General features: G+C 41.3%; 47 protein-coding genes (2 of these 47 cut by a window edge). 28 read left to right on the top strand and 19 right to left on the bottom strand.

From position 1 onward, the window contains the following. The 9 genes from nlpI to deoD all read left to right on the top strand — a co-directional run. Positions 1 to 624: the 3' portion of a lipoprotein NlpI gene (gene nlpI, locus H5114_RS01940; protein ID WP_182697864.1), read on the top strand. 288 nt of this gene lie to the left of the window's left edge; 624 of the gene's 912 nt are visible here — the last part of the coding sequence; its start codon lies beyond the left edge, outside the window; the stop codon is at positions 622 to 624. Positions 625 to 700: 76 nt separating this feature from the next. Continuing rightward, complete coding sequence (prfC, locus tag H5114_RS01935) at positions 701 to 2,281, top strand: peptide chain release factor 3 (RefSeq protein WP_124017628.1); 1,581 nt, start codon at positions 701 to 703, stop codon at positions 2,279 to 2,281. A gap of 288 nt (positions 2,282 to 2,569) precedes the next feature. Continuing rightward, positions 2,570 to 3,331: a TatD family hydrolase gene (locus tag H5114_RS01930; RefSeq protein ID WP_182722044.1), complete on the top strand. Its 762-nt coding sequence runs from the start codon at positions 2,570 to 2,572 to the stop codon at positions 3,329 to 3,331. Positions 3,332 to 3,508: 177 nt separating this feature from the next. Beyond that, the gene (locus tag H5114_RS01925; RefSeq protein ID WP_182697867.1) at positions 3,509 to 4,771 is read left to right on the top strand and encodes a NupC/NupG family nucleoside CNT transporter; all 1,263 of its coding nucleotides are present in this window, start codon (positions 3,509 to 3,511) and stop codon (positions 4,769 to 4,771) included. Positions 4,772 to 5,126: 355 nt separating this feature from the next. Continuing rightward, positions 5,127 to 5,966, top strand: a complete 840-nt coding sequence (locus tag H5114_RS01920) for an outer membrane protein OmpK (RefSeq protein WP_124017625.1) — start codon at positions 5,127 to 5,129, stop codon at positions 5,964 to 5,966. A gap of 375 nt (positions 5,967 to 6,341) precedes the next feature. Continuing rightward, positions 6,342 to 7,115 carry a deoxyribose-phosphate aldolase gene (gene deoC / locus H5114_RS01915; RefSeq protein ID WP_124017624.1) on the top strand — a complete coding sequence of 258 codons (774 nt, stop codon included), beginning with the start codon at positions 6,342 to 6,344 and terminating at the stop codon, positions 7,113 to 7,115. Positions 7,116 to 7,241: 126 nt separating this feature from the next. Further along, on the top strand, positions 7,242 to 8,573 hold the full coding sequence (gene deoA, locus H5114_RS01910; RefSeq protein ID WP_124017623.1) for a thymidine phosphorylase: 1,332 nt from the start codon (positions 7,242 to 7,244) through the stop codon (positions 8,571 to 8,573). An 11-nt stretch (positions 8,574 to 8,584) separates the two neighbouring features. Further along, the gene (locus H5114_RS01905) at positions 8,585 to 9,802 is read left to right on the top strand and encodes a phosphopentomutase (protein ID WP_124017622.1); all 1,218 of its coding nucleotides are present in this window, start codon (positions 8,585 to 8,587) and stop codon (positions 9,800 to 9,802) included. Between the two features lie 103 nt (positions 9,803 to 9,905). Continuing rightward, a complete protein-coding gene (gene deoD, locus H5114_RS01900) occupies positions 9,906 to 10,616 on the top strand; it encodes a purine-nucleoside phosphorylase (RefSeq protein ID WP_059746461.1) in 711 nt (236 codons plus the stop codon). A 67-nt stretch (positions 10,617 to 10,683) separates the two neighbouring features. Here deoD and H5114_RS01895 read toward each other — a convergent pair whose 3' ends face one another. Next, positions 10,684 to 11,361 (bottom strand): AhpA/YtjB family protein, encoded by a 678-nt coding sequence (locus H5114_RS01895; protein ID WP_124017621.1) that lies wholly within the window; start codon positions 11,359 to 11,361, stop codon positions 10,684 to 10,686. Positions 11,362 to 11,523: 162 nt separating this feature from the next. Between H5114_RS01895 and serB the strand changes: the two genes are divergently transcribed. Together serB and H5114_RS01885 are read left to right on the top strand one after the other, a co-directional pair. Beyond that, on the top strand, positions 11,524 to 12,510 hold the full coding sequence (serB, locus tag H5114_RS01890; protein ID WP_182722043.1) for a phosphoserine phosphatase SerB: 987 nt from the start codon (positions 11,524 to 11,526) through the stop codon (positions 12,508 to 12,510). Between the two features lie 106 nt (positions 12,511 to 12,616). Continuing rightward, entirely contained in the window at positions 12,617 to 13,525 is a 909-nt protein-coding gene (locus H5114_RS01885) for an alpha/beta hydrolase (RefSeq protein WP_182697869.1), read from the top strand. 35 nt (positions 13,526 to 13,560) lie between these two features. On the opposite strand, the gene H5114_RS01880 is transcribed toward H5114_RS01885, so the two are convergent. Then, complete coding sequence (locus tag H5114_RS01880; protein WP_182697870.1) at positions 13,561 to 15,945, bottom strand: PilZ domain-containing protein; 2,385 nt, start codon at positions 15,943 to 15,945, stop codon at positions 13,561 to 13,563. A 424-nt stretch (positions 15,946 to 16,369) separates the two neighbouring features. On the opposite strand from H5114_RS01880, the gene radA reads away from it, so the two are divergent. Further along, positions 16,370 to 17,749 (top strand): DNA repair protein RadA, encoded by a 1,380-nt coding sequence (radA, locus tag H5114_RS01875; protein WP_182697871.1) that lies wholly within the window; start codon positions 16,370 to 16,372, stop codon positions 17,747 to 17,749. 85 nt (positions 17,750 to 17,834) lie between these two features. Here the strand turns inward: radA and H5114_RS01870 are convergent, their stop codons facing one another. From H5114_RS01870 to H5114_RS01855, 4 genes are all read right to left on the bottom strand, one after another. Further along, on the bottom strand, positions 17,835 to 18,200 hold the full coding sequence (locus tag H5114_RS01870; protein ID WP_124017616.1) for a PilZ domain-containing protein: 366 nt from the start codon (positions 18,198 to 18,200) through the stop codon (positions 17,835 to 17,837). 158 nt (positions 18,201 to 18,358) lie between these two features. Continuing rightward, on the bottom strand, positions 18,359 to 19,636 hold the full coding sequence (locus H5114_RS01865; protein WP_259395217.1) for a YjiH family protein: 1,278 nt from the start codon (positions 19,634 to 19,636) through the stop codon (positions 18,359 to 18,361). 436 nt (positions 19,637 to 20,072) lie between these two features. Then, positions 20,073 to 21,020 (bottom strand): U32 family peptidase, encoded by a 948-nt coding sequence (locus H5114_RS01860; RefSeq protein ID WP_182722042.1) that lies wholly within the window; start codon positions 21,018 to 21,020, stop codon positions 20,073 to 20,075. A 9-nt stretch (positions 21,021 to 21,029) separates the two neighbouring features. Next, a complete protein-coding gene (locus H5114_RS01855) occupies positions 21,030 to 22,031 on the bottom strand; it encodes a peptidase U32 family protein (RefSeq protein ID WP_124017613.1) in 1,002 nt (333 codons plus the stop codon). A 140-nt stretch (positions 22,032 to 22,171) separates the two neighbouring features. Here H5114_RS01855 and H5114_RS01850 point away from each other — a divergent pair, with 140 nt between their 5' ends. Further along, on the top strand, positions 22,172 to 22,681 hold the full coding sequence (locus H5114_RS01850; protein ID WP_182697874.1) for an SCP2 domain-containing protein: 510 nt from the start codon (positions 22,172 to 22,174) through the stop codon (positions 22,679 to 22,681). Positions 22,682 to 23,029: 348 nt separating this feature from the next. On the opposite strand, the gene H5114_RS01845 is transcribed toward H5114_RS01850, so the two are convergent. After that, positions 23,030 to 24,478, bottom strand: coding sequence for an ice-binding family protein (locus tag H5114_RS01845; protein WP_182697875.1), 1,449 nt, complete (start codon positions 24,476 to 24,478; stop codon positions 23,030 to 23,032). Positions 24,479 to 24,775: 297 nt separating this feature from the next. Next, positions 24,776 to 27,445, bottom strand: coding sequence for an Ig-like domain-containing protein (locus H5114_RS01840; RefSeq protein ID WP_182697876.1), 2,670 nt, complete (start codon positions 27,443 to 27,445; stop codon positions 24,776 to 24,778). A gap of 516 nt (positions 27,446 to 27,961) precedes the next feature. Here H5114_RS01840 and H5114_RS01835 point away from each other — a divergent pair. The 4 genes from H5114_RS01835 to H5114_RS01820 all read left to right on the top strand — a co-directional run bounded on the left by H5114_RS01835 (position 27,962) and on the right by H5114_RS01820 (position 33,809). Next, complete coding sequence (locus tag H5114_RS01835) at positions 27,962 to 30,559, top strand: PAS domain S-box protein (RefSeq protein WP_182697877.1); 2,598 nt, start codon at positions 27,962 to 27,964, stop codon at positions 30,557 to 30,559. Next, complete coding sequence (locus H5114_RS01830) at positions 30,559 to 32,115, top strand: sigma-54 dependent transcriptional regulator (protein ID WP_182697878.1); 1,557 nt, start codon at positions 30,559 to 30,561, stop codon at positions 32,113 to 32,115. Before H5114_RS01835 ends, H5114_RS01830 begins: the two co-directional genes overlap by 1 nt. A 317-nt stretch (positions 32,116 to 32,432) precedes the next feature. Beyond that, complete coding sequence (locus H5114_RS01825; RefSeq protein ID WP_124017611.1) at positions 32,433 to 32,813, top strand: PA2779 family protein; 381 nt, start codon at positions 32,433 to 32,435, stop codon at positions 32,811 to 32,813. A gap of 15 nt (positions 32,814 to 32,828) precedes the next feature. Then, a complete protein-coding gene (locus H5114_RS01820) occupies positions 32,829 to 33,809 on the top strand; it encodes a PA2778 family cysteine peptidase (protein WP_182722041.1) in 981 nt (326 codons plus the stop codon). Positions 33,810 to 34,057: 248 nt separating this feature from the next. On the opposite strand, the gene H5114_RS01815 is transcribed toward H5114_RS01820, so the two are convergent. Next, a complete protein-coding gene (locus H5114_RS01815) occupies positions 34,058 to 34,315 on the bottom strand; it encodes a YfhL family 4Fe-4S dicluster ferredoxin (protein WP_182722040.1) in 258 nt (85 codons plus the stop codon). An 11-nt stretch (positions 34,316 to 34,326) separates the two neighbouring features. Continuing rightward, positions 34,327 to 35,691, bottom strand: coding sequence for a tRNA 5-hydroxyuridine modification protein YegQ (yegQ, locus tag H5114_RS01810; RefSeq protein WP_182722039.1), 1,365 nt, complete (start codon positions 35,689 to 35,691; stop codon positions 34,327 to 34,329). A gap of 250 nt (positions 35,692 to 35,941) precedes the next feature. Between yegQ and H5114_RS01805 the strand changes: the two genes are divergently transcribed. Both H5114_RS01805 and H5114_RS01800 read left to right on the top strand, forming a co-directional pair. Beyond that, positions 35,942 to 36,784 carry an HDOD domain-containing protein gene (locus H5114_RS01805; protein ID WP_182697881.1) on the top strand — a complete coding sequence of 281 codons (843 nt, stop codon included), beginning with the start codon at positions 35,942 to 35,944 and terminating at the stop codon, positions 36,782 to 36,784. A 121-nt stretch (positions 36,785 to 36,905) separates the two neighbouring features. Continuing rightward, the gene (locus tag H5114_RS01800) at positions 36,906 to 38,417 is read left to right on the top strand and encodes a bifunctional diguanylate cyclase/phosphodiesterase (RefSeq protein ID WP_182697882.1); all 1,512 of its coding nucleotides are present in this window, start codon (positions 36,906 to 36,908) and stop codon (positions 38,415 to 38,417) included. A gap of 24 nt (positions 38,418 to 38,441) precedes the next feature. On the opposite strand, the gene H5114_RS01795 is transcribed toward H5114_RS01800, so the two are convergent. From H5114_RS01795 to ettA, 7 genes are all read right to left on the bottom strand, one after another. Continuing rightward, entirely contained in the window at positions 38,442 to 38,873 is a 432-nt protein-coding gene (locus H5114_RS01795; protein ID WP_182722038.1) for a thioesterase family protein, read from the bottom strand. A gap of 35 nt (positions 38,874 to 38,908) precedes the next feature. Beyond that, positions 38,909 to 39,805, bottom strand: coding sequence for an ABC transporter substrate-binding protein (locus H5114_RS01790; protein WP_259395205.1), 897 nt, complete (start codon positions 39,803 to 39,805; stop codon positions 38,909 to 38,911). A gap of 325 nt (positions 39,806 to 40,130) precedes the next feature. Then, entirely contained in the window at positions 40,131 to 40,604 is a 474-nt protein-coding gene (locus H5114_RS01785; protein WP_124017604.1) for an NYN domain-containing protein, read from the bottom strand. Positions 40,605 to 40,620: 16 nt separating this feature from the next. Continuing rightward, positions 40,621 to 43,725: a multidrug efflux RND transporter permease subunit gene (locus H5114_RS01780; protein ID WP_182697884.1), complete on the bottom strand. Its 3,105-nt coding sequence runs from the start codon at positions 43,723 to 43,725 to the stop codon at positions 40,621 to 40,623. Beyond that, entirely contained in the window at positions 43,725 to 44,810 is a 1,086-nt protein-coding gene (locus H5114_RS01775) for an efflux RND transporter periplasmic adaptor subunit (protein WP_404948333.1), read from the bottom strand. The genes H5114_RS01780 and H5114_RS01775 overlap by 1 nt, the downstream gene beginning before the upstream one ends. A gap of 279 nt (positions 44,811 to 45,089) precedes the next feature. Further along, positions 45,090 to 46,325 carry a hypothetical protein gene (locus tag H5114_RS01770; RefSeq protein ID WP_182697886.1) on the bottom strand — a complete coding sequence of 412 codons (1,236 nt, stop codon included), beginning with the start codon at positions 46,323 to 46,325 and terminating at the stop codon, positions 45,090 to 45,092. Between the two features lie 330 nt (positions 46,326 to 46,655). Next, the gene (gene ettA / locus H5114_RS01765) at positions 46,656 to 48,323 is read right to left on the bottom strand and encodes an energy-dependent translational throttle protein EttA (protein ID WP_124017600.1); all 1,668 of its coding nucleotides are present in this window, start codon (positions 48,321 to 48,323) and stop codon (positions 46,656 to 46,658) included. Positions 48,324 to 48,584: 261 nt separating this feature from the next. Between ettA and glyA the strand changes: the two genes are divergently transcribed. The 9 genes from glyA (at position 48,585) to H5114_RS01720 (ending at position 56,097) form a co-directional block, all read left to right on the top strand. Further along, on the top strand, positions 48,585 to 49,838 hold the full coding sequence (gene glyA / locus H5114_RS01760) for a serine hydroxymethyltransferase (protein WP_182697887.1): 1,254 nt from the start codon (positions 48,585 to 48,587) through the stop codon (positions 49,836 to 49,838). Positions 49,839 to 49,952: 114 nt separating this feature from the next. Then, positions 49,953 to 50,402 carry a transcriptional regulator NrdR gene (gene nrdR / locus H5114_RS01755; RefSeq protein ID WP_124017598.1) on the top strand — a complete coding sequence of 150 codons (450 nt, stop codon included), beginning with the start codon at positions 49,953 to 49,955 and terminating at the stop codon, positions 50,400 to 50,402. A gap of 56 nt (positions 50,403 to 50,458) precedes the next feature. Next, positions 50,459 to 51,604, top strand: coding sequence for a bifunctional diaminohydroxyphosphoribosylaminopyrimidine deaminase/5-amino-6-(5-phosphoribosylamino)uracil reductase RibD (ribD, locus tag H5114_RS01750; protein ID WP_182722036.1), 1,146 nt, complete (start codon positions 50,459 to 50,461; stop codon positions 51,602 to 51,604). A gap of 63 nt (positions 51,605 to 51,667) precedes the next feature. Further along, the gene (locus tag H5114_RS01745; protein WP_182697889.1) at positions 51,668 to 52,327 is read left to right on the top strand and encodes a riboflavin synthase; all 660 of its coding nucleotides are present in this window, start codon (positions 51,668 to 51,670) and stop codon (positions 52,325 to 52,327) included. 113 nt (positions 52,328 to 52,440) lie between these two features. Then, positions 52,441 to 53,544 carry a bifunctional 3,4-dihydroxy-2-butanone-4-phosphate synthase/GTP cyclohydrolase II gene (gene ribBA / locus H5114_RS01740; protein WP_182697890.1) on the top strand — a complete coding sequence of 368 codons (1,104 nt, stop codon included), beginning with the start codon at positions 52,441 to 52,443 and terminating at the stop codon, positions 53,542 to 53,544. A 123-nt stretch (positions 53,545 to 53,667) separates the two neighbouring features. Next, a complete protein-coding gene (ribE, locus tag H5114_RS01735) occupies positions 53,668 to 54,144 on the top strand; it encodes a 6,7-dimethyl-8-ribityllumazine synthase (RefSeq protein WP_011636512.1) in 477 nt (158 codons plus the stop codon). 13 nt (positions 54,145 to 54,157) lie between these two features. Further along, the gene (gene nusB / locus H5114_RS01730) at positions 54,158 to 54,562 is read left to right on the top strand and encodes a transcription antitermination factor NusB (protein ID WP_101085664.1); all 405 of its coding nucleotides are present in this window, start codon (positions 54,158 to 54,160) and stop codon (positions 54,560 to 54,562) included. Positions 54,563 to 54,649: 87 nt separating this feature from the next. Next, positions 54,650 to 55,606, top strand: coding sequence for a thiamine-phosphate kinase (gene thiL / locus H5114_RS01725; RefSeq protein ID WP_165870152.1), 957 nt, complete (start codon positions 54,650 to 54,652; stop codon positions 55,604 to 55,606). Then, positions 55,606 to 56,097 (top strand): phosphatidylglycerophosphatase A, encoded by a 492-nt coding sequence (locus H5114_RS01720; RefSeq protein ID WP_182722034.1) that lies wholly within the window; start codon positions 55,606 to 55,608, stop codon positions 56,095 to 56,097. The genes thiL and H5114_RS01720 overlap by 1 nt, the downstream gene beginning before the upstream one ends. Before the next feature lie 282 nt (positions 56,098 to 56,379). Here the strand turns inward: H5114_RS01720 and H5114_RS01715 are convergent, their stop codons facing one another. Together H5114_RS01715 and recN are read right to left on the bottom strand one after the other, a co-directional pair. Next, complete coding sequence (locus tag H5114_RS01715) at positions 56,380 to 57,522, bottom strand: hypothetical protein (protein WP_182722033.1); 1,143 nt, start codon at positions 57,520 to 57,522, stop codon at positions 56,380 to 56,382. A 71-nt stretch (positions 57,523 to 57,593) separates the two neighbouring features. Continuing rightward, on the bottom strand, positions 57,594 to 57,671 hold the final stretch of the coding sequence (gene recN / locus H5114_RS01710; protein WP_182722032.1) for a DNA repair protein RecN. Its footprint extends 1,581 nt past the window's final position; only the last 78 of its 1,659 coding nucleotides appear in the window; the start codon falls outside the window, past its right edge — the gene reads right to left on this strand; the stop codon is at positions 57,594 to 57,596.

Here is a 57,671-nt window from a genome sequence, read left to right as displayed (position 1 = left end):
TTAAAGTTGCAACCCGATTTAGCGGATGCATATAATTTCTTGGGTATTTATTATACTCAAGAAGGTGAGTTTGACAGTGCCTATGAAGCATTTGATGGGGTACTGGAACTGTCACCAAACTATGATTATGCCTTCTTAAATCGTGGCATCGCGTTATATTATGGCGAGCGTTACCAATTAGCTGTGAGTGACATGCAAGCGTTTTATGATCGAGACCCTACTGATGGTTATCGTGTACTTTGGCTCTATTTGATGGCTTCAGAGGTCGATAAAAATAACGCGTTAATCGATTTAGCGACGCAACGAAAACAATTAAATAATCAACAATGGTCAAGTGTGTTGGTTGATTTTTACTTAGGTAAAATGAGTCAAGAGCAAGTATTTTCAGCGGCGAAAGTGGGCTTGTCTCAACCAAAAGAATATGCAGAGCGTTTATGTGAAGCGTATTTTTACTTAGCTAAGCATGCTGCTGCAAATGGCCAATATCAGCAAGCTGCTAATTTTTATCGGTTAACCTTAGCGACCAACATTTATGATTTTGTTGAACATCGTTATGCCAGAATTGAATTAGCTAAAATGAAAAATATAATACTACAGTCTTCCGAATTATCCTCGAAAAGCTAAAAAACACTTTGCCTAGCCAATTCTGCCGATAGGCGCTATAATTTGCGCCTTTTTTAGCGGCTAGTGCAAGGTTAACATGTCAGGCAATAAAGTTGAGGTCGACAAGCGTCGTACCTTCGCCATCATTTCGCACCCCGATGCGGGTAAAACCACCATCACCGAAAAAGTACTTTTATTCGGAAATGCCTTACAAAAGGCTGGAACGGTAAAAGGCAAAAAGTCTGGTCAACATGCTAAATCTGACTGGATGGAAATGGAAAAAGATCGTGGTATTTCTATTACCACCTCTGTTATGCAGTTTCCTTACGGTGGCGCACTAATCAATTTACTTGATACACCTGGTCACGAAGACTTTTCTGAAGATACTTATCGTACCCTGACTGCGGTCGACTCGTGTTTAATGGTGATTGACTCCGCTAAAGGTGTTGAAGATCGAACCATTAAATTAATGGAAGTGACCCGTTTACGCGATACGCCTATTGTGACGTTTATGAATAAATGTGACCGTGATATTCGCGATCCTATAGAGTTAATGGATGAAGTTGAAGCGATTTTAAAGATAGCTTGTGCTCCTATTACTTGGCCGATTGGCTCAGGTAAAGAGTTCAAAGGTGTATATCACATTTTACGTGATGAAGTTATTTTATACCAAAGTGGTATGGGTCATACCATTCAAGAAGAACGTATTATTAAAGGATTACACAATCCTGAGCTTGATAAAGTACTGGGTTCTTATGCGTCTGAAATTCGTGATGAAATGGAGCTGGTTGCTGGTGCTTCACATGAATTTGATCAACAAGCCTTTCTTAAAGGTGAGCTGACCCCTGTTTACTTCGGTACAGCCTTAGGTAACTTTGGTGTCGATCATATTCTAGACGGTATCGTCGAGTGGGCACCTAAGCCGTTACCGCGTGAAAGTGATGCACGCAACGTGACGCCTGATGAAGAAAAGTTCTCAGGATTTATCTTCAAAATTCAAGCCAACATGGACCCTAAACACCGTGACCGTGTTGCTTTTATGCGTGTTTGCTCGGGTCGGTATGAGCAAGGTATGAAAATGCACCATGTTCGCATTGGTAAAGATGTTAATGTCAGTGATGCATTAACCTTTATGGCAGGGGATCGTGCCCGTGCTGAAGCGGCATATCCTGGTGATATTATTGGATTACATAATCACGGCACCATGCGTATTGGTGATACCTTTACCCAAGGCGAAAAGTTTCGCTTTACGGGTGTACCTAACTTTGCTCCAGAAATGTTCCGCCGTATTCGCTTAAAAGATCCACTGAAACAAAAGCAGCTCCTCAAAGGACTAGTGCAATTATCTGAAGAAGGCGCTGTGCAGGTCTTTAGACCTCTAGACTCTAACGATTTAATTGTTGGAGCGGTTGGTGTGCTGCAGTTTGAAGTGGTTGTTGGACGCTTAAAAAGTGAATACAACGTCGAAGCCATTTACGAAGGTATCAGTGTGAGTACTGCTCGCTGGGTGTATTGCAAAGATGAACGTAAACTAGAAGAGTTTCGTCGTAAGTGTAGTCAGAATTTAGCCCTTGATGGTGGTGATAATCTTACCTATATTGCGCCTACTATGGTGAATTTAAACCTATCAATGGAACGTTATCCTGATATTGAGTTTGCCAAAACTCGAGAGCATTAATTGTTATAGTAAATGTTTCAGGTATGTTAACAAAAGGTGGCTTTGCCGCCTTTTTTATTACTATTTTTAAGTAGATATTTGACTTAACAAAGCTGTTTTTAAGCTTTTATTGGTAACATCTTGGCAAAATTTCATCTTATGGAACGCTGAGATGACGTTGACACAGAAAAATAAATTCAGTTGTGCACCAAGGATGAGCGATCATGGGCGTGGTATGTCAATATATGAGTCTATTGTCACTTAACATGATATCCGTAATTAATATCAGTAATAGCAGAGCGTGATCTTATGATTGATACCCATGCACATCTCGACATGGCAGAGTTTGATAATGATAGAACACAATTATTTGATGCTATGCATGAAAGTGGTATTACTTCGGTTATTTTACCGGGAGTATCAGCAGAAAAGTGGCAGCAGCAAATTCATATTGCAGATAAATTTGATTGTTATTTTTCGCTTGGAATTCATCCTTGGTTTGTCCCAGACGACATTGATGCAGCGATAATGAAGCTTGATACAATGTTACAGCAATATAGCAATAATAAGCGTTTGGTGGCGATTGGAGAGTGTGGCCTAGATAAATTGCATCACTGGTCAGATAACCAATTGTTGTTACTTGAAAAACAATTATTACTGGCACAAAATTATCAATTGCCTGTCATTTTACATGCCGTGAAAGCGCATCAACAATTATTGACAATGTTAGCGCGTTTTAAATTGATAAAGGGTGGTGTGGTGCATGGTTTTTATGGCAACAGTGATATAGCCAAACGCTATGTTTCGCTCGGTTTTAAATTAGGTGTTGGTGCTTTAATACTCAATCCTAGTGCGAAAAAGCTCCGTGAAACAGTGGTTAATTTACCCCTAGAACACTTTTTATTAGAAACAGATTCACCTAGCATGCCTCCGTTTGATCAACCTAAATCACGAAATACTCCCCTTATATTGCCTCGAATTGTGTCCGAAATCGCATTTTTAAAGAAAAAAACCACTGTCTGTATATTAGAACAGTTGAATAAAAATGCTTTGCAACTGTTTGAGCTTTAATTGTTTTTTTATGAACACAACATTATTAATTGTTTTTAATGTCGTAAGGGTTTGAAATTAAAGTTTAAAAACTTGATCAAAACGACGCTTTTCGTTTCACGCTCAGTTATAATCGTCAGCGGAAATTAGGTGAGTTAACAACATTCAAAAAAACTGTTAACAAAAGGGTGATGATTAATGGATATAATAATGAGTTTAGTAGGGGTGGTCACCTTACTATTGATAGGTTTTGCACTATCAAATAATAGAAAAGCAATTAATGTTCGTACTGTTGGTGGTGCTTTAGCTATTCAAGCATTCTTCGCAGGTTTTGTTTTATATGTTCCAGTCGGTAAAGATATTCTGAAAGGTGTTTCAGATGCGGTATCAAGTGTGATTAGTTATGCACAAGCCGGTACTAGCTTCTTATTTGGTGATTTAGCTAACTTTAAAGTTGGTTTTATTTTTGCCATCAACGTATTACCTGTCATTATTTTCTTCTCTTCTCTAATTGCAGTGCTTTACTATTTAGGCATTATGCAGTGGGTTATCCGTATTATCGGTGGCGCTTTACAAAAAGCACTCGGTACTAGCCGCACTGAATCAATGTCAGCAACAGCGAACATTTTCGTTGGTCAAACTGAAGCACCATTAGTTGTGCGTCCGTTTATTGCGACAATGACACAATCTGAATTATTCGCCATCATGGTGGGCGGTCTAGCTTCTATTGCAGGTTCTGTATTAGCTGGTTACGCGCAAATGGGTGTTCCAATTGCATATTTAGTTGCTGCATCATTCATGGCTGCTCCTGGTGGTCTGTTAATGGCTAAATTGATGCACCCAGAAACAGAAGCAGCTATCAACGAAATGGACGATTTACCAGATGATCCTGATAAGCCAGCAAACGTGTTAGATGCTGCTGCTTCAGGTGCTGCATCAGGTATGCATTTAGCATTAAACGTTGGTGCTATGTTGATCGCATTCGTTGGTTTAATCGCCATGATCAACGGTATCATCGGTGGTGTAACGGGTTGGTTCGGTTTAGAGGGTATTACTCTTGAACTCATCCTTGGTTATATCTTTATGCCTTTAGCATTCTTAATCGGTGTACCTTGGAATGAAGCGCTTGTTGCTGGTTCTTTCATCGGTCAAAAGATTGTAGTTAACGAATTTGTTGCTTACTTAAATTTTGCTCCGTATCTACTTGATGCTTCAGCAGAAGGTTTCAAAGTTGTAGCAGAAACTGGTGTCATGATGTCTGACCGCACTAAAGCGATTATCTCTTTCGCCCTATGTGGTTTTGCTAACTTATCTTCAATTGCAATTTTACTTGGTGGTTTAGGTGCTATGGCTCCTTCACGTCGCCATGACCTTGCTAAATTAGGTATCCGTGCTGTTATCGCTGGTTCATTAGCTAACTTAATGAGCGCGACATTAGCCGGTTTATTCTTAGCTATCTAAGAGTAAGTCCAGGGGGAATACCCCAATAACTGGGTCTTTAGCTTAATCCATATTAAAGACCCAGTTTATAATAAAGTTGTTATTGATTTTGTGTTAATCCACCGTTTCCCAATACGAAGTTATGCCGTTTTATTGATTGCGAAAGAGGATGTATTAAATCCTCTAGTCAAAATTAAAATGTCAAATTGTGAATAGAGTGTAGACAAATAGTCGCGACATTGTTCACAAAAAAGAATTTTGTATTCGTTTTTTATCGATTAAATATTGAGATTAATATCAGTAACGGTAAAATGCGAATGATTAAAAAAGAAGTGCTATCCACGAAGATAGTTTAATAATATACATGGGGTTGATGATGAAAAATGTAAAAATGTTAGCTTTAGCCGGTGCAACAGTTGCTGCTATTTCTGGTAATGCTTTTGCTGCAGACCGCAGCGATCTTCACGGTACTGATTACAAGTGGATGCAGTTTAACGCTATGTACTCTATCGGTGAAAAGCCAGATAACCCAGCTTCAGGTGATCAACATAACTACCTAGAAATGGAGTTTGGTGGTCGTTCTGGTGTTGTAGATTTATACGGTTATGTTGATGTATTCAACTTAGCTAATGAAACGTCTGACAATGGTGACAAGAACCCAGGTTCTGGCACTAGCAAATTGTTTATGAAGTTTGCTCCACGTTTCTCTATCGATGCTATCACAGGTAAAGATTTATCTTTTGGCCCAATCCAAGAAGTATATTTCTCTACTTTGTTTAACTGGGATGGTCTTAACGGCGAAGGCGTTAACTCTACATTCTGGGGTGTTGGTGCTGACGTAAATGTACCTTGGTTAGGCAAAACTGGTATGAACCTTTACGGTTTCTACGACATGAATGCTAAAGAGTGGAACGGATATCAGTTCTCAGCTAACTGGTTCAAACCTTTCTACTTCTTTGATAACAAGAGCTTCTTGTCATTCCAAGGTTATGTTGATTATCAATTTGGTGCAGACGCAGTTGACGACATGTTCGTTCCTAAGACTTCAAGCGGTGGTAACATCTTCTTTGGTCTATACTGGCACTCAGATCGTTACGCTCTTGGTTATGGCTTAAAAGGCTTCAAAGACGTATACCTACTTGAAGATGAAGGCGGAATCGTTGGCCTAGAATCTACAGGTTGGTCACATTACCTAACAGCAACTTACAAGTTCTAAGATAGGTATAGTGCATGTTAGAGTCGCATTTGCGGCTCTAACTTTTCCACTATAAGACAGCCGCGAATTTTTATTTAAAACTATTAAGTTAACAATATTTTTATATAAAGGTTTGTACTCTACAAAGTTGTATCTTTACGCGCTAAAATGGATTTTTCGCGGAATTGTTGAAACAAATGTCTTTGTTTTTTCTTTTCCGGTCTTCAAGGATTCAAGTCGTGGTACTCGTTATCAGATTGAATACTTAGGTTAGTAAATATTATCTAGATTTACTGGCAACACTGAAGGCCCGGCCATAATAATAATCATATGCCCATTCTATAGTGTTGCCTGAAAAAAATTATCGACTTTGATTTTTCGTTTCGGAGAGCAATTATGACTGATTTAAAAAAAGCAGCGTTACGCGGTATTTCATTAATGGATTTAACCACATTAAATGACGATGATACCGATCAAAAAGTGATCGACTTATGCCATAAAGCGAAGTCTGCTGCTGGTAATACAGCTGCGATTTGTATTTATCCTCGCTTTATTCCTATTGCACGTAAAACCCTTAATGAGCTTGATTGTGAAGACATTAAGATTGCGACTGTGACTAACTTCCCACACGGTAATGATGATATCGCTATCGCTGTATTAGAAACTCGTGCTGCCGTTGCTTATGGTGCCGATGAGGTTGATGTTGTATTTCCATACCGTGCATTAATGGAAGGTAATGAGACTGTTGGCTTTGAACTGGTTAAAGCGTGTAAAGAAGAGTGTGGTGATGATGTATTGTTGAAAGTCATTATCGAATCTGGTGAGTTAAAAGATCCTGCTCTTATTCGTAAAGCTTCTGAATTATCAATTGATGCTGGCGCTAACTTTATTAAAACATCAACCGGTAAAGTGGCGGTTAATGCCACTCTTGAAGCGGCTGAAATTATGTTGACCGTGATCAGCGAAAAAGATCGTCAAGTTGGTTTTAAGCCTGCTGGCGGCGTGCGTGATGCGGCTCAAACAGCAGAGTTTTTAGATCTGGCTGAGCGTATTTTGGGTGCTGATTGGGTTAGTCCACAGACTTTCCGCTTTGGTGCTTCTAGCTTATTAAATAGCTTGCTGCATACATTAGAGCTAACTGAAGCACCGAAACCGACTTCAGGTTACTAATTGGCATAATGTATTAACAGCCACTTTGCATAACGAATCATCGTTATGCAAAGCGTCATCATTGAATGACATTCTTGATATTAATGGCGATCCTAAAGGTGTTGGATTGCCTCATGGGGACTCTATATGTTTCTTGCTCAAGAGATTATCCGTAAAAAACGTAACGGTGATGCATTAAGCACTGCCGAAATTCAATTTTTTGTAGATGGCATCACTCATAACACTGTTTCTGAAGGGCAAATTGCCGCATTTGGTATGGCTGTGTATTTCAAAGATATGAATATGGATGAGCGAATTGCCTTAACGATTGCAATGCGTGATTCCGGCACTGTATTAAATTGGGATTCACTCGGCCTTAATGGCCCTATTATTGATAAGCACAGCACTGGTGGTGTAGGCGATGTCATCAGCCTAATGCTTGGTCCTATGGCTGCGGCATGTGGTGGTTATGTACCAATGATTTCTGGCCGAGGCTTAGGCCATACTGGTGGAACGTTAGATAAATTTGATGCTATTCCTGGTTATCAAACTGAACCTTCAAGTGAATTATTCCGCAAAGTCGTTAAAGACGCTGGTGTGGCCATTATTGGTCAAACTGGTGATCTAGTCCCTGCCGATAAACGTTTTTATTCAATTCGCGATAATACCGCAACGGTTGAGTCAATCTCACTTATTACCGCATCTATTTTGTCTAAAAAATTAGCCGCAGGACTAGACGCTCTCGCAATGGATGTCAAAGTGGGCAGCGGGGCATTTATGCCTACCTATGAAGCATCTGAAGAATTAGCCCGCAGCATTACTGCCGTTGCTAATGGCGCAGGTACCAAAACAACGGCATTGTTAACTGACATGAACCAAGTTTTGGCATCATGTGCTGGTAATGCTGTTGAGGTGCGTGAAGCGATAAACTTTTTAACGGGTCAATATCGTAATCCTCGTTTATATGCTGTCACCATGGGATTATGTGCCGAAATGCTCATTTTGGGTGGTATTGCACAGAATGAAGCGGAAGCGCGTAATAAGCTAAATGCTGTATTAGATAATGGTAAAGCAGCTGAAGCTTTTGCTAAAATGGTATCTGGTTTAGGTGGCCCAACCGATTTTGTTGAGGCATATGATAAGTATCTACCTCATGCGAAAATCATTCGCCCTGTGTATGCCAATACATCAGGTTTTGCATACCAAATGGATACCCGAGAACTTGGTTTAGCCGTCGTCACCTTAGGTGGTGGACGTCGCAAACCTGGTGATGCACTCGATTACAGTGTTGGATTAACCCAAGTATGTGCATTGGGCCAGGAAGTTAACAAAGATGTACCGTTAGCGATGATCCATGCTCAATCTGAAGATGCTTTCGCCGAAGCTGCCGCAGCTGTCCAACAAGCCATTATTATTGGCGACAGTGCGCCACAGAAGACGCCTGAAATATATCGTTATATTCGCGCTTCAGATTTATAAGGAAACACATAATGAAACGTACTTTTATTTTAATGCTCGACTCTTTTGGTGTCGGTGCTGCAACTGATGCCGATAAGTTTGGTGATCTTGGCTCTGATACCTTTGGTCACATCGCGCAAGCTTGTGCTGATGGCAAAGCGGATATCGGCCGTCAAGGTCCATTGAAGTTACCTAATCTTGCTCGCTTTGGCCTAGGTCATGCTGGTTTTGAAAGTACTGGTAAATTTGCTGCTGGATTTGCTGATAACGTCGAAATCATCGGTGCTTATGGCCATGCTGACGAATTAAGCTCGGGCAAAGACACGCCAAGCGGTCACTGGGAAATGGCAGGGGTTCCTGTTCTTTATGAGTGGGGGTATTTTAGTGATTTAACCAACTCATTTCCTAAAGAACTCACTGATAAAATTCTTCAACGTGCTGGTTTAGATGGGTTCTTAGGCAATTGCCACGCCTCGGGGACTCAAATTCTTGAAGAGTTAGGCCTAGAGCACATGAAAACAGGCAAGCCTATTTTCTACACCTCTGCAGACTCTGTATTCCAAATAGCGTGTCATGAAGAAAGTTTTGGCTTAGAAAATTTATACAACTTGTGCAAAATAGCCCGTGAAGAGTTAGAACCTTATAATATTGGCCGTGTGATCGCCCGTCCATTTATTGGTACTAGTGCTGCTGATTTTGCCCGTACCGGTAATCGTCATGATTATGCCGTATTACCTCCAGCACCGACCGTATTAGATAAGCTGAAAGATGCCGGTGGTGAAGTGGTTAGTATTGGTAAGATTTCTGATATTTATGCTCATAGTGGTATTACGCAGCAATTTAAAGCGACCGGACTTGAAGAGTTATTCGATGAAACCTTAGCACAAATTAAACGTGCTGGTGATAACACTATAGTGTTTACTAACTTTGTTGATTTTGACTCTCATTATGGTCACCGTCGCGATACCGCTGGTTATGCTAAAGCTCTTGAATACTTTGATTCACGTTTACCTGAACTCTTGGCTATTCTACAACCTGAAGATTTAGTCGTGTTCACCGCTGATCATGGTTGCGATCCTACTTGGGTTGGCACTGAGCATACTCGTGAGCGTGTTCCTGTTCTTGCCTATGGCGCCGGTTTATCTGCCGGTTCACTAGGTCGTCGTCAATCTTTTGCCGATATCGGTCAATCTATTGCGAGTTATTTCAAGCTAGAACCGATGGATTATGGTAAATCTTTTATTAATTAGTCACATTTTCAAACGACGGTTCTATATAAAGGTTAATGGTTTTGCTAAACTACAAACAAGATTAAGCAACACAAAATAAAATAGAAACATAGGGGTTATAAACATGGCTACACCACATATTAATGCTGTAGAAGGTGCTTTTGCTGAAACGGTACTTTTTCCTGGCGATCCATTGCGTGCAAAATACATAGCTGAAACATTTTTAGAAAATGTTGAGCAAGTGACTGATGTGCGTAATATGCTCGGTTTTACCGGTACATATAAAGGTAAGCGTATTTCTGTTATGGGTTCAGGTATGGGTATCCCATCTTGTTCAATCTATGCACACGAACTTATCAAAGACTACGGGGTTAAGAACTTAATCCGTGTAGGTACTTGTGGCGCAATCAGCACTGACGTAAAAGTACGCGATGTGATTATCGGTATGGGTGCATGTACTGATTCTAAAGTGAACCGTTTACGTTTCAAAGATAACGATTTTGCTGCCATTGCAGATTACAGCTTGCTCAGTGCAGTTGTTGATTCAGCTAAAGCGCACGGCACTAAAATCCGTGTTGGTAACGTTTTCTCTGCCGACCTATTTTATACTCCAGATCCTCAAATGTTTGATGTTATGGAAAAAATGGGCATTCTAGGTGTCGAAATGGAAGCCGCTGGTTTATATGGTGTTGCACATGAATTAGGTGCTAAAGCCTTGTGTGTTGTTACTGTATCTGACCACATCCGTACTGGTGAAAAAACCACATCTGATGAACGTCAAACCACATTCAGCGACATGATTATTATGACCTTAGATGCAGCATTAACGCTATAATCAAACGTTATAAATGAAAATGGGCACTCATTAGAGTGCCCATTTTTTATGTCTGTAATTTTATTCTCTACGTTTTAGGTTCTTGTGGGCCACTTTTAGGCTCGTCAGCGTTTACCAAGGCGATCTTCTTAGGCTTTTTACGCAACTTAGCTTGGGTCTTACGTCGATCAAAATCGGCACGCTTAAATGATAATGCTCGCGATAATAGCAAACCAATAAAACCAGCAACAATCAACATCATCTGTTGTAATTGCATGTTTTGTTCATGCAATATTTTGATTTCGTCAAAAAAGATATCAAGATTCAAACGTACTTCAACATAGCCTAAATTGTTTTCATCCTGGATGACATTTTCAATTAACGGAGGATATGGTTTTAATAAGCCTTTTAATATTTCTGAATCAGCTTCTAGTTTTTCATAAGAGACGCTCTGGGCGAAGGCCAATCTGACGCCTTGAGAATTATAGATATTGACCGACATAACTTTAGGGTCAGCAGCCAGCGCAGAGGCAAGCCATTGAAGCTGCTCATCATTTTGTAAATACATTGCAGGAGCTGCACCATTAGCAGCTTGTTGTGCTAATAGTCTTGCCATTACTTTTGTCTGCGAATTTAGTAATTTTTGACCATTACGTAAACTCGATTGCCACAAATAGATTAGGCCGAAGATCAGCACTATTGCCACGATAATTTGCACAATCCTGCTGATTTTTTGTCTTTTCTTAAGACCTTTAACAAAAATCACTTTAATCCTCAGGGTTTTTTCTATTTAATTGGGGGCTGTTTTGGATGCATTATTTGTCTAACAAGCACTCAGTACCAATCCAATTACAGAGAATTATCAAAAAGCTATACTAATCGAAAAATTTGTCAGTAGATAGTCGTAACATTCTAAGAGGCCGTATTGATGCTGGAAAAATGTGATAACGCTTTATTAAACTTCTTATTTTCAGATACTTGTGATACATACCAACATCTAGGCAGTGTGTTATATCGCTATCAAGAGTCAGAATATTTATTGAGCTTGCAAGCTCATTTACCTTACCGTTGCCGAGTTATTTTTAATGGCGAATGCTCAAGTGAGATTGAGTCATGGCTCTCTTCAATATCAACCGATGCTCATGTCGCTAAGCTTGTGAGACAGAATGATTTATTTGGCTTTGAACTAGCAACTCAGACCGTGGATGAGCAATGGATAGCATCATTTCCACATAACATTCCAGCTGAAATTGTGCTTATTCAACAACCGCTAGCACGTCTAAATCAACCTGGATTGCTCGTCATGGATATGGACTCCACAGCCATTGAAATTGAGTGTATTGACGAACTGGCTGCCATGGCTGGTGTTGGCGACGAAGTGGCAAAAGTAACCGCAAGTGCAATGCGTGGAGAGTTAGATTTTGAGCAGTCTTTAAGGCTGCGAGTGAGCAAACTTGCCGGGGCTGATGCGGCGATTATTCAGCAGTTATGTGATACCTTGCCTTTAATGCCCGGTCTTGAAACCATGCTAGCCGAGTTAAAAGCGCATCAATGGAAACTGGTGGTTGCTTCCGGTGGTTTTACACCTTTTGTTGGCCACTTAAAGCAGTTACTTAATCTTGATGCTGCCTTTGCCAATGAGCTGGTTATTGTTAATGGCAAGCTAACCGGTGAAGTCACTGGTGATGTTGTTGATGCGCAATATAAAGCTAATGTGGTGAGTCAATGTGCACAACAATGGACTATCGCATCAGGCCAGCGAGTGGCTATTGGTGATGGTGCTAATGATATCCCAATGATTCAGGCCGCAGACTTGGGGATAGCATTTCATGCAAAGCCTAAGTTAATTGAAGCCGCAGATGCATCAATACAAAATATCGACTTACGAGCATTGGTTTTTTGTTTACAGCTTTAACGATTGGCGCTTACCGACTAAATATAGAATTATTACTCTATTCTAGTTGTGTTTCACTGCAGTAATGTTAGTTTTATAATCAATATTACTAACATAACTGCTTATTTTGACAATAGATATCCTCCAAGACTCATTATTCATTCCATATCGTGATGGCCAATTGCATTTGCGTCATATTCGCCCTCCGTCGCCGACGGCATTAGGTATCCCTATCTTGATGTTGCATGGGGCTATGTCTAACGGGAAAGTATTTTACAGTGAAAAAGGTCGTGGGTTAGGCTGTTTTTTGGCAGCTGCTGGCTTTGATGTTTATGTAATGGATACCGCTGGTCGAGGCTTGAGTGAGCCTAGAATTAATCGTGATTTCACCTTGGGCCAAGGTGAGGTTATCCGTGAGCAATTACCTTTAGTGCAACAATTTATTCTGCAACGTCATCCTTTAGTCAATAAAGTTCATTGGTGTGCTCATTCATGGGGGGGAGTATTAATGGCCAGCAGTTTAGCTCGGTATACTCATTTGCAATCAAGTGTAGCTTCGTTACTAACCTTTGGGTCTAAACGGACCATAAAGGTGAAATCACTTAAGAAATGGTTGATGGTCGATTTTTTTTGGAATCGCTTTGCGCCATTATGCATAGCTAAGCAGGGATATTTTAATGCCAGTCGACTCCGCGTTGGTATGGATAACGAGAGCAGTGCGTCCTTATTACAAACCATCGATTGGGTTAGGGGAGAGTGGATTGATCATGATGATAGTTTTCATTATGCTCAAGCTGCTGAAAAAGCCGTTTGGCCACCAGCGTGGTTTATTGCGGGGAAAAATGATCGTGTATTAGGCAATCCGTCAGATGTACGAGATATGATTGATGAATGTGGTTTTAGCCAGATAAAGTACACCTTGCTCGCCAAAGAAAAGGGTAATTTATTGGATTATGATCATGCAGGAATGTTGACGGATCGACATGCAGAGCAAGATCACTTTGTGCAAATTAAGCAGTGGTATTTGACACTGTAACGCTAGCGATTATTTTATCCTTGCTTGAGTATTACCTAGGCTGCAGGCATTAAGCTAGGAAAACGGAGTTCAACTTCAGCAGTAATATCTAATAGTTCACCTGAACCAATCACTCTCCATAATTGCTCTTCTAGGTGCTTTGCTCTGTGGTTAGCATGAATGTGGATAAACTCTAGCTCGCGTCGAATATAGCTCATATCAGGCTTGTCAGTTGCCCCTAAGTACACTCTTAATGCCATAAAGCGCCCAGCTTTTTTACTTTGGGTGATAAATTGAATTTGCTGCTGACGATCACCGATTTCAGATTTAAGTTTACATTGGATCTGTACTGTTCCTCTAGCGTGGCGAGTCAGTTGCATAAACACTTCAAAGAAGACCATATCCTGATTCGGTTTCATTAATTTGATAGGGTCAATAATCTTTTGTTTCAGTAGGTTATTTTCCAGCAGCGGCATTAAATTGTACTGCAGTACTTTGTCACTATCTTGGGCAAATAAGTGGCTAATTTCATCCGTCGTTGTACCAATACCTATGTAAGCCATTTGTGCTGATTTTACTGTTTTTTCGATAAAATACGGTACACCGGGTAACTGGCGCATGAACAGGTTTTTCATGCCATCAGCCAGCTCTTTTTGCTGACCTTCATGATCGGATAGTTGCTCAAACTTCTGTTTGTTGTGGGCAATTAATTTACTTAAAAACTCCACCCCATCATGGGGTGTATGGCCTATTAAAGCGCTTAAATGCAAAGTCTTTCCACCCATTCTGCTGCGGATTAACTGATAAGGTAAATGGGTTAAATTGGCTTTGCCTGCTGCGGCTTGTAGACGTGGAAACGATAATGTTACCGCACCAGGTTCATTAAAATCCGTCGAAGTTTCAAATGTGAGTTGTAAACCTCGACTCGAAATATCGTGAGTAATACCGGTGGCTTTTTTATCGCCTTGCTGAATTGTGATTGAGGTTTTAAAGGCGAACCGAGCTTCATGGCGTCGTTCACTAAATGGCATTGATACTTTTTTAATGCTGTGTTGTTTTGTTTTTGCTTGCGAAAATATCTTTAAACCATTTACATCGGATTTATCAAACCAACTTTGATAGTCTTCATTTGCTTCTTTATTTGTTAAGTCAATTAATTGTAACGTATGGCTAAATTGAGCTAATTGTTGTTCGGTAAGTGCGCCATATCGAGCATCATCACCCGGTAATGTAGAGTTTTTATAATTCTTACTATGATCGATAGGCTGCATGACAATTCTAAACACTCGCCAGCTCGCTTTGGTAGAGGCAAAGCCTAAAAATAGATGAAGATTTTTAGTTGCTCTGAGCTCTGCTAATGTCGCAGAGTAAAAATGCACTTTCCCATGGGCGCTATGAGTAAAACTGAATAAGTAACAATGTTCATTATTGTCTGGATGTTTAATTAATTGGGTCAAGCGGCGAGTATTAATGAAACTCGGTAGCTGGCTAATTTGATTTTCATCTAGAAAATAATGTTGGATCGGTTGATTACCTCTGCCGAGCAATTCATAGGCTATCAGTGGTTTTCCGTCAACAATGGAGATATATAATGGTAAATGGGTTAGTAATGGTAAGTAATGACGCTCATAACCTAAACCCGTAGCCGTAACAATGACATCGTTGACATCCACTTTATAGCGGAATTTATAGCTGCGGATCAGCTGTGATAGCAAATTATCTAATGCTTCTCCACCACCAAGTCTTTTCAGTCTAAAAATCGCTGTATTGTCTTTATTTTGAACATCAACTATTTGATATTCAATGCCATGCTGCAGCTCTTCTACATAAAACTCATCACTGATTTCAAGCAGTTTAATTTTAACTGGTTTGTCTTGATCCAGTTGGTGTTTTAATGGCAACTTAATCCGCGCACCGCCCACAGATAAATCTAGTGTCATACCATTAACTTCGGGTATTCCTTGCTGAGAAACCAGAATTCGAATGCTATAATTCATTCGTTCTTCGCAGCGATTAAAGTAACTTCCGAGTACGACCCCAGGGATTAAAAATGGATTGTCTTCGCCAATAGCCTCGGCAGGAATATTTTCTCTTAATTTTATGCGTCGCAGCTTATGGGCTTTAATAACCTGTTCGTATACCCCTAGAGTATATTGATTGCGGTATAAAGGCAGTGCTTGCTCTAAAGCCTCTTTAGCGGGTTGGTCAAGGAAGTGCTTTTGATTAGCGATAACGACTTCTTTGCAAGGGAGTTCTGTTTTATCTCGTAAATCTATAATTCTGTTACACAATGATGAGATACGGTTGAGCTCCATTTTCAGAAGAAAACGGGTGGAATTTGATTCGTCAGCAGTTAACTGCTCAAAAACGTCCTGAAAATCAGGTTCCATGAACAGAGGTTTTAGTTGTTCGATTAATGCACTGTGGTTATCTAAACTCATTATTTTGTCGTTTTAATTGTTTATTGTGAGTCTGGCTAATAATTTTATCGGCAAGAAAGTGCTGATCTTTATAGTAATATAGATTTGAACCTTGTTCGAGAGTTATGCTGAAATGATTTTAGAGCTAATTATTTTACCGTTCAGATGAACATAGTGTCTTAACGGTATCTTGGTGTTCTTGAAGCTTATTCATAATGGCTTAGCGTTTGTGTTCATTGCGTGTGGGCAAGGTGTTAATCGTAAAGAACTCTGTAAAGCTGATTGTTATTATTATCTTATGAGTGGTTTAAGCCGTTATAGTTGTATTGATGAGCAGCCGGTATGACTAATAAAGAATGATATGTTCACAGTGATTGTCGATTGGTCCTCAGGCCTAATAGTATCAATCTTATTGTATTAATTGATTTGCAACATGGGAATTAACATGGCAAAAGCTCCAAAAATGGCATTTGTTTGTGACGATTGCGGCCTAGATTATCCTCGTTGGCAGGGACAGTGTCGTTGTGGTGCGTGGAACTCTTTAGTGGAAATGAAATTATCTGCCACAAAAAGCACTACTTCTCGTACTTCGGTATTGGGATACGCCGGTGCTGCTGGTGGTGGTTCAAAAAAACTCAGTGAAGTTGAGTCACAGGATGCTGAAAAAAGACTTACTGAGATCGGTGAATTAGACCGAGTGCTTAGCGGTGGTTTGACCACGGGCTCGGTGAATATTATTTCCGGTGATCCTGGCGCAGGTAAAACGACCTTGTTATCTGATCTAGTGGCCCGAATGTCACAGTCGATGGCATCATTATACTGTACTGCAGAAGAGTCATTATCGCAGTTTAAAAACCGAGTTAATCGTTTAAAGCTTCATTACAACGAAGATAACTTGTTTTTGCTGTCTGAAACCAGTGTAGAAGCTATTATTGAGGAATTAGAAGCCAAGCAAATCAAGTTTGCGGTGATTGACTCTATTCAAGCGGTCGTCACAGATGCCGCCAATGGCAGCCCAGGATCGCCTTCACAAGTTAAAACGGCGGCGCAGGCATTTACGCAATATTGTAAAAAAAATAATGTCACCATGTTCATTATTGCTCATGTGAATAAAAATAACGAAATTGCTGGGCCGCAAACCTTAGTGCATATCGTGGATTCACTGTTACATATCGACACTAATGATGGTCAAATTCGCACTTTGCGCGCCAATAAAAACCGTTTTGGTGATGTTGATACCGTGGGCATATTCCGCATGAGCGAACGCGGTATGGTGAGCGTAGATAATCCCAGTGAGATATTCTTATCGGGTTCTACTACAGAGTCACCTGGCTCGACTATTACCTGTATTCGTAAAGGTAACCGTAATTTACTATTAGAAATCCAATGTTTAACAACTGAAACTGAATCAGAATTTCCCCAGCGTGTATGTGTGGGGTTAAACATGAATCGGATTAAAATGTTAACCGGTATTTTGCGTAAACATACTAAAACCAAAATATTCCACGACACATTTTTTAATATCGTTGGTGGGTTAAAAATTGATGAGTCAGAAACCTGTATCGATTTAGCGCTAGTGACAGCATTATTGAGCAGTTTAAATGACTTTGTGGTGCCAAGAACCACTTGTATTATGGGTGAGTTGAGCTTGAATGGTGATGTGCGCCCAATTGATAGCGGAGTGCCCAGAGTGAGAGAAGCTGCGCAGCATGGTTTTACGGAGATTTTTATTCCATTTCGTAATTATCATAAAACCATGGAAGGGCTCGGCGCAAAAATCATCCCAGTTAAAACTATCCATGAGTTACTTGAGCTGATTAATTAGTTTTCGAGTGATACAGCGGACTATTGGTATAAAAAAGGTAAGTCATTGGCTTACCTTTTTTACATCTCATGGTTTATCTGCAAGCTTAAGGAACTGGTGTGATTAACGAGGTAAGCTCACGATCTAATAATTCTGCATCGCCCATATTGAGTTCGATAATACGGCGCAGATGAGTAATGCTGTCAACATCAATATGAGTGCATTTTAAGCCAAGATGTTCTGGGGTCTTATGAACAATTTCCGCCTCCATGTGCAGTTCAATATCAGAATCGGCTAACACAAACGCTAAGGTTAAAATGGTATGTAGCTGACCAGTATAACCTGCTGGCAGTTCTACTAGAGCGCCATTGAGACTTAAATCTAAAATTTTAGTGCGCCAAGTTTGTTCTGTTTGCGCAAGATGCGCACTGGCTGCAAATAAAATACGAGAAAATTTACGTCTGTTGTCCATGGTTCACCCTTAGTCATCAATATGGCTATGGTACATAGCCAATGCTTATTTGTTAAGCATACTCGATTTATCTCGGTTACGCAGAGAATATTTTGTATAAAAAAGGAGCGCAATGCGCTCCTGAGTTGATATTAAGATGTTATGTTTAGTTACGCCTACTAAATCAGTAAATGGCCCATTAATGCAATAATAGGAAGCGTTACTAATGTCCGTAGGATAAAGATAACGAACAACTCAAAAAAGTTCACCGGAATTTTACTACCAATCAAAAGAGCACCCACTTCACTCATATAAATAAGCTGAGTGACAGATAATGCCGCAATGACAAAACGGGTTAAGTCAGACTCAATAGAGCTGGCCAATATAGATGGAATAAACATATCGGCAAATCCTACCACAATTGTTTTTGAGGCTTCAGTGGCTTCAGGAATATGCAGTAGCTCTAACAGTGGAATAAATGGCATACCTAAGTAGTTAAAAATTGGTGTATGTTCAGCGAGCACTAACGCTACGGTACCAATAGCCATAACGACTGGAATTACCCCAAAAATCATATCAACAACGTTTTTAATCCCTTCTGTTAGGACATGTTTAATGCCACCAGCAGAGGATGCTCGCTGCATTGCTTGTTCAAATCCCCATGAAAAGACACCGTGACTGGCAGGAATTGTTTCATCATCTTCATGGCGTGGGGTGTCGTCGATATACAGATCTTTTTTCCATGATAACGGCGGTAATTTCGGCACTATGATAGCGGCGACAAATCCTGCCAAACACACAGTGAGATAGAATGGTACAAACAAGTGCTCAAGTTTTACTTGCGATATAACCACTAGACTGAAAGTTATCGATACCGCTGAAAAAGTGGTACCAATAACGGCTGCTTCTCGTGCCGTGTAAAAACGGGTTTCGTATTGTTTGGTGGTCATTAAAATACCCACACTGCCATCACCTAACCAGGATGCCATACAGTCAATCGCACTGCGTCCGGGTAAATTGAATATTGGACGCATCACTTTGGTTAATAACGTGCCAAAAAACTCCAATAAACCAAAATTGAGTAATAGCGGCAATAACATGCCTGCAAAAATAAACACTGAAAATAGTACTGGCACTAAATCATTTAAGACTAAACCACCCGTTGCCGATGAAGTAATCGCATCAGGTCCCATCTGCAAATAAACCATGACAATAAAGACCGCGCCTAATATTCGCACGGCTAACCAAAATAAATTTACTTTTAATAAGGTGCGTAAAAAAATATTTTTACGCACAAATTTAGGATTAGTAAGCTGGGTGAGCAATGAGGCTATTGCCATAAATACAACGATGCAGGTCACAATAAGCTGAATCGAACTGCCCATTTGGTTTTGCAATGCTTTTGAAATGATTGCAATTGGGATGGTAATCGAACCATTGACAGTGATAGGCGTCATAAACAGTAACAAACCAATCAGTGACGGAATGATAAAGGTAAGAATTGTTTTAATGTTATGTTTTTTGTGTGTCACGTTAAATACACCTTACGTATTTGCTGTAAGTTGGCCAGCTTGGCTATCCAACTGTTTCTTATGGACAGAGATTGAATGTCCATTCAGTTGTGTTTTTTGGGTAGGCAAGGTTACCCCCTTCTTTGCTGTATGTAAAATGATAACTTAATCGAATAGATATTAGTTAAATATGAGTAGATATTTACTTTGCGGGAATGATGTTGTACATGATAAATAACTAATATAATCATTTGGTTAATGATTTGTTTCTGGAGTGTTTCAGCTTTGAGTGTGTGAGTTTTTAAGTCGCTTGTATGCCATTAATGAACATGAATATTATCATTGTTATGAGTGGTTGCATTAATGGCAATCGGCTGAGTTTTTATGACGGAAACACAGTTTCTTGGTTCTCTTGGCGATAGTCCATGCCCGGCAATCCGAACCAGTAACCATTGCAATGATGATGAATGATTGCAGTATGCTGCTTGTGATTAAATTGTTGATTGAATAGTTCTTCAGTATTAAATGGGTCGTTTGTTACCTGTTGTAGTGCGCTGGCAAGCTCAGAACCCAAGTCAATATCGGTTAATTTGTTGGGTGAAATCCGCCAATAGTCCACTCCCATGGTGATCATCTGGGGAATTTGGTTAATCAGATTTATTTGCGCCGCTGATTGAGTTTGAATGCCATTTAAGCGTAATAAGGGCTGCGACTCTTGAGTTTGAGCCAATAAACCTTTGCTGTGGCGTTGGCAAATCGTTTGGCATTTATCTTTCGGTAATTGGTAATGCTTAGCGGTAAAGCAGCGCGCTGAAAGAGCTAGCGGCATATAGCCGTGGCCGAGCACTTCAATTTCAAACTTGGGTTTATCACCTTGATTGATGATACGACTTAACCACTGTTGAGATAACTCACATGGCATAACAAAGCGGAACATGCCTTTTTTATGCAGTAAATCCAGACTGGCCCGATTGTAATTATTAATCATTGGTCCGCACACAAAAGGAACTTTGGCTTGCTGTGCATAATGTACTGCCGCCATATCATTAGCTTCAATACTAAAGTCACCATTCTCAATCGCTTTTTTTAATTCATTGAGCTCTGATTGTGCTTCTATTAGTGCCATGGTCGATAACACCACATGTTTACCATAAGACTTAAGCATATTCGCCAGATCAAGATAGTCGTTAAACTTGAGTTCGCGGCGACGACTGCACACGGTTTCACCTAAGTAAACAGTATCAATATGACTTAATGCCACTTGTTGATAGAAAAGCTCAACGTCAGGTTTTGACCAGCAGTAGCTAATTGGAGCAAGAGATATTTTCATTCTGTAACCTTATTGCCATTGACGCTGATAAGCGCCCAATGTGGTGATTTGTCCTTCGGATACTTTAGCCAATGCTTGCGTCCATTGTGGTTGTTCGCAAAAAGAATCGGGATTGGCCAAATAAGTGTCGATAGCACTGCGCCAAACGTGGGTCACTTGACTTACATAAGCAGGGCTGCGCTGACGTCCTTCAATTTTGAGTGATTTGATGCCCGCTTTAGCGAGTTCAGGTAATAAGCTTAAGGTGCTTAAGCTGGTGGGTGATTCGAGTAAATATTTTGCATCTTGATCGTATTCAGCAACATATCGACCCTTACAGACCACTGGATAGCCCAGTTGTTGACTCGCATCGGCTTTATCGATTAACACATTATTCAGTCTGGTTAATTTATCACTGCCACTGTCTTGCCAGCGAACATGATTCGCGGGAGAGCATGAGCCACCGGTATTTGGGGATTGACCTGTAACATATGATGATAAATGACAACGTCCTTCCGCCATGATGCACAAACTGCCAAATGCAAAGACTTCCAGATCCACAGAGCTGACTTTCGCTAAATCGCGAACCTGCTTTATTGACAGCACTCGTGGTAATACAGCCCGTTCAATATTAAAAGCTTGTTGGTAAAATGACAGCGCTCCGAGGTTGGTCGCACTGGCTTGCACCGATAAATGCAACGGAAGGTGTGGATAATGCTGGTGGGCATAATCGAGTAATGATAAATCGGCAACGATAAGCGCATCCATTTCTAATTGTGCGGCTAAATCAACTGCTTGATACCAGCGATGTTCCTCACCGGGTTTAGGGAAGGTGTTTAGGGTTAAAAACACCTTTCGGCCTTGGTTATGGGCTAAGTGAGTCGCTTGAGCTAGCTGTGGGGCAGAAAAGTTTAATCCTGCAAACGAACGCGCATTGGTGTCATCTTTTAGTCCAAGGTAAACCGCATCAGCACCGGCATTGAGCGCGGCTTTGAGTGACGCTAAATTACCGGCGGGGCATAAGAGTTCCATATTGGTGTTCTCATTTTTTTCAAAGAACAGGAGTGTAAATGTGATTGAGTTAACATGATTTGATTTAAAACAGGTTTCGTTAGATAAATTACCAGTAAACTCACTTGATTATTGGCTCTATTTGCAAGTAGGTACTCTCGATGGCTCAGGCATTATCACAACAATTATCGCAACACTTAGCGCAAAAGGTATTGCATTTCGCACCTCAGGTTAGTCGCCGCTCGCTCAGTGTCATGCCAGAAAAATTAAAAATAGCCGCGATCAATACACTGCTTAATCGAGTGTTAACTGAACAATTACAGTCAGATGAGCTCGATTTTCTCAAACACAAGTGGGTGGGGATTTGTGTTGATGATATTGGTTTACGTTTTGAGGTGGGGATTGCTCAACAATTACAAGTACGATCGTTTACTCAGCCTGATGTGACTTTAAGTGCCAATGTGCCAGAATTGATATTAGTGGCCGCGGGGATAGAAGATCCTGATACCTTATTTTTTCAACGTAAATTACGTATAGAAGGGGATACTGAGTTAGGGTTACAAGTTAAAAATCTATTGTTATCTATTGAATTAGATAACTTACCCAAACCCGCTCAGATCGGCATCGAGCAACTGGCAAAAATGCTCCACATGTTAAGACCCTGTGAATAGTTTTGCTTGTTTGACCATGAAAAACGGCGCATTTTGCGCCGTTTTGCCGATGCTAGGTACATAAGATTAGATGCTCAATATTAGCGAATCAAGATGAGATACAAGCGCAAATCCTGACGTTATCATTTAACCGTGAGTAAAGTAGATTCAATCCGTGATCGATCTTATCGCGCTATAGGCGTTAGTTTAAAGTAACGCGCTTAATGGCGTCAATTAACCTATATGCTTTTTAGCTCTTTATGATATAAAAAATCCGCTAAACCAGGTTTAGCGGATTTTAATGTTATGACGCATGACGTCATGGATTGCGAGCGCTAGGCTATTGCTAGTGTTCGACTATTACGACGGTTATTCAGTAGGTTGAGTCACGATATTGTGGTCTAAAGTGACCGCTGTTTGTGACATTAATCTGCCGTTAATCGTTGCATCTGTGTTTATGCTGATGCCTTTTTCAGCTAAAATGACTCCTTCAAAATGCGCTGTGGTGTCAAGTGAGACTCCCGCACTTCCGCCAACCTGCCAGAAGATATTTTTTGCCTGAGCGCCACCTTGTAAATTAATACGACTGGCTGCTGCTTGAGTAAGGTCACCTGCTATTTGGAAAATCCACACGTCGTTGGCACTGCCAGAAATAGCAATGTCAGTCGAAATCAACACACCTGAACTCCACTTATATAAACCTGGCTCTAGTGTCATGCCACTGATATCACCAGCGCCTAGTTCAGTATAGTCAGGTAAGGTTCTGCCAGCTGCATCGTTATAGGCTGTGCCCATATCAAGTACTGCGTTGGCCACTAGGGTGTTATCTTCTGCTGCGCCAGCAAAACAAGTAATTGCACCGCTGCCCGTATAAGCAGCATCAGCACCATAAATAGTCCCGCTGATTTCATCACAAAACACGTTATCCATCGCTGCAGCTGTGATTGGGCTTGAACCTATATTGCCTGTAATAGCAGACGCTGGAATATTGGTGATTCCAGTCTTAGTTAGAATAGCAAAATCACCCGAAGTGTTTAACTTCACTGGTTCAGGCCCCATAGCGGCAACATCACTGGTGGTAAAGCTCCAGCTGAAATTAGCTGCCAATAAATTTGCCGGCATCGCTAAATCGCTGATAGCCGTGGTCAGAGTTGCGGTATAAAGTGTATTGGCCGCTAAATTATCGTCTGGATTAAACGTTGCGCTTGTGCCTTGAACGCTAATCACACCAGCGACAAGATTTGTCCCGTCACTTAGGGTAAAGCTAGTACCGTTTAGCGTATTAGGAGCAAGTGCTTCACTAAACTCAGCTGTCACATTTCTATTTAAGGCAAAGCTCTGTGCGAGATCGGCTGGGGAGTTTGATACAACCTGTGGGGCAATAACATCGGGTAATGCAGAGGTCGTAAATGACCAACTAAAACCACTGGCAAGCGCTATGCCTGCCGTATTTGTGACTTCAGTGGTGATAGATGCTTGATACAGAGTGTTATGGGTAAAATCACTGTTTGGAGCAAATACGGCAGTATGACTTGTTTCATCATAAGAAACTGTGCCTAACACGGCGGCTTGATTCGGAGCCATTAAGGTAAAGCTGACATCGTTAATCGTCTGCTCGTTCATCGCTTCGCCGAAGGTTGCGGTGATTTGTTGATTGATCGCCACATCGATAGCAAGATCACTTGGGTTACTGGCATTAATAGTCGGCACAATGGCCGAGTCAGTATTATTGTCACTATTACAACCAGCGATTAAGGTAAGCAACAATATGCTGCCAGCCCATATTGGCGGGGTAAAATTATTTTTTCGTATATGCATTGTTATATCCTTGAAAAACTTAAGATCACATTACAAAGAATGTTGCGTCATATTGTCGGATATTAAACCGATAAATGGATTTGTCTTTGCTGCTTGGAGGGGCTATGTTTGGCCCACACATTGGTGGGCATTGTTAGCAAACATGTGAACGGTAAAATGGCTTATAAGCGAAAACCTTTCACTAATAAGTACCTAAAAAACACAATAGTGAGGTGTTTTTTAGGTCATTGGGAAACAAGCTGTCTGTCTCCCTATTTTGGTCCTAAGTGTTAATGTGAATGTCAGTAGAGAGTGACACTATGGTGCTTTGCTTATGGCATTTGCGTCTAGCGTTACCTGATCAGTGACCGCAAACAATCGACCTGTAACGCTTGCTCCAGTCAATACATTCACTTCTGACCAAGCGAAAACATTGCCAGAGAATTTGGTATTAGTGCCGATAACTGTCTTTCCAGCGGTTCTCCAATAGACGTTCTTTGCTTGTGCGCCATTAATAAGCACAATATCGCCACCTGGAGCACCAGAAGTTAGGTTTCCGCCTATGGTGAAGATGAACACAGAGTCAGGGTCTCCTTCGCCATCAAGAGTGAGAGTACCTGTTTGCAGGGTCACATCGGCTGCGGTTTTATACACACCACGAGTCAGAGTCAGATTGCCCAATTCAATAGGGCAAATCTGGGTTGCCGCATTTGGGTTTGGATCTGCCGCGAGGAAATTATAGGCAATACCAAGATCTGTTCTGGACTGGTTAATAAATGCAACCATAGAGGCATAAGGCACCGGTACAACATAAGGTGGTGTGCTATCGTCGCCAGCATAAGACAAGCCATTGGTTAATTCGTCAAATTCGCCAGCATTAACGCCTGCGGTAAATCCTGCGTAATAAGAACGTGCCTGGTCAAGAATACCTAAATCACCATCGACAATGGCAGAACCACTTGTCGTCGTAATAGCTTGTGAGGCAAGCATGACAAAACGTGCCACTTCACCCAATTCAGGTGCTAATGGGTTATTGGGCAGAGCTGCAGTAACATTAAGTGTTGTATCCGCAAATACGCCAATTAGTGTTGCTTGAATCACTGATGAGCCTACTTCAATAGCTGTCGCACGCCCACTATTTAGCTGTTCATTGGGATTTAATGTAGCAACCTGTGTATCTGCTGAAGACCACATTACCGTCGATGTGATATCTGTTGTACTACCGTCTGAATAATGACCAATAGCAACAAAGTTTTGGCTTGAGTTCTTAACAATACTTGGATTAACAGGTGTTATATCAATTGAATTCAAGGTGGCATCGGTAACGGTTAAATTAGTACTGTCTGATTGTGCTCCTGAAGTTGCGGTAATAAGTGATGAGCCAGCCACCTTGCCATTGGCAAGACCATTGACATCAATTGTAGCAACCAAGGTATCTGTAGATGACCAAGTAACCGAGGTAGAAATATCTGCTACAGATCCATCAGAATAAGTTCCAGTTGCAGCAAACTGCTTGTTCATACCTTTAACAAGGCTTGGATTGGTTGGCGATACCACAATTGAACTTAATACGGCGCTAGTAATGGTCATGTTTGTACTACCGGAGACCCCTCCAGCGCTTGCGTTGATAAGTGATGAGCCAGTGCTAATTCCATTTGCAAGACCGGTATTATTTACTGTAGCCACTAAGGTATCTGCTGATGACCAAGTTACAGCGTTCGTAATATTTGCTAGCGACCCATCAGAATAAGTGCCGGTAGCGGTGAGCTGTTTATTCGAATCTTTAGCTATAGTGGGATTACCTGGTGTTACTGCAATTGACGTCAAACTTGTATCTGTGATTGTTACGTTAGTGGTGGCTGACAGCGCAGCCGATGTCGCGGTAATAATTGTAGAACCCGAAGCAATACCACTGACAATACCATCGGCATTCACAGTGGCAATTAGGGTGTCTGAAGATGACCAAATAGCTGAGCTGGTCATATCAACCGAGATACCATCTGAGTAAATACCAGTAGCAGTCAACTGCAGGGTATTACCTTTAGGTATATGTGGGTTGGCTGGTGTTAACATGATTGACGTTAAAGTGGCGTCGGTAACTGTCAGCAATGAGGTTGCTGATTGAGCTTGAAAATCTGCCGTAATAACAGATGAACCTATACTCACTCCTTTAGCAGCCCCACCGGTATTCATTGTGGCAACCAGTGTGTCCGCAGATGACCAGCTTGCTGAAGCACTTATATCCACTGATGTACCATCAGAATAAGTACCGATAGCAGTAAACTGTTGGGTCATGCCTTTGGCAATACTTGGTTCAACGGGCGTTAACGCTATTGAGCTCAAAATAGCATCTGTGATGTTGAGCTCAGTCGTTATTTCATCAGATCCTAAAGATGCGCTAATAACTGCAGAACCAATAGCAACGCCACTAGCAAGGCCACTAGCATTTATGGTAGCAACTAGCGTATTCGCCGAGGACCACGTTACTGAAGTGGTCACATCTGGCGAAGTACCATCCGAATAAGTACCCGTAACAGCAAATTGTTTGCTCAACCCCTTAGCTACGCTGGGGTTGGTTGGTGTGATAGCCAAAGCCGTTAAGGTCGCATCCGTGATGGTTAGCGTGGCCGTTGCGGATTGCTCGTTTGATAATGAGTCGATAATGGATGCTGTGATAGTAGAGGAACCAGGGATAACTCCCATGGCTATACCACTGGTATTAATAGTGGCAACTGCTGAGTCATCAGATGACCAAGTTACCGAGTTGGTGATATCAGACGACGTGCCATCTGAATAGGTGCCTATGGCTGTAAACTGTTGCTTCAAGCCCAATGGCATGCTTGAGTCTGCAGGGGTAACAGCAATGGCTGTAAGTAACACCCCATTATTGTTGTTATCGTTGCTGCTATCGCCATTACACCCAGCTAAAAGGATAAGTCCTAATAGCATAGTGAATACGAGATAAGTCTTTTTTAGGGAACTATTCATTCTCTTCTTCCTAATGATTTTATTAAATTGCGTTAATTTACCTTTTCTACATCAGCAAAAAACGGCTGCGATTCTTGTTAGCCATGAGTGCTGATAACTCAGTGAGATTTTCTTGTTATGCGATATCCACGAATTGAAAAATCTGAGTACTGGTCCGAGTAAGATTTCGAGAACACTAATAACCTAATTTGCAAATATCGTACCGAAAGTGTTTTTTGTTAAAAAATGAATTTAGTTTATTATTAACAATGAGTTAATTTTATTTTTTTTAATTATCAATATTGCTACGGCCTCAATATATGAAAGAAATGTAATATGTTGAGGGTATTTCTGTTATAGGCGGTATTATGGTGCGGTATATGTGGTGGTTGTAAGACAAGCGCTACCGATACTCAAGTAGGACGGCATTGATATTCCCGTCTTAAATACCAGATAACGATACCTACGCGGCAGATTTTGTCTCTGGGCCAACATGTAGACCCCGTCAAAACCATTGGATGGTTATAGAGGTTAGTAATGAAAGGTGATGATACAAAACGTGCCCAGGCTGACGAGATTAAAAGCTTATCAAGCTTTATTAAAGGGGAGGGTATCAATCTGTTCGAAGCCGTGATTGATGAGAGCAGCGAACGCAGACATGCTGAAGAGGCATTGCTAAATGCGGGTGCCTTGCAGCGAGCTATTTTTAATAGCGCTAACTTCTCTTGTATTGCTACTGATGCTAAAGGGGTTATCCAAATTTTTAATGTTGGCGCCGAGCGGATGCTAGGTTATTCAGCCATCGAAGTAGTGGACAACATTACCCCTGCCGAGATATCCGATCCCCAGGAAATCATCGCCCGCGCCAAGGCGCTTTCTGTAGAACTCTGCACGCCAATAGAACCTGGTTTCGACGCGCTGGTGTTTAAGGCGTCACGCGGTATTGAAGACATTTACCAATTAACTTATATCCGTAAGGATGGTAGTCGCTTTCCAGCTGTTGTATCGGTTACAGCACTTCGCGACGACCAAGGTATCATCATAGGTTATCTTTTGATTGGCACAGATAACAGTGTTGGCAAGCAGGCAGAAGAAGCTTTGCTCAAAGCTGGTGCACTGCAGAAAGCCATTTTTAACAGTGCTAATTTTTCCAGTATTGCTACCGATGCTCATGGTGTTATTCAGATATTTAATGTGGGTGCCGAGCGAATGCTGGGTTATACCGCTGACGAGGTGATGAACAAGATCACCCCAGCAGATATTTCCGACCCCAAAGAAGTCATCGAGCGCGCTAAAGAGCTCAGTATTGAACTGGACACAGCAATTACACCTGGTTTCGATGCGCTAGTATTTAAGGCTCGGCGCGGTATTGAGGATATCTACGAGCTGACTTACATACGTAAAGATGGCAGCCGCTTCCCAGCAGTAGTGTCCGTCACGGCATTGCGTGATGAGCGCCAGGCTATCATAGGCTATTTGTTAATAGGAACCGATAATACCGCGCGTAAGCGTATCGAAGAAGAACAGAAAGAACTTAGTCGGCGCCTGCAAGATCAACATTTCTATACTCGTAACCTGATTGAATCCAACATTGATGCGCTGACGACCACTGATCCGTCCGGCATTATTACCGATGTCAATAAACAAATGGAAGAGCTTACAGGTAACCAGCGTGATTCCCTTATAGGCACCCCATTCAAAGACTACTTTACCGATCCTGAGTTTGCCGCAGCGGGCATAAAAAGGGTGTTAAGTGAAAAGATAATCTCAGATTATGAATTGACCGCCCGCAACAAGAGCGGCAAAGAAACCGTAGTTTCCATTAATGCGGCCACCTTTTATCACCGAGACAATAAATTACAGGGGATTTTTTATGGCGCCCGCGATGTCACTGAGCGTAATCGCCTAAATCAAAAACTGCTGGAAAAGAACATCGAACTGGAAAATGCTAAAGCTGTGGCTGAGAAAGCCAATCTCGCCAAATCGGATTTTCTTTCCAGTATGAGCCATGAGCTTCGAACCCCACTGGGTGCGATCTTAGGTTTTGCACAGCTTATGGAATCAAGTACTCCCGCGCCACTGCCCGCTCAGAAACGTAGCATTACTCAGATCCTCAAAGCCGGATGGTATTTGTTGGAGCTTATCAATGAAATTCTGGATCTAGCGCTAATCGAATCCGGCAAGCTGCCTATGTCAGTTGAAGTGGTTTCGCTGTCCGAAGTCATGCAAGAGTGTGTGTTGATGAGTGAGCCACAAGCTAAAATCCATGACATCAACGTCATCTTTAACCGATCTACGACCAAAGATTTTCTTCACGTCGATAGGACCCGGCTAAAGCAGGTGATTATTAATCTGCTTTCCAATGCGATTAAATACAACCGAAAGGGTGGAAGCGTGATATTGGAGCACAGTCAAAGCAGCGATGATATGGTGCGGTTCAGTGTTCGAGATACAGGTGAAGGATTATCAGCTGAGCAACTCGGGCAACTTTTTCAACCTTTTAACCGCCTCGGTCAAGAAGCTAATAATCAACAAGGTACAGGAATAGGCCTGGTGGTGAGTAAGCGTCTGGTTGAATCGATGGGGGGAGTCATTGGTGTGCAAAGTACCGTTGGCGTAGGGAGTGTCTTCTGGTTTGAACTACAGCGAACCGACGAACCGGTATCTAAGCTTGCTGACAGCGCAATAATGGTCACCAAAGCGCTACAATATAAAGCCCCTGAGCATTTGCAAACCTTACTGTATGTTGAAGATAATCCGGCTAATTTGATGCTTGTTGAGAACATTATTTCTCGTCGACCTAATCTGCGTTTTCTCAGTGCTGCCGATGCGATTCAAGGTATTGAAATGGCACATACCCATCAGCCGGATATTATTTTGATGGACATTAATCTACCGGGAATTAGCGGCTTAGTTGCATTGAAAATTCTCAGGGAAAGTCCGATAACAGCGTCTATACCCGTGGTCGCTCTCAGTGCAAATGCCATTCCCCGAGACATTAAGAAAGGTCTGGATGCCGGCTTCTTTCATTATCTAACTAAACCACTGCGGATCAATGAATTTCTGAAGACTGTCGACATAGCGCTTGAGCATGCCAATAAGTCTGCTGTAATCGCTGATGATGAGGCAAAATAATGAAAATTAATGCAAGCGATATACTCAACGCTAAGATTTTGATTGTCGATGATCAAGAGCCTAATGTGCTTCTGTTGGAGCAATTATTACTTGATAGCGGTTATACCCAGGTAACGACAAGCATGGATCCTTTAGTTGTTTGCGACCTCAACCGGATTAATCGCTATGATGTGATTTTGCTTGATTTACAGATGCCAAAAATGGATGGGTTCGAGGTTATGGCTGCGCTTAAGGCAGACCATAGCATGGATTATTTACCAGTGCTGGTGCTCACTGCCCAACCCAATCATAAACTTCAGGCATTACAAGCGGGGGCCAAGGATTTTATTAGCAAGCCCTTTGACTTGGTCGAGGTGAAAACCCGTATTCATAATATGTTGGAAGTGAGTTTACTGTATAAAAAATTGGCAAAAAATAACCTCTCTTTGGAAGACACTGTACAAAAGCGTACGCTAGAGTTGACCAAGACTAACTTGCTACTCGGGCAGGAAATTGATGAACGTAAAAAGGCTGAAGCGTCACTGAGAGAGACTTACATACAAATAAAGCAATTAAAGGACAAGCTTCAGGCCGAAAATATTTATCTTCAAAAGGAAGTTGCGCGGCAGTTTAATTTTGACGAAATAATCGGTAATAGCAAACTGCTGTCGCAGGTCTTTCAGAACGTTGAGCAAGTTGCTCCAATGGATGCCACAGTATTGCTGCTCGGTGAGACTGGCACTGGCAAAGGGGTTGTTGCCCGTGCTATCCATAGCCGCAGTTCGCGAAAAACGCGTCCGTTGATCACAGTAGACTGCACCACCTTACCTGCGAGCCTGATAGAGAGCGAATTGTTTGGCCGTGAGCGGGGAGCATTCACCGGTTCAGACAGCAAACAGATAGGCCGTTTTGAGCTGGCTGATGGTGGCACCTTGTTCTTAGATGAAATTGGTGAAATGCCGCTAGAGATGCAAGCTAAGCTACTGAGAATTATTCAAGATGGAGAATTTGAACGGCTAGGCAGTCCGCGTACTATAAAGGTGGATGTGAGAATTATTGCCGCGACTAACCGCAACCTGATTGAGGAAGTGCGTAATGGCAAATTTCGTGAAGATCTCTATTACCGCTTGAACGTATTCCCAATCACCTTGCCGCCTTTAAGACAACGTAAAGAAGATATCCCGCTGTTGGTTAATCATTTTGTGATTAAATTTAACAAGAAAATAGGTAAGTTGATTGACACTATCAGCCAAGAAGCTCATCAAGCCTTACTGCAACATCAATGGCCTGGCAATGTGCGAGAGTTGGAGAGTGCTATTGAACGAGCCGTTATCCTTAGCGAAGGAAATACACTGCAGATCTTAGATCGCTTTGATAGTTTTGAAAAACGAGTGCCCAGAGATGATGCTTCGATAAAGGGCTTGGTTGAGCTGGAATGTGAACATATCGCTAAAGTATTGCAGCAGACAGGTTGGCGAATTGAAGGCCATAAAGGCGCAGCACTACTTCTTGGACTTAACCCCAGCACCTTGCGCGCCAGAATGCGCAAATATGGCATCATACGCCAGTCAAATTAGCTGACTGATAACATTAAGTGAGTCATAAGCTGAACTATGACGATGCCATCAATGAGCAAATAGGAAACCATGTTGGGGTTTGTTAACCCGTCAGTATGACTTAATTAATCAGTAGCCGTGATAAAAAGCTGAGGATTACACCCCCCTCTCAATCGATAAAGAGTTGCGGCAGTTTAGTGACAATTTTGCTAAAGCGGGTGCAGTGTGATTATTTAAGTGTCACCAAAGTAGGTATAATCTCGATATACCTTGTTATTACGCAGCATTAACTCTACTGTTAATAAGATATTTACATTTGCTCAATCAAAGGAAATCCAATGAAAAAAGTTCTTGCAGTCGCCACAGTAATGTTAGCTTATTTGACTTGTATTTCGACCACCTACGCTGGGGTTATTTCCTCAGAGCAGGTTATCGTTCAGCAGAAAAATATTTATAATAAACAACAAGTCATTGCAATGCTGAGTAACGTTGACGTTCAAAATAAACTGGTAGCACTTGGCGTTAGTATGGAGGATGCAGAAATGCGGATCGCCAGCATGACGGATCAGGAATTAAACCAATTAAACACCCAAATGAATGATATGCCTGCAGCTGCTGGTGGCGTAGTAGGAGTTGTGGTCACTGTATTAGTGGTGTTAGTGGTTCTCGATTTGGTGGGCGTTACCGATGTGTTTTCCTTTATTAGGCCCATTAACTAGGTCGTATTTTCAAGTATGAGTCACATAAGCTGGTTCACAAAAGCCGTTGGTATTACTGGCTTTTGTTTATTTCTCAGTGGCTGTCTATCGGTTCCGCCCCAGACAGCCATGTTATTAGCTAATCCGCCCGATATTTCCCTTAAACATCAAATTACTGGGGTTCCTTTTTATCCTCAAGAGGATTACTTCTGTGGTCCTACAACACTCTCAGAAGTGTTCAATTTTTATGGGCTAACCAAAACACCTCAGCAAATAGCACCAGCACTGTTTATTCCTGATTTACAAGGCAGCTTGCAAATTGAAATGGTGGCCGCCGCCCGTCAACAGGGGCTGCTTGCTTATGCTGAATCAGGCAACTTGACCCAACTTCTGTCTTTGGTCAGTGACAACATTCCGGTCATAGTGCTACAAAATTTATCAACCTCATGGTATCCCATGTGGCATTACGCAGTGGTAACTGGCTATGACCTTAATAATCAGCAGGTAGTGCTCCATTCTGGCAGCCATAAAAACCGTATCGCGGAACTTAAAGTATTTGAACGCACCTGGTTGCGAGGCCAATATTGGTTATTGGCTGTTGTGCCGCCGGATATCAAGAGTTCACATTTCGACCGGTTTATTTACGCCAGCGCCGCCCAAGATTTGCTCAGCGTTGGCGAAAGTACTGCCGGCATAAATGCGCTTGAAAATGCCACCAGACAATGGCCTGACTATTGGCTAAGCTATTTTTTGCTTGGAAATTATTATTTAGCAATAGATAACGCCAAGGCTACTTTTTGGTATCAACAGGGATTAAATTATAGCGCGCAACAGCCTGAGCAACAGGGCGCTTATTTAAATAATTACGCTTACAGTTTGTCTGTGTCTGGTTGTAAACAGAGGGCAATGGAGATGATCAAAAAAGCACTTCAATTACAACCCGAAGATAGCAACATACTCAACACACAAAATGACATAGAAAAAATGTCCGATAATGCAAGTTGTACCACAGATTAAGCTCGCTCAATTAGTCTGATACTATTTTAATGTAATGATTTTAGAACAGAGCAAATAAACACATAAATAAAGATAACAAAATGAAATTTATCATCTTTTTTAATTTACTCAGAAGGTGAGTAAGTCTTTATGATTGCAATGATTTTTGAGCATGACTTGTGCCGCTAAATGACTCAAAGTGAATGAGCGCCAATCGGCGCTCATTCACTTTATGCTGACTACTGTATGATTAACATGCGTTGTCAGTGTTAATTGGGTGACTTACCCGTGAGCCTAGCATATTTGATTAGCAGCTCGTCTTGCGACTCTTTATGTTCTGGATCGGGATCGATGCAATCAATCGGGCAAACTGACACACAGGTCGGTTTGTCGTAATGGCCCACACATTCAGTACACAATCCGGGATCAATTTCATATACATCTTCACCCATAGTGATGGCCTCATTAGGGCATTCAGGTTCACACATATCACAATTGATACAGCTATCGTCAATGATTAATGCCATAAAACCTCAGGTTAAACAGATTGATGAGGGTTTCGAGTATCCATCCCCTCAGGTAAATTACGCATTAGCATGGCTTTGTCGATGTTAATATCTGCTGGCAGCGCGAGAAACACAAAATGTCCTGAGCCTAAAGCGGAATCGATAGATTCACCTTTGCGATTCAGTAATGCTTCAATAGTGATAACAAAATTACCTTCAGTTGTCATTATTTCAACGCTGTCGCCGACAGAGAATTTATTTTTGACGTCTATTTCAGCTAACCCTTGTGGATTTCGTTTGCCAGTAAATTCACCAGCAAATTGCTGACTATCACTTACAGAATGACCATATTGGTAATTTTGATATTCATCATGAACGTGACGACGTAAAAAACCTTCGGTATAGCCGCGATGCGCTAAGCCTTCAAGGTTGTTCATTAAAGTGCGATCAAAGTCTTTACCCGCAGCAGCATCTTCAATGGCCTGACGATAAAGTTGGGCAGTGCGCGCAACATAATAAAAAGATTTGGTACGACCTTCAATTTTTAATGAATCAATGCCCATTCTGGTTAAACGATCCACATGTTGAATAGCGCGTAAATCTTTTGAGTTCATAATGTAAGTGCCATGTTCATCTTCAAACGCTGGCATATATTCGCCAGGGCGACCGGCTTCTTGTAATAAAACAATCTCACTACTGGGTTGACCCGAACCTAAGGTTGGGGTTTCAAACTGAACTGTGGGGGTCACAGGGATGATATCTCCGCTCTCAGTTTGTTGTGCTTGGTGAACATCATATTTCCAGCGACATGCATTAGTGCAGGTTCCCTGATTAGGATCGCGTTTATTCATATAACCAGACAATAAACAACGGCCTGAATATGCCATACACAATGCGCCATGAACAAACACTTCTAATTCTATATCTGGACACCGCTGACGAATTTCTTCAATTTCATCAAGTGACAATTCACGCGATAATATGACTCGCTTAATCCCTTGCTGTTGCCAGAATTTGACCGACGCCCAGTTAATGGCGTTTGCTTGAACTGATAAGTGAACTACTTGTTCAGGGAACGCTTCGCGTACCATCATAATAAGCCCCGGATCTGACATGATCACCGCATCGGGTTTCATTGCAATCACAGGTTCCATGTCTTTAATATAGGTTTTGAGTTTGGCATTGTGCGGCGCAATATTACTCACCACATACAATTTTTTCCCTAGGGCATGAGCTTCTTCAATACCTGAAGCAAGGTTCTCCATTTTGAAATCATTATTTCTGACTCGTAAACTGTAACGAGGTTGGCCTGCATAAACAGCATCGGCACCATAAGCAAAGGCGTAACGCATATTTTTAAGCGTACCAGCGGGAGATAATAATTCAGGTTTAAACATGGTTTTACTCGACCTAGTTAAATAGTGTATGACTCAAGGGCCGAAGCTTACTTAAGGATATTAGCGGGGACAAATATAGCCTTAGAATTTGTGAGGTCGGTTGTATTTTACAACTACTAATCTGGTTACCGAGCGACAAAGCTTAACGGAACGATATAATTAATTGGCTTCTCGTTAGTTGAGTAATCGCAAATGTTATCGCTTTGGGTATATAATCCAACATCAGTGGCTATTTATTTATGGAGACCTCATGTCTACGGAACATCAACTCTTGGTTGGACTATTAAAAAAGCTTAAAGATGATGCTTTAGTTTTACCAACACTGCCCGAAGTGGCCATGCGTGTTCAAGAAGTCGTGTCTCGTCAAGATTCAAGCCTCAAGCAAGTTGCTGACATTATTGGTCAAGATGCCGCTATTTCAGCGCGCATTATCAAAGTTGCCAACAGTGCTTTATATTCTCGTGGTAACAAAGCTGAAAATATTAATGCCGCTGTGAGTCGTATTGGTTTAGTACAAATTAAATCTATTACCACATCTGTTGCCATGGAGCAGTTATTTATCTCCACTAACGAAATGGTGTGGGAGGTGATGGATGAAGTATGGAAAACCTCTATTGAAGTGACAGCTTCCTCCGGTGCCATGTTAGAGATGTACAATAAACGTCACCCGAGTAAAAAATTAGACCGTGATACGCTTACTCTAGCTGGTTTAGTGCATAATATTGGTGCATTACCAGTATTAACCGAAGCGGAAGTTCATCCTGAGTTATTTAGCCGAATTGATGATTTACGCAGTTTAGTGCGTAAGATGCAGGGCCCTATTGGTCGCGCCGTATTAAAAACATGGGATTTTGCTCCTGAGGTAATGGAAGTGGTCGAACGATGGGCTGATCTTCATTACATGCCTGAAAAAGTATCTTATCTCGACTTTATCCGTTCGGCTGCATTTTACACGGGTGAACTGCGTGCCGGTGAAGAATTAGCTGAAAGATTGGGCGTCTTTGCACAAAGAGGCTTGCCTGTTACTGCAGAAGATCTTGCCAGTGATGAGTTCATTGATATGTATCATTCAATTAAGCAAAGTTACGAATAGTAGTATGTTGTGCTTATTTCACTGATATTATCAAATGAGTCAAACACAGATGATTAATATTAGTGATGTATTTTTGCGTTGAATACTGTGATGATTAAAATTGCAACATGATGAAGACTTAATGAATTACTTTTTGATAACGATGTTATGTATTATGGCGATCTTGCTGTGTAGCGTTGCACTTCTCTATTGGCGTCAGCATCGTTTTATTCAACAATTGACTCATTCGTTGCAATTACAATTACTTAATCAAGATTCATTCAACGTAGACTCAGCTTCAACTTCAACCTCATTAAAACCGCTCATTAACGTTCTTCACGACTTACATCAATCAAGCATCTTTAGTACCGAACGAGATAAGTTAACTGGCTTAGCTAACCGTGTCGGTTTTAAACGTAAAATGTTGTCTAAAATGCCCATGTCAGACGGCATGTTAGTGCTGATAGATATTCGACAATTTCGGTTTGTGAACGATTTGTTTGGTTTTTTATTTGGCGACAAATTTCTTAAAGCGTTTGCGAAGCGGATCGATAACCTTAATTGCAAAGCACAGTTTATCGCTCGAATGAACGGAAATGAGTTTCTATTGTTTTTTCACCAAAAATTGACAGTTGAGCAACTGCTTGAAATCAAGAGTGAATTACAAAAACCGTTTGAAATTGAACAGCAACCCATCAGTATCAAAATACAATTGGGTGTATTGTCATTAAGTGAACATCATGCCGAGGTCAGTTTGATGCTGCGCCGCTTAGATTTGGCATTAAAAAAAGCCAAAACATTAAAGCAAGCCATGGCATTTTATGATCAAGATGATGATAAAGCCCAATACAGAGAATTATTAATTATCAATGGCTTGCCTAAAGGGTTAAAGCAAAATCAGCTGTTTATGGTATTCCAACCCAAGTTAGATTTAAAAAGTGGTCACTGTAAGCAGGTTGAAGCGTTAATTCGTTGGCAGCATGACAGTTTGGGATTAATTTCGCCTAATGAGTTTATTCCATTAGCAGAACAAACTGGAATGATTAATATTTTGAGTACTTGGGTGTTAGATAACGTGCTAGCTCAACAAGTTAAATGGCGCAACACAGGGGTTTACGTTAATGTCGCCATTAATTTATCTTCTACTGATTTAGATAATCCCAATCTTGCCGCTGATGTTGCAAGCAAATTAGCTCAATATCTGGTGCCAGCCGAATCGATTACGATTGAAATCACTGAAAGTGTTTTAATGAAATCACTGGCACAAACCATTGTGACCTTAAATCAATTACGCGATATTGGGGTTAAACTTGCGATTGATGACTTTGGTACTGGCCACTCTTCTTTGGCTTATTTGCGTCATTTACCCGTTGATGAAGTGAAAATAGATAAAGCCTTTTTAGATGAGTTTGAAACTTCACCAGCGGCAAAGCAAATTGTTAAGACGAGTATCGATCTCGCTAAAAATCTGGGTTTTGAAGTGACGGTTGAAGGGGTTGAATCTAAGACAGTATTGGAAGCATTACATCATTTTGGGGTGGATACCATTCAAGGTGATTATTTTGCTAAACCATTTACTGCCAGTGAGTTTGAGCACATATATCCGCAACTTAATTACCCACTCATCAGCTCTGCTCAAATTAACCAGCCATAAATTGTTATCTATAGCGCTAATGTCTTAAATCCCCTTGGATAGATGGGTCATTAATTCTGTCGGCATGGGCGCAAGTTGACGTTTCTGGTTCATACAGACCATTTCTATCGTTGCCGTCACTGCTGGTTTTTTCGCATTAGGTCGCCATATTTCCTGTTTCCACACTGTACGGTACTTACTTTCAAAATAAAATTGAGTGCGTACATCAATAATATCAGCAAATTCAACGCCATCGTGACATAACATATCACTGCGATAAACAGCAAAACCCAATTGTTTTTGTTGCCAAAGTTGGCTGAGGATCTCTGCACCAATAACATGTTCACGAGCACGTTCGAAATACTTCAAAAAATTTGGATGATACACCACTCCTGAAAAGTCAGTATCTTCATAATAAATTTGTACTGAAAAAGAGTGCACTGGGCTGTATTGTTGTTGCGCAGGGACACGACTCATTACACTATGACCTTATGTTATTTACTGTGTTGCTATTAATCATTTAGGGGCAGAAGTAATTGCTGGTATTTACCCTGTTTTTTTAGTGCTATTAGTCCTTTGTCGAGTAACTCACTAAGGTGTTTTGATTGCGGATTAAGTTTAGAAAAAGCGACAAATATTTTACTGGTATGATTGTTAAATTTAGCTTGTATATCATTGTTAACTCCCATCCGCTTGATGTAAACGTCAGCAACAAGATCATACATGATAGCAGAGTCAATTCTGCCCACTAGTAACAAATTAGTTAATTGGCGTTGGCTATCTACAGTGATAACTTGGAGCTTTCGTTTTTCTACCAGTGTTGTGAATTCATCTCCATACTCATAGCCATTGATAATACCTATGGTGCTTTGGGTTGGCAGTTGCCATTTATTTTTTGCAACCGTAGGATAATCTTTGGCAAAGAAAAAAGAAGCCGTTATGGTAAAAAGAGGTTCATTACCGAAAACAAATCGGTCAATTGTACTTTGCTCTCTGGTAACATTAAATACGCCATCAACCGAGCCTCGTTCAGTCATAATTAATCCGCGAGCATAAGGGACTACAATAGTTGAGATGTTAACATCAACTTGCTCAAAAGCATGACGGATAATGTTGTGGGAAATACCTCGACCAAATTCATCAGCAAAGGGTGGCCAGCTATCTTCAGCGGCTAGCGTAATTGATAATGGTTGTGCCACGGTATTGTGTATAGAAAGGAAACTGACAATAGTCATTAATATTAAAAATAAGTAATGTATTGATAAGCCAGAATATTTTGGCAGTAAAATGCAATCAAAAAGTACATTTTTTTGATATGTTGACGACATATAATCCTTTATCGAACAGTCCTGTAATGGCAAGGCAATAATAGCACTTCTAGCAATAAAGTGATATTTCATGTTTTTCATCATCAGTCCATTCTGTGAACTTTTAGTGATTAAGCGCTTGTTATATAAATTTTTTCGATTACCGATAAGCGTAATCGGCACCCGTTACTGTATTCTTATATTTGATAAATTAACCTGGCTTAAATCCATTTGATACTGACCAATATCATTGAAGTTAAACTGCATCGGTTTGTTAATTTATACGGCTATTCTATTGTGTTAGAACTTATGCAGTGTTGCTGTAATGGACTACAGTAATGTGGCGCTAAGTTGTGGCTAATGAGGTTTTTAGCACGCAAGGGTCACTTGGTATCGCTGATTGGCACAAGCTTACGTTTTATATTATCTAGATCAATAATGGTGCTTCGATAGCGGTAAATTGTTGGCATTGATCGGTTAAAGATTTTGCTGTGAGGCGCTCAACACTTAATACGTGGGTATAGCATGTGGTTGTTTGGTTTATCTTTTTGAGTAATAAATCAAAATCACCATCACCAGAGAGTAAAATAACTTCATCTACCGTGGGCGCTATCTCGAGCATATCGATGGTGATCCCCACATCCCAATCTCCTTTAGCCGAACCATCACTACGCTGAATATAGGGCTTAGTTTTTACGTTAAAGCCAATGTGTTTTAGCGCGTCTTGAAACTTTACCTGTCCATCATCAGCTGGCGCAATAGCATAAGCGATAGCATGAGAAATGTTCCCTCGTGCCGATAACTGCTTATACAAGGCTCGGTAATTAAACGAACGACCAAAACCTTGCTTACAGGTGTAATAAATATTTTGCACATCTACAAATACGGCAAGCGTTGTCATTATTACACCTGAAAAATTAAGGCTTTTGCGCTTGTTGAGCGGCAATAGCATTATTAAGTTGTTCTTCTACAAACCCAGGAGAGTGGGTTGACGAAGAAATAAGTCGGTACATTGCGGGGATCACTAATAAAGTTACCATGGTCGCAAATGCCATGCCAAAGAATATCACAGTTCCAACAGCAATACGGCTTTCACTCCCTGCGCCGGTAGAGACGATCAACGGTATTGCACCAATTAATGTGGTGAATGCCGTCATTAATATCGGCCGTAAACGACGTGCTGATGCATCAATAATGGCATTGTCCAGCGATAAGCCTCGATCGCGTAATTGATTGGCAAACTCGACAATTAAAATCCCGTTTTTAGTGACCATACCAATTAACATTATCATGCCTATTTGGCTGTAAATATTCATCCCTTGATGGGTAAGCACTAAACCTATAAAACCACCAAAAATGCCCATAGGAACGGTAAACATTACCACCGCTGGGTTGATGAAACTTTCAAATTGAGCTGCCAATACTAGATAAGCAATCAGCAATGCTAAACCAAACACTATCATTACCCCGGATTGATTTTCTTTAAAATCTTTTGACTCACCTGTGTAAGCAATAGAGATATCGCTGGGTAGCAATGTTATTGCGCGTTGCTCTAAAAAGTCTAGCGCTTCCCCAAGGGTATAACCTTCACCTAAATTGGCTTTGATGGTGATCGATTTTTGTTTATTGGTATGACTTAATCTTTGTGGCGAGGCGACTTCTTCAACATGAGTGACAGTATCAAGGGTAATGAGTTGGCCTCTGCTTGAGCGGAAGTAAATCTTGCTAAGATCAGTGATACTATTAAAGCTGTTTTCATCACCACGAAGGTAGACATCATACTCTTCACCGCGTTCGACAAACGTTGTCTCTTTGCGTCCACCTAACATAATTTCTAATGTGGTGGAGATTTCTTCCACACTGATACCGAGTTCAGCAGCTCGCTGTTTATCAACAGTAACAACCAGTTCTGGGGTTGTTTCCGCATAATCTAAATCAGCCCCTGAAAGCATAGGACTTGCATCAGCCTCTTGTTGCAGCACTTGAGCCCATTTGAATAACTCCGAATAGTCAGAGCCTCCGAGCACAAACTGCACCGGTTCACTGGATTGACCTCTAAATCCTGGCAGCATAGGGCGTACCATCACATCGGGAATATCTTTTAAGGTTTGAGCGATTAATGCCAGTGCTTGTTTAATATTAGTGTCACGATCTTGCCAATCTTCCAGCTGGATGATGGCAAATCCTGTTTGGTCTCCGGCTCGACCACCAAATGCCGGCGCTTCAACACTGAATGATTTCACTACACCTTGACCTAACAGTGGCATCAATCTACTTTCAACAATATCCATGTTGGCGATCATACGATTATAACTGGTGCCTTCGGCGCCTTTAATAAACGCAAATAACACGCCGCGATCTTCTTGTGGTGACAGCTGTGAAGGGACTTGTTGCATCAGCATGTAGCTACCACCAATGCAGGCGATGATAATCAGCGGTGCTGCTATACGCCAGCGTAATGCCCATTTAACCAGTCTACGATAACCTCGCTCCATACGGGCAAACCCATTATCGATAGCAATATTAAAACGATTTTTCTTCACATTGGCTTTTAAGAGTTTACTGCTCATTACTGGCGTTAGCGTTAGGGCGATAAGTGATGAAAACAGCACCGACATCGCCAGCATCACCGAAAACTCGGTAAACAGTAATCCAACCATGCCATCCATAAATGAAATAGGTAAAAACACCATTACCAAAACTAGTGTGGTGGAAATAACCGCAAAGCCAACCTCGCGCGTTCCCTTATAAGCAGCGAGGATCGGTTCTTCACCTTGCTCAATATGGTGGAAGATATTCTCAACGACTACGATAGCGTCATCAACCACCAGTCCAATAGCTAAAATCAGTGCCATTAGGGTTAATAAGTTAATTGAATAACCTAAGCTGTATGCTGCTATAAATGCAGCAATTAATGATACCGGAACCGTCACCGCAGGAATAAGCGTTGCGCGCACTTGTCCGATAAAAATGTACAACACCAGGATAACCAGTACCCCAGTAATAAACAGGGTGTTGTATACCTCATTAATTGAGCGTGCAATAAACACGTTAGCATCATAATCAACAATCAGTTTTGTGCCTTCTGGCAGGAAACTCTGCACTTTATCGACTTCTTGTTGTACTCGCGTCGAGATGTCTAATGGATTGGCATCTGATTGTGGCACTATGCCGAGACTTAAGTTAACAATGCCGTTACTTTTAAAGGTCGAGTTTTCATTCTCTGCACCGACAAACACGCTTGCGACATCTTTAAGGTAAATCGGTGTGCCATCATCTGCGGTGTGAACCACTAGATAATTAAAGTCTTCTGGGCTGTAATAGAGTCGTTTCGTTCTGACTGACATGACGGTCGTGTCATTGCGAACTTCACCACCGGGTGTTTCAAGGTTTTCAGTATTTAATGCACTGATAATGTCGTTGGTGGTAACATTTCTACCGGCCATTAATTGCGGTTTTAGCTGCACATACATGACTTTGTATAAGCCACCAGAAATATTAACCGAACTCACACCAGTAATTAAGCTAAATCGGTCTTCTAATACTCGCTGGGCGTAATCGGTCAGCTGAGTTCGGTCCATATTTTCAGAGCTTAAGTTGACGTAAATTGATGGCTCACCCGTGCCATTATCTTTCGATACAATAGGATCGTTTGCTTCATCAGGTAAGCGACGTTGAGCTTTTGCTACGGCGTCACGGACGTCACTTACGCCTTCAGTTAAGTCCCAACCCAGCTCAAATTTGATTGAAATACGTGACATGCCATTTCGAGTCGTTGAGGTGATTTCATCAATACCACTAATACCTGTTAATTCATCTTCGAGATTTTTAGTGATTTTACTTTCCATTATCGTCGCCGATGCACCGCTATAAGTGGTCATCACTGTTACGACAGGATTTTGCACGTCGGGCATTTCTCTCACTGACAGTTTGGAGAAAGATACTAAACCAAATACGCACAGCAACAGACTTAATACAATCGCAACAACAGGGCGCTTAACCGCCGTATCACTTAGCCACATTATTTATGCTCCTGTTGCACAGGAGACGTTTCCGATTGAGTCGCTAACTCTTTCACTTTGACACCATCACGCATGTTGACCAAGCCTTGAACTACGATGTGATCACCAATGTTGATACCAGATTCCAGTAAGACTTGGTCTTTAATTCTTGCGCCTAACATCACTTGGGTACGAGTAGCGATATTATGCTTATCGATCACGTAGACATACCGTTTTGTACCTGAATATTCAAGAGCTTGTACTGGCACTATTGGTGATGACACACTTGGAAATACTAGCGTAGCTGACATCATCATACCGGGCTTTAATTGACCCTTTTGGTTATCAAACTGACTGCGAATGTTGAGGTTGAGTGTGGCTGAATTCACACGAGGGTCAATGGCGATAATTTTGCCTGTGAAGGTGGTTTTATTCCAAGCTCTACTGGTCGCCTTGACTGACATTCCCGTGCTGAGTTGTGATAAATAATGCTCTGGCACTTGTAAGTCCAACTGAAGCACAGACAAGTCATCAAGTGATAATAGAGACTCATTAATGGTAACCATTTTTCCGCGACTGAAATTGACTAGGCCGGTATTACCCGAAAAGGGCGCGGTTAATGTATGGTAGTCAAGGTCAGTTTTGGCTGATTCTAGTCGGGCAAAAGCGATATCAACAGTCGATTTTTGCGCTTCTATTTCAGTTTGGGTAATGGCGTTAACATGGATTAACTTGTTAAATTCGTTAAGCTTGCGAACTTCATCTTGATAATAAGCTTGGGCTTCGGTCACGCTGGCTTTAGCTTTACGGTTATCAAGCGTCAGTAATGCTTGCCCTTGCTTGACGTATTGATTGGATGTGACTTCTATATTATCTATTTTGCCTGCAACTTGCGGGGCTATCATTACTGAGTGAGTCGCGACAAGCTTTCCTATTAAGGTAATTGATTGTGAAAGCTCATGTTGTTCAACGATGGCTGTGATAACAGGCACAACTTTTTCTGCGTGCATAGCCTTGGGCGCGGCGTCAACTGTGTGAACAAATCCAACATATCCCATAATCAATATGGTAGTTGAAAAAAGATATTGGCTAAGTTTTTTGATCATCTGAGTACACATCTCTATAAACAATAATGGAAGGTGTCGTTGCGCGACGACATTGGCTAATGGCTAGCCGGTGATTGATGTTTGGGTATTGTAATTATTTTTGCTTAATTGAGCGTAAAGTAATGTAAATCTTTCGATTTTCTTTGTAACAAGGCGCATATGAAGCAAGGGGGGCAACAATTAATCGTCACAAAAAAGCCATATCAGTTGATATGGCTTTTATTTAAGTGTTGGTTTCATCGCTAGAGCAAGATCTTCATTATGCCTGCAATATAACCATTACTTATTAACGGGTTCATTTGTAAACTCTATGTTTTGTTTTTTATTTGCTGGGGCAACACCCATAAAATATTCGTAGCTGTTATCTGATGAGTTCTTTTTGGCATCATCGTCACTTAGCTTAATACTGGTTTGGTCAGAGAATAGAGTGTACTTAGCTTTGGGTTGTTGTACTGAAGGCTGGACTTGTTTAGGCGCCTGCTTAAGGATAACGTTTTTCACCTCAGCCGTGTCCATTTTAGGTTTGTTACTGACTTTTTGAGTAGAAGCAACCTCATTGAATTTGTAGTTAAATACTCCATTACCTTCAATGTTTTCGACACTTGATTTATCTTGATTTTGGTATGAAGCTAAAATGCCATGTTTACCTAAAGGGATCTCGTGAAACAGTTTTTTACCTGTACCCACCTTGGTGCCATTTACATACCAATCAGCTGGAACATTACTGATTAACGTCACCATCGCCGATACTAAACCTAGTTTTTCATTCAGTATAGTGTCGATTTTGTTGTTATATGAAGGTTTAAATTTCATCGCGACTTTATAGTGAAGATCGCCTTTCATATTCATGTTGGCATCAAGCACTTCATATGACAATAAAACACTTTTATCGTTTAAAAATGGTGATTCATTGCGAGTATTAGATAAAATGCTGCTTTTAGACTCTTTCAAACAATCTGCGATAGTTTGGTATTTTGAACATTCAGTAGAGCCATTGATATTGACTGGCAAAGTACTCGTTGATTTTGACAAGTCTGCGATTAAACGATTCGTGATATCGGTTTTAAGTTTAAATAATTGCTGACTTTTAGTTGTGCGTTTATTATTTATTACTTCATATTCAGACAGTATTTCGACTTTTTCAGTTTCCAGAAGTTTACTGTCTTGCTCTGCTTTAAGGGTCAGTTCATCGACTAGATTGACAGAGTCTTCAATTTTTTTATAGGTATCTGCAAGCGCTGTTTTGGCTCGAATGACCTTAGGTAATTCTGTAATTAATTCGTTGTATCGATTTTGTTCTGCAACAATCGTTTTTTTTATATTTTCTATGTCGTAGGCTTTTTTATTAAGCTGTGAGAACTTGTCGTTAACTGTGATCAGCAGAGTATCAATATCATATTGATCTTCAATCTTATTGAGGGTCTGCTTTTCTGACGAGGTAATGACTTCGAGTGCCGCAAATGAGTTGCTAGCGTATAAGCACAATAAAGCAAGGCTGATTGAACCGTATCTCACTGATATCTCCATTAAATTTCTCTTCAAGCTAGAACCATCGACACTCTGTAATGCGCTGAGTGTAATCAGCAAAGAGTAAAATAATCCATTAATATTTTATGATACTGAAGTTATTTTGGCTTTACAAACAGATTTAGTGCATTACTTACAATAAATTGACAGTTTTTTGACACATGTTGATATTTCTACAGAGCATTCTCAATAATAACCTTTCACATACGAGCTAATATAATAAAGCAGAGCTTAGGGCTCTGCTTTATTCGATACTTCTATTTCAACACTATCACTCAAGCTTAACAATTGTTAACCATTTGTGTGCAAGTGTTTAGGTTACTTGTTTAAACGCTTGTATTTTAATCGATGAGGTTCAACGACATCGGTTCCTAAGGTATTCTTTAACCAAGTTGAATACTCAGTATAGTTACCTTCATAGAAGTTCACTTTGCCTTCGTCTCGATAATCCAGAATATGAGTTGCAATGCGGTCGAGGAACCAACGGTCATGAGAAATAACCATTGCACACCCAGGAAACTCTAATAAGGCTTCTTCGAGAGCTCGCAATGTTTCGATGTCTAAATCGTTGGTGGGTTCATCGAGTAGCAATACGTTGCCACCAGCTTGCAATAATTTGGCTAAATGTACTCGGTTGCGCTCACCACCCGATAAGGTGCCGATGATTTTTTGCTGGTCGCCACCACGGAAGTTAAAGCGGCCAACATAAGCACGGCTCGATATCTCGGTGTTGTTGATACGCATAATATCGTGACCGCCAGATATCTCTTGCCAGACAGTATTTTTATCATTCATTGAATCGCGGAACTGATCTACTGAGGCGATTTGAACCGACTCACCGACAGATATATCGCCACTGTCCGGTTGTTCATCACCTGAGATCATTTTGAACAAGGTTGATTTACCGGCACCGTTAGCACCAATAATACCGACAATTGCCCCTTTGGGGACAGTGAAGGTTAGGTCGTCAATCAGTACGCGGTCACCATATGACTTGGTTAAATTAGTTACTTCGATCACTTTATCACCAAGGCGTGGCCCTGGCGGAATGAACAACTCATTAGTTTCGTTACGTTTTTGATAATCGTTAGTGTTGAGTTCTTCAAAACGAGCCATACGGGCTTTGCCCTTAGACTGACGACCTTTGGCACCTTGTCTTACCCATTCTAGTTCTTTAGCTATGGTTTTTTGACGAGCGCTTTCGGTAGAAGACTCTTGCTGTAAACGGGCGTCTTTTTGCTCAAGCCAAGATGAGTAGTTGCCCTGCCATGGAATACCTTCACCGCGATCGAGCTCTAAAATCCAGCCTGCAGCATTATCTAAGAAATAGCGGTCATGGGTAATCGCCACGACTGTGCCAGTATATTCTTGTAAAAAATGCTCTAGCCAAGCCACTGACTCAGCATCTAAGTGGTTGGTCGGTTCGTCAAGTAATAGCATTTCAGGCTTTTCAAGTAACAAGCGACAAATTGCGACACGTCGGCGTTCACCACCAGAAAGTACAGCTATTTTTTCATCCCAATCGGGGAGGCGTAACGCATTTGCTGCACGTTCCAGAATATGATCAATATTGTGGGCATCTTGAGATTGGATAATAGCTTCTAGTTGACCTTGCTCTTTAGCGAGGGCATCAAAATCAGCATCGGGCTCAGCATAAGCCGCATAAACCTCATCTAAACGGGTTAGGGCATTTTTAGCTTCACTTAAGGCTTCTTCAACGGCTTCGCGAACCGTTTGTTGCTCATTTAAGCGAGGTTCCTGGGGTAAATAACCAATTTTCAGTCCAGGCATTGGGCGCGCTTCACCTTCGATTTCAGTGTCTATGCCGGCCATAATACGCAGTAATGTCGATTTACCTGAACCGTTTAAGCCGAGCACACCAATTTTGGCGCCAGGAAAGAAGCTTAATGAAATATCTTTTAAAATCTGCTTTTTAGGCGGGACAATTTTACCCACACGAAGCATGCTGTATACAAACTGAGCCATAATAATACTGTCTAATTGTCAATAAAGATGATGATAATTCTACTGTATTATAGGCTGAACTCAACAGGCAATTGTGTGATTTACTCCTGAGTGTTTTTTCGGCCACATAAGATCTAAAATTTGCCAGTCTATTGGCATAAACATGAATCGTTTTGTATTCAGAACACAGTGAATTTCATGTTGTTTATACTGTAAATCATTATCGTTGCAGAGTAGAATACGCCGCAACCCTACTATATAGATAATGATGTTGGAGCTACCATGTTGAAGAAAGCGATGAATATTGCGGATTATGATCCAGAATTATTTAAAGCCATTGAAGATGAAACTTGTCGTCAAGAAGAACACATTGAATTGATTGCATCTGAAAACTATACCAGTCCACGTGTGATGGAAGCGCAAGGTTCTCAGTTAACTAACAAGTATGCTGAAGGTTATCCAGGTAAGCGTTACTATGGTGGGTGCGAATACGTTGATGTGGTTGAAACATTAGCGATTGAACGCGCAAAAGAATTATTTGGTGCCACATATGCCAACGTGCAGCCTCATTCTGGTTCACAAGCTAACAGTGCGGTATTTATGGCGCTATTAAAGCCAGGTGACACTGTATTAGGTATGAACTTAGCCCACGGCGGTCACTTAACTCACGGTTCACCAGTTAACTTTTCCGGCAAGCTTTACAACATCATTCCTTACGGCATCGACGAATCAGGTAAAATTGACTATGACGAAATGGAACGCTTAGCTATTGAGCACAAGCCTAAGATGATGATCGGCGGTTTTTCGGCATTTTCAGGCATAGTCGATTGGGCTAAAATGCGTGAAATTGCTGATAAAGTTGGTGCTTATTTGCTTGTTGATATGGCTCACGTTGCTGGCTTAGTGGCTGCAGATGTTTATCCAACGCCCGTGCCTCATGCACACGTTGTGACCTCAACAACCCATAAAACATTGGCTGGTCCACGTGGCGGTATTATTATTTCTGCTGCTAATGATGAAGACTTATATAAAAAGTTGAACTCAGCGGTATTCCCTGGTGGCCAAGGTGGCCCTTTAATGCATGTTATCGCCGGTAAAGCGGTTGCATTTAAAGAAGCATTAGAGCCAGAGTTTAAAGTATATCAACAGCAAGTTGTTAAAAATGCCAAAGCTATGGTAAGTGTGTTTTTAGATCGTGGTTACAAAATTGTTTCTGGCGGTACAGAAAACCATTTAATGTTGGTTGATTTAATTGGCCGTGATTTAACGGGTAAAGAAGCAGATGCTGCATTGGGCAATGCCAACATTACCGTGAACAAAAACTCAGTACCTGATGATCCACGTTCACCGTTCGTCACCTCTGGTGTTCGTATTGGAACACCAGCAATTACTCGTCGTGGCTTTAAAGAAGCAGAAGCGAAAGAGTTAACCGGCTGGATTTGTGACATTCTTGACGATGCATCTAATGCCGAAGTGGCTGAACGAGTGAAAGGTCAAGTGTTGGCATTATGTGCTCGATTCCCTGTATACGGTTAATCGTCTCTTGATGTCTGTTGAAAAGGTTTAGGTTAACCTTGCTCAACAAATAGGATAAACTTTAATGGCCGCTAATTGTTAGCGGCCATTTTGTTTTTTTCTGCAGGAGGCTCAATGCATTGCCCTTTTTGTAGCGCGACCGATACCAAAGTTATAGATTCTCGATTAGTGGCTGATGGTCACCAAGTTCGTCGCCGCCGGGAATGTACCGAATGCCATGAGCGTTTCACTACCTTTGAGGGTGCAGAATTAGTGATGCCCAGAGTGATTAAACGTGACGGTACTCGGCAACCCTTTGATGAAGAAAAGCTCCGTGGCGGCATGCTGCGTGCCGTTGAAAAACGTCCTGTATCAATCGATGAAATTGAACAAGCATTGACTAAAATCAAATCAACGCTGCGCGCAACGGGCGAACGCGAAGTTAATTCTGAAATGATTGGTAATCTTATGATGGAACAGTTGATGAACCTTGATAAAGTGGCTTATATCCGCTTTGCATCAGTTTATCGAGCATTTGAAGATGTATCACAATTTGGTGAGGCCATTGCCAAATTACAAAAGTAATGGCGAAAAATATCATCTTTTTATGACGGCATCTGAGCAATAAGAGATTACCTAATATGGCTAACTTTTCTACCTTCGACATTCAAATGATGAGCCGTGCGATAGCACTCGCCGAGAAAGGTCGTTATACCACTCGGCCAAATCCTTGTGTCGGTTGCGTCATTGTCGCCAATGGTCAGATTATCGGTGAAGGTTATCACCAGCGTGCAGGCCAAGGCCACGCCGAAGTCAATGCGCTTAAAATGGTTCGCGATAATGGCTTTTCGGCACAAGATGCTACCGCGTATGTCACTCTTGAGCCGTGTAGCCATTACGGCCGCACACCACCTTGTGCTTTAGGCTTAATTAATGCCAAGGTCGCTCGAGTTGTTATTGCTGTTACCGATGCCAATCCACAGGTTGCTGGCCGCGGTATCAGCATGTTACGTGATGCAGGTATTCAAGTTGATATCGGATTACTGACAGAGCAAGCTTATGCGCTAAATTTGGGCTTCATGAAGCGGATGAAAACTGGCTTGCCTTGGGTGACAGTGAAAATAGCCGCCAGTTTAGACGGTAAAACAGCCCTGTCGAATGGAGTGTCAAAGTGGATTACCGGTGACGCTGCCAGGGCAGATGTGCAAAAGTACCGAGCTAGGCATTGCGCATTAATCACTGGGGTTGAAACTATTCTTGTTGATGACCCTAGCTTAAATGTCCGTTATGAAGCGCTCGGTGAATTAACCACTTATCATACGCAAGAAGACATATTCCAGCCTTTAAGGGTGGTGCTTGATAGCCAAGCTAGATTAACGTCAGCCCAGCAGTTATTTTCGATTAAAAGTCCTATTTTACTGGTTTCAGGCTGTGCATATTCTGACAAGGTCAAAATTGACTTTCCACAGCACGTTGATTTTCTGCAATTAGAGTGTGACTCGTCAGGTAGAATCCCTTTGTTAGCTTTGCTAACGTATTTAGGTCAGCATAGCAATAGCGTATTAGTTGAAGCTGGGGCAACGTTAGCCGGCGCATTTGTTGCTCAAGGTCTCGCTGATGAAGTAGTGCTTTATCAGGCTGCTAAACTTTTAGGCAGCCATGGACGTAATATGTTGCAGCTACCCGATTACAGTGCGATGGATCAAACACCGTCGTTGCAATTAATCGATGAGCGTAGCATTGGACAAGATAAGCGATATATCCTTAGATATAATCAATCGTATTAATGTGCGAGTGCTTAGGCGAAAACCCGAGCAAGAGCAAAGTTTATAAGCAAAAAGTGAGTCATTATGTTTACTGGGATAATCGAAGCCCTTGGCACATTACGTAAAATTGATCGAAAAGGTGACGATATTCGCTTAACGGTTGCTAGCGGTAAGCTAGATTTAACCGATGTAAAGCTAGGTGACAGCATTGCGACTAATGGTGTGTGTTTAACGGTTGTTGAACGTTTAGGTGATGGTTATGTTGCTGATATATCAGCTGAAACTGTCGCGTTAACCGGTTTTAGTCATTATCAAGTCGGCCAAAAGGTTAATCTTGAAAAAGCGGTTACGCCAACCACAAGGTTGGGTGGGCACATGGTCAGCGGCCACGTGGATGGCATCGCAAAAGTAGAGCAATGTGCTTATCGAGGTAAAGCGCTTGAGTTTTGGCTATCAACACCAGCGCAATTAAGTCGTTACATCGCTCACAAAGGTTCGATTACCATTGACGGTGTTAGTTTAACCGTCAATGAAGTTGATGGTCATCGCTTCAGATTAACCATAGTGCCTCATACTGCGGGCGAAACTACGCTGGTGCATTTGAAAGTCGGTGATAGCGTTAACATTGAAGTGGATTTAATTGCCCGTTATTTAGAACGATTAATGCAACCAGAAGCTCACCATGCACAGCCTTCATCGGGCGTGACCATGGAATTACTCGCTAAATCAGGTTTTTTGCGTTAGTTGTTGCCGTAAAATATCATTCGTACCCAGTACCCGAAGTATAAAAACACACGGTATAAACAGATTTAATGCCTAAGGTTTAAATCGAATACTTAATCAATAAAGGTCTGACAATGGCGCTACATAGCATAGAAGAAATCATTGAAGATATTCGTCAAGGCAAGATGGTTATCTTGATGGATGATGAAGACAGAGAGAATGAAGGCGATTTGATTATGGCCGCTGATAAAGTGACGCCAGCTGCAATCAACTTCATGGCCACTTATGGCCGCGGATTAATTTGCCAAACCATGACCAAAGAGCGTTGTCAGCAGCTTAACTTACCTTTAATGGTGACCAACAATAACGCCCAGTTTTCAACTAATTTTACGGTTTCAATTGAAGCAGCAACTGGGGTGACCACAGGTATTTCAGCCCATGATCGTGCTGTAACAGTTCAAGCTGCCGTTGCTAAAGATGCTAAAGCCTCTGATTTGGTTCAGCCTGGACATATTTTTCCATTGATGGCGCAAGAAGGCGGGGTATTAACTCGTGCTGGCCATACCGAAGCCGGTTGCGATTTAGCGCGCTTAGCAGGATGCGAACCGTCAGGCGTGATAGTTGAAATATTAAACGAAGATGGCACTATGGCTCGCTGTCCGGATTTAGAAATATTCAGTGAAAAACATGGCATTAAAATAGGCACTATTGCCGACTTGATTGAGTACCGTAATACCAACGAAACCACAGTTGTTCGCGAAGCTCAGTGTAAATTACCTACTCGTTTTGGTGAGTTTACTATGGTGACCTTTAGAGACACTATTGATAATCAATTACATTACGCCTTGATTAAAGATGAAGTAAAATCAAATTGTTTGGTGCGTGTTCATTTACAAAACACCTTCAATGATTTATTGCATTCTGAACGTGATCAAAAGCGCAGTTGGCCATTAGAAAAAGCCATGGCAAGGATTGCTTTAGAAGGTGGTGTTTTAGTGTTGCTGGGTAATGATGAACATACAAGTAACTTATTGGCCAAAGTCAAAGCGTTCGAAGCTGAAGACAATGGTCAATCTCCAGCGCCAGCAATGTGGCAAGGAACATCTCGTCGTGTTGGCGTAGGCTCGCAAATTCTGTCGAGTTTAGGTGTTACGACTATGCGCTTATTAAGCTCACCAAAACGTTACCATTCACTGTCGGGTTTCGGTTTAGAAGTGACTGATTATATAGCTGAATAATTTTAGCTCGTGGTAAATTTAACAATTTCATTAATTGCATAGCGCTCAGGGCTTTTGGCTGTGATATTATAACGCCTCTTTTTGCCCCGAGCCGGGTGCTTTAGCTAATTTAGGTAAGATAGAATGAACGTAGTTCAAGGTAATATCGAAGCGAAAAATGCCAAAGTGGCGATCGTGATCTCGCGATTCAATAGCTTTTTAGTTGAAAGTCTGCTTGATGGTGCAATAGACACATTAAAGCGTTTTGGCCAGGTTAGTGACGACAACATTACTGTTGTTCGCGTCCCTGGTGCAGTTGAATTACCCCTTGCCGCAAAGCGTGTTGCAGCAAGTGGCAAGTTTGACGGTATCATTGCATTAGGTGCTGTCATTCGTGGCGGAACACCTCATTTTGAATTTGTTGCTGGTGAATGTAATAAAGGTCTTGCACAAGTTGCATTAGAGTATGATCTTCCTGTTTCATTTGGTGTATTAACCACAGATACCATTGAGCAAGCTATTGAGCGCTCAGGTACTAAAGCAGGCAATAAAGGTGGCGAAGCAGCCCTTAGTTTGCTTGAAATGGTTAATGTACTGCAACAACTAGAACAACAGCTGTAATAGTAGGAAAAGTATGAAACCTTCAGAGCGCCGTAAGGCCCGCCGTTTAGCCGTTCAAGCCATTTATTCATGGCAGTTAAGTAAAAACAAAGTTGCTGACGTAGAACATGAGTTTTTAACTGAACAGAACACTGACGGTGTTGATGTCGCTTATTTTCGTGAGTTGTTAACTGGTGTAGCATCAAAAACATCGCAAATTGATGAGCTATTAAAGCCGCATCTTGATCGTAATTTTGAAGAAGTGTCACCAGTAGAAAAAGCCATTGTGCGTCTGGCAACTTACGAGTTGACCTTCCGTAAAGATGTGCCGTTTAAAGTGGCGATTAACGAAGGTATCGAGTTAGCGAAAGCGTTTGGTGCTGAAGATAGTCACAAATTTGTTAACGGCTTGCTTGATAAGTTAGTGAAGCATAAGTAACACCAGAACGGTATCTTCGGATACCGTTTTCATTTGTTGTTAATGGTTTCAAAATTAAGGTGGACGGTTTTCCGTACCAGACTGAATGTGAAAGAATTCCAACTCATTGAACATTACTTCCGCAATAAAGGCCAAAAAAGGCGCGATGTTGAATTAAGCATCGGCGATGACTGTGCGTTAGTGAATCCTGCAGACAATAAATCCATTGCGATTTCTTGTGATACTCTCGTTGAGGGGGTTCATTTTTTAGCCGACATCCCCGCCCATGCTTTAGGGTACAAATCGTTAGCGGTTAATCTTTCTGATCTTGCTGCTATGGGGGCGGAACCTGCTTGGTTTACCTTAGCTCTCACACTACCTAGCGTTGATCAACCCTGGTTAGCCAGCTTTAGTGAAGGCTTATTTGAGATTGCCGAATACTACGGTATAGCCTTAATCGGCGGCGATACGACTCGGGGACCGCGCAGCATCAGTATCACCATTAATGGCCAAGTGATAAAAGGCACTGCCTTGACTCGTGCTGGTGCCAAAAATGGCGATTGGATATACGTCACTGGTACTTTAGGTGACTCAGCCTTGGGTCTTGATATTCTCAGAGGTGCCCAAAGCGTCAATACTGAAGATAAAGAATACCTGATTAATCGACATTATTACCCCACACCCCGAGTCTTGGCTGGTCAAGCACTGCGAACGCTTGCAACAAGTGCTATTGATTTATCTGATGGCTTAATATCCGATATTGGTCATGTGTTAACTGCATCTAAAGTGGGAGCGACAATCGATGTAAATAAAATTCCGTTATCAAAATCAATCAAAGCCAACCTCAGCCGTGAAGATGCTTTAAGTTATGCATTAACTGGCGGGGAAGATTATGAGCTGTTATTTACTGTACCTGAGTCACAGCGCGGTGCAATCAATACTGCTTTGATCCATGCTGGGGTGAAATTCGTTAAAATTGGTCAAATCTGCGCCGGTGATAAATTAAAATTAGTCGATGATGGCCAGGAATTTAACCTCATTTCACGTGGCTTTGTACATTTCTAATGAGACTATTAACCCAAGATAAATTTGTTAAAAAGCTGTCATTAGCACATCCAATACACTTTTTGGCACTAGGCTTTGGCAGTGGTAAAGCAGCAAAAGCGCCGGGTACCTTTGGTACTTTAGCTGCGATACCTTTAGTGCTTTTGATGCAACAATTAAGCTTAACCCATTACCTCATCATTACCTGTATTAGCATGCTTGCTGGATTCTATATTTGTGGAAAAGCTGCTAAGGACATGGGGGTGCACGATCATGGTGCTATTGTATGGGATGAAGTTGTTGGATTGATGATTACCATGATTGCAGCGCCTTTAGGTTTTATGTGGTTAGCACTTGGTTTTGTACTATTTCGCTTTTTCGACATTGTTAAACCATGGCCTATCCGGTGGCTCGATGCCAAAGTGCATGGTGGTTTTGGGATAATGATTGATGACGTATTAGCGGGTGTATTTTCGTTAATCGGGGTGCAACTTGCGGTTTATTATTTATAAGTAACCTGAATTTTGGATAACAAACGACTATCAAAAAGTCCTTTGTTTTCCTCACTGAGTTGATAGGCTTGTTATCGATGCATTCAGTCGCAAGATGCTGAATCTTGTTAAAATAATAAGTTTAGCGCGCGAGGTGGCAAAATAAGTTCATTTTTATTACCTTCTCATCTTTATCTCGATTTCAGGTTAAGCACTTTATATAAAGATTTATAAAACAAAAAAGAGCCCATTTGTGCTCTTTTTTGCTAACGGCATTTAATAAAATCAGTCGAAGTGAATTTATTAAGATGATGTTTCGGTAAGTAGATTAGCGCGCAATTGCTCTAACTCAGTATTGATATTAGTTAATCGTTGCTTATAATCTGTTTCATAAACTGTGCAGTTAAATAATTTACCAATCGGGTTGTAGCGTGACATCCATAATTGCTTTATATAATTGTCAAGAGAGCAGTAATCAGGCTTTATGACCGTGTGAGCAGAGCTCGTTGAAACCGGTTCCTTTACTAAGCTTACAATATACTCAGCCATAAGGTTGTCACTGTCTGTGGGCTTGTACAAAGCATCTGCTAGCCATTTTTCATAAAAGGCGACTTCATCAGACTGCACTTCAATTAGCATTTGTTCTCTGACATTATGAGCAAACTGCCATTCACCAGAAAATACTCTCTCAAAATCGTTGTTAGTTAATTCGAATGGCGTTTGCCAAGTGGTGACTTTATTTACAAACGCGCTATCGAGTGTCTTAGCTACAGTGCTGGCAAAGTTAAGTTGAGATTTGATGACGCTAACGGCAATCATATGGTTGACTATAGAGCGAGATGAGTGATAAACCATATTCCAGAATTGAGCATCTGCAGTTAAAAATGTTAACAAGGCCTCATTGGCATTAAGTTTAGTGGCCCCGTCAAAGTTGATTAAAACGCTAAGTTCACTGATTGCTCGTAAGTTAAGTAGTGGTAACCATTTAAATAGACTCTCAGGTGTTAAATACTGAATATCTTCTTGCCAATAAGGCATTTCAATCAGCTTGTTATAATGAGTGATATTGGCTTTATGTGCCTTAATTGTTTGTAAAATACTATCGTTATTTTTTTCAATAAATTCATTACAGCTTGCTACATCTGTTTGATAACACGATTTTTTGTAATCGCTTAATAGTTGATTTTCTTCATCATTGAAACTTAATGTCGTGGCCATTTCTTTCGCCGTTACATCCTCAATAGTGCCGCTAAAAGCTTGCAAATATACAAAACCATTTTGGGCAGGGTCAATCGATTGTTGTTTTAACCAAGTTTCAACTAAAAGCGTGTTAGGTGACTTTGTTCTGTCTGTAGCGTTAATGGCCACTAAACAGACAACAATAAATACTAATAAGCTGCAAATTAGTCCGACAACAACACCCAAGCCCTTTATTACTTTGATCATTATGATTTATCCGTAAATCCATGTTAACTTTACGTTAACATATTGATTTACTTTTTATAAGTGTGTAACGATTATTGCAATAGTTCACGGGCGTTAGCTAAGGTGTTTTCGGTTATGACATCGCCACCCAATAAGCGTGCAAGTTCATT

The organism is Shewanella sp. SR43-8 (assembly GCF_014163775.1).
Classification (GTDB): Bacteria; Pseudomonadota; Gammaproteobacteria; order Enterobacterales; family Shewanellaceae; genus Shewanella; species Shewanella vesiculosa.
This window is presented reverse-complemented; position numbering and strand designations above follow the sequence as displayed.

Excerpts from the sequence above, each read along its gene's own strand:
- prfC (WP_124017628.1), top strand. The coding sequence starts at position 701 with ATGTCAGGCAATAAAGTTGAGGTCGACAAGCGTCGTACCTTCGCCATC.
- H5114_RS01930 (WP_182722044.1), top strand. The coding sequence starts at position 2,570 with ATGATTGATACCCATGCACATCTCGACATGGCAGAGTTTGATAATGAT.
- H5114_RS01925 (WP_182697867.1), top strand. The coding sequence starts at position 3,509 with ATGGATATAATAATGAGTTTAGTAGGGGTGGTCACCTTACTATTGATA.
- H5114_RS01920 (WP_124017625.1), top strand. The coding sequence starts at position 5,127 with ATGAAAAATGTAAAAATGTTAGCTTTAGCCGGTGCAACAGTTGCTGCT.
- deoC (WP_124017624.1), top strand. The coding sequence starts at position 6,342 with ATGACTGATTTAAAAAAAGCAGCGTTACGCGGTATTTCATTAATGGAT.
- deoA (WP_124017623.1), top strand. The coding sequence starts at position 7,242 with ATGTTTCTTGCTCAAGAGATTATCCGTAAAAAACGTAACGGTGATGCA.
- H5114_RS01905 (WP_124017622.1), top strand. The coding sequence starts at position 8,585 with ATGAAACGTACTTTTATTTTAATGCTCGACTCTTTTGGTGTCGGTGCT.
- deoD (WP_059746461.1), top strand. The coding sequence starts at position 9,906 with ATGGCTACACCACATATTAATGCTGTAGAAGGTGCTTTTGCTGAAACG.
- serB (WP_182722043.1), top strand. The coding sequence starts at position 11,524 with ATGCTGGAAAAATGTGATAACGCTTTATTAAACTTCTTATTTTCAGAT.
- H5114_RS01880 (WP_182697870.1), bottom strand. The coding sequence starts at position 15,945 with ATGAGTTTAGATAACCACAGTGCATTAATCGAACAACTAAAACCTCTG.
- radA (WP_182697871.1), top strand. The coding sequence starts at position 16,370 with ATGGCAAAAGCTCCAAAAATGGCATTTGTTTGTGACGATTGCGGCCTA.
- H5114_RS01870 (WP_124017616.1), bottom strand. The coding sequence starts at position 18,200 with ATGGACAACAGACGTAAATTTTCTCGTATTTTATTTGCAGCCAGTGCG.
- H5114_RS01865 (WP_259395217.1), bottom strand. The coding sequence starts at position 19,636 with ATGACGCCTATCACTGTCAATGGTTCGATTACCATCCCAATTGCAATC.
- H5114_RS01860 (WP_182722042.1), bottom strand. The coding sequence starts at position 21,020 with ATGAAAATATCTCTTGCTCCAATTAGCTACTGCTGGTCAAAACCTGAC.
- H5114_RS01855 (WP_124017613.1), bottom strand. The coding sequence starts at position 22,031 with ATGGAACTCTTATGCCCCGCCGGTAATTTAGCGTCACTCAAAGCCGCG.
- H5114_RS01850 (WP_182697874.1), top strand. The coding sequence starts at position 22,172 with ATGGCTCAGGCATTATCACAACAATTATCGCAACACTTAGCGCAAAAG.
- H5114_RS01845 (WP_182697875.1), bottom strand. The coding sequence starts at position 24,478 with ATGCATATACGAAAAAATAATTTTACCCCGCCAATATGGGCTGGCAGC.
- H5114_RS01840 (WP_182697876.1), bottom strand. The coding sequence starts at position 27,445 with ATGAATAGTTCCCTAAAAAAGACTTATCTCGTATTCACTATGCTATTA.
- H5114_RS01835 (WP_182697877.1), top strand. The coding sequence starts at position 27,962 with ATGAAAGGTGATGATACAAAACGTGCCCAGGCTGACGAGATTAAAAGC.
- H5114_RS01830 (WP_182697878.1), top strand. The coding sequence starts at position 30,559 with ATGAAAATTAATGCAAGCGATATACTCAACGCTAAGATTTTGATTGTC.
- H5114_RS01825 (WP_124017611.1), top strand. The coding sequence starts at position 32,433 with ATGAAAAAAGTTCTTGCAGTCGCCACAGTAATGTTAGCTTATTTGACT.
- H5114_RS01820 (WP_182722041.1), top strand. The coding sequence starts at position 32,829 with ATGAGTCACATAAGCTGGTTCACAAAAGCCGTTGGTATTACTGGCTTT.
- H5114_RS01815 (WP_182722040.1), bottom strand. The coding sequence starts at position 34,315 with ATGGCATTAATCATTGACGATAGCTGTATCAATTGTGATATGTGTGAA.
- yegQ (WP_182722039.1), bottom strand. The coding sequence starts at position 35,691 with ATGTTTAAACCTGAATTATTATCTCCCGCTGGTACGCTTAAAAATATG.
- H5114_RS01805 (WP_182697881.1), top strand. The coding sequence starts at position 35,942 with ATGTCTACGGAACATCAACTCTTGGTTGGACTATTAAAAAAGCTTAAA.
- H5114_RS01800 (WP_182697882.1), top strand. The coding sequence starts at position 36,906 with ATGAATTACTTTTTGATAACGATGTTATGTATTATGGCGATCTTGCTG.
- H5114_RS01795 (WP_182722038.1), bottom strand. The coding sequence starts at position 38,873 with ATGAGTCGTGTCCCTGCGCAACAACAATACAGCCCAGTGCACTCTTTT.
- H5114_RS01790 (WP_259395205.1), bottom strand. The coding sequence starts at position 39,805 with ATGAAAAACATGAAATATCACTTTATTGCTAGAAGTGCTATTATTGCC.
- H5114_RS01785 (WP_124017604.1), bottom strand. The coding sequence starts at position 40,604 with ATGACAACGCTTGCCGTATTTGTAGATGTGCAAAATATTTATTACACC.
- H5114_RS01780 (WP_182697884.1), bottom strand. The coding sequence starts at position 43,725 with ATGTGGCTAAGTGATACGGCGGTTAAGCGCCCTGTTGTTGCGATTGTA.
- H5114_RS01775 (WP_404948333.1), bottom strand. The coding sequence starts at position 44,810 with ATGATCAAAAAACTTAGCCAATATCTTTTTTCAACTACCATATTGATT.
- ettA (WP_124017600.1), bottom strand. The coding sequence starts at position 48,323 with ATGGCTCAGTTTGTATACAGCATGCTTCGTGTGGGTAAAATTGTCCCG.
- glyA (WP_182697887.1), top strand. The coding sequence starts at position 48,585 with ATGTTGAAGAAAGCGATGAATATTGCGGATTATGATCCAGAATTATTT.
- nrdR (WP_124017598.1), top strand. The coding sequence starts at position 49,953 with ATGCATTGCCCTTTTTGTAGCGCGACCGATACCAAAGTTATAGATTCT.
- ribD (WP_182722036.1), top strand. The coding sequence starts at position 50,459 with ATGGCTAACTTTTCTACCTTCGACATTCAAATGATGAGCCGTGCGATA.
- H5114_RS01745 (WP_182697889.1), top strand. The coding sequence starts at position 51,668 with ATGTTTACTGGGATAATCGAAGCCCTTGGCACATTACGTAAAATTGAT.
- ribBA (WP_182697890.1), top strand. The coding sequence starts at position 52,441 with ATGGCGCTACATAGCATAGAAGAAATCATTGAAGATATTCGTCAAGGC.
- ribE (WP_011636512.1), top strand. The coding sequence starts at position 53,668 with ATGAACGTAGTTCAAGGTAATATCGAAGCGAAAAATGCCAAAGTGGCG.
- nusB (WP_101085664.1), top strand. The coding sequence starts at position 54,158 with ATGAAACCTTCAGAGCGCCGTAAGGCCCGCCGTTTAGCCGTTCAAGCC.
- H5114_RS01720 (WP_182722034.1), top strand. The coding sequence starts at position 55,606 with ATGAGACTATTAACCCAAGATAAATTTGTTAAAAAGCTGTCATTAGCA.
- H5114_RS01715 (WP_182722033.1), bottom strand. The coding sequence starts at position 57,522 with ATGATCAAAGTAATAAAGGGCTTGGGTGTTGTTGTCGGACTAATTTGC.